Source organism: Paracoccus laeviglucosivorans (genome assembly GCF_900182695.1).
GTDB lineage: Bacteria > Pseudomonadota > Alphaproteobacteria > Rhodobacterales > Rhodobacteraceae > Paracoccus > Paracoccus laeviglucosivorans.
This window is the reverse complement of record NZ_FXTK01000001.1, coordinates 109480-165321: the sequence shown is the minus strand read 5'-3', so window position 1 is coordinate 165321 and position 55842 is coordinate 109480. Positions and strand designations below refer to the sequence as shown.

Genomic DNA, 55842 nt, shown 5'->3' with positions numbered 1-55842 from the left:
CGGTTTGTCCGGCCTGATCACGCCATCGCTTGATGAAATGGTGCATGTCGCCAGCGAGATGGAGCGGGAAGGCTTCGACATTCCCCTGCTGATCGGTGGAGCAACGACCAGTCGCGTGCATACGGCGGTGAAAATCAACCCGCGCTATGCCAAGGGCCAGACGGTCTATGTCACCGATGCCAGCCGCGCCGTGGGCGTGGTGGGCAACCTTTTGTCGGGGCGTAAGTCGGCCTATGTCGATGATATTCGTGCAGAATATCTGGACGTGGCGAACAAGCACGCCCGCGCCGAGGCGGAAAAGAAACGCCTGCCGCTGTCCTCGGCCCGCGACAATGCGGTCGCGATCGACTGGACGGGTTTTCAGGCGAAGACGCCGGAGTTCCTTGGGTCGCGCGTCATCGACGACTTCGATCTGGCCGAAATCGCCCGCTATATCGACTGGACCCCCTTCTTCCAGACGTGGGAGTTGAAGGGCGTCTATCCTCGCATTCTTGGTGATGAAAAACAGGGAGAGGTCGCACGCCAGTTGTTTGCCGATGCGCAGGCGATGCTGGCCCAGATCATCGACGAACAGTGGTTCAAACCCCGCGCCGTCATCGGCTTCTGGCCCGCGAACCGCGCAGGCGACGATATCCGCCTGTTCACCGCCGAGGATCGCGAACATGAACTGGCGACGCTTCACACGCTACGCCAGCAGGTTGCAAAGCGTGACGGGCGGCCCAATGTCGCCATGTCCGATTTCGTCGCCCCCAAGGGGCACCGCGATTATGTCGGCGGCTTTGTCGTGACCACCGGGGCCGAAGAGCAGGGCATCGCTGATCGCTTCAAGGCGGCGCATGACGATTTCTCGGCCATTCTGGTACAGGCTTTGGCCGACCGCTTTGCCGAGGCGCTGGCCGAAATGATGCATGAGCGCGTTCGCAAGACCTATTGGGGCTATTCGGATGAAAGCTTCGCGCCGGAGGAATTGATCGGCGAACCCTATCCCGGCATCCGGCCCGCGCCCGGCTATCCGGCCCAGCCCGATCATACCGAAAAAACCACGCTGTTCCGGTTGCTGAACGCGACAGAAGCGACCGGGGTCGAGTTGACCGAGTCAATGGCGATGTGGCCCGGCGCCTCGGTTTCGGGGCTGTATATCGGCCATCCCGAGGCCTATTATTTCGGCGTGGCAAAGGTCGAACATGATCAGGTTCTGGACTATGCCGAGCGCAAGGGGATGACCGTCAGCGAAGCGGAACGCTGGCTTGCGCCGATCCTGAACTATATCCCGCAGGCCGCTGTCGCGGCCGAGTGAAAAAATATGCGCGGCGAATGAAATTGTCCTTTTCATCCGCCGCGCAACCGTCTAACAGGCGGCTTGCTACGTGCGGTCGTGGCGGAATTGGTAGACGCGCAGCGTTGAGGTCGCTGTTCCTTAACCGGAGTGGAAGTTCGAGTCTTCTCGACCGCACCATTTAGCATACGGCAGAGCGGGCGTTGCCTGCCGCCACCCTACAGATCCCACACCTTTTACCATGTCCCGTTTTGCGCGGGTTATTTGTCGTTTGGGCTGCCTGATGCGCAATACCAAAGTTTTATCTGCGACAGGCGTGCAGAACGCTTGCGACAGTGCCCGAAGGCTTAGTCGCCAATAAGTTGTGCCGCCCAGCATCTGCCTTGTCTTTGGGCAGCGAGGGCGGCGCGTCGATTGCAATCCATTACACATGGTTCTTTTGCGGTTTTCTATGATCCAGCAGAGCAGACAAACCGTCCCGCAAATCTGCTTGCATGAAAATTAGGCAGGACCATTCCTCTGGGGCGTAGTTGCACATGTCAGTTGCAATGCGCCCGAACCGCCGCATAATTTTGACTGGCGGAACAAGAACCACAGAACAGGGAGCCCCGCACTTGGCAATCTCAGCCGCAAACGACGCATTTGTCGTCTTCGATCATGTGCAGAAAAGCTATGACGGTCAAAGCCTTGTCGTTAAGGATCTGAACCTGACCATCGGCAAGGGCGAGTTTCTGACCATGCTCGGGCCGTCGGGGTCGGGCAAGACCACCTGCCTGATGATGCTGGCAGGGTTCGAGACCGCCACGCATGGCGAGATTCGCCTGAACGGCAAGAACATCAACGACGTGCCCCCACATAAGCGTGGCATTGGCATGGTGTTTCAGAACTATGCCCTGTTTCCGCATATGACGGTGGGGGAAAACCTGTCCTTTCCGCTGGAAGTCCGCGGTATGTCCAAGGACGAACGCGAAACCCGTGTGACCCGTGCGCTGGACATGGTGCAGATGGGCAAGTTCAAGAACCGCCGTCCCGCGCAGCTTTCGGGCGGCCAGCAACAGCGGATCGCGCTGGCCCGTGCGCTTGTCTTTGACCCCGAGCTGGTCCTGATGGACGAACCGTTGGGCGCGCTCGACAAACAGCTTCGCGAACATATGCAGTTCGAGATCAAGGCGCTGCACGACCGCCTTGGCATCACGGTCGTCTATGTGACCCATGATCAGGGCGAGGCGCTGACCATGTCGGACCGGATCGCCGTGTTCAACGATGGCCGCATTCAACAATTGGCCCCCCCGCCGGTGCTGTATGAACAGCCCGAAAACAGCTTCGTTGCCGGGTTCATCGGTGAAAACAACGCGCTGCGCGGCCAGATCGAACAGCTGAACGGCGACAAGGCGCTGGTGCGACTTGCCAATGGCGACCTGATCGATGCAACGGCAGTCAATATCCGCGAGGCGGGCAAGACGACCACCGTCTCGGTCCGGCCCGAACGGGTTGAGTTCAAGCCCGACCTGATGCCCGCCGGTGCCCATACGATCGAAGCCGAGGTGCGCGACGTGGTCTATATGGGCGACATCCTGCGGGCACGGCTGAAGGTCGCGGGGCAGGACGATTTCGTCATGAAGTATCGCAACACGCTGGGCCAGACCAAGCTGTCGCCGGGCCAGACCATCCGCATCGGCTGGCATCCCGAAGATGCCCGCGCGCTGGACCCGGTTTGATATTAGATTTTTGCAATAACAGGGAAAAAACATGAAACGCACGCTTATCCTGACCTCGGCCCTGATCGCAGTCGCTGCGACCGCGCAGGCGCAGGACAAGGAACTGAACCTGCTTAGCTGGGGCGGCGCTTATGGCAACAGCCATGTGCAGGCCTATGCCAAGCCGTTCGAGGCCAAAACCGGCATCAAGGTTTCCGTCGCTGATGCCGACAACCCTGCCACCCCGCTGAAGGCGCAGGTCGAGGCCGGTAACGTGACCGCCGACGTCGCCTCGGTCGAATATGCCGATGCGGTGCGGCTGTGCGACGAGGGCCTGCTGGAAGAAATCGACCCGTCGATCCTGACGCCCACGGCGGACGGCACGGCAGCGACCGATGATTTCATCGAAGGCGCCGTGACCGATTGCTTTGTCGGCACTGACGTCTATTCGATGATCATCGCCTATGACGACGGCAAATTCGCGGATGCCAAGCCCGCAACGCCCGCCGATTTCTTTGACACGGCCAAATTCCCCGGCAAGCGCACCATGCGCAAAGGGGCCAAGTTCAATCTGGAACTGGCGCTGATGGCGGACGGCGTTCCTGCCGCAGATGTCTATCAGGTGCTGGGCACGCCCGAAGGCGTTGATCGTGCATTCGCCAAACTGGCCACGATCAAGAATGACGTGATCTGGTGGGAAGCCGGTGCGCAGCCGCCGCAACTGCTGGCCGATGGCGAAGTCAGCATGGCCTTTGCCTTCAACGGTCGTATCTTTGATGCCGCCCAGAAAGAGGGCAAGCCCTTCAAGATCCTGTGGGACGGCCAGATCTATGAGATGGAAGGCTGGGTGATGCCCAAGGGCGCACCGCATCCCGAAGCGGCCAAGGAATTTATCGCCTTCTCGACCGCGCCGGAACAGCAGGCGCGTGCGGCGGAATTCATCAGCTACGGCCCGCCGCGCAAATCGGCGGCCGCGCTGGTCGGCAATATCGAAGGTACGGACGTCCCGATGGGGCCGAACCTGCCCACATTCGCCGACAACATGAAAGCGGCGCTGGCCTCGAACCTGGATTTCTGGGTCGATCATGATGCGGAACTGAACGAACGCTTCAACGCCTGGTTGGCGGCAAGCTGATCCAACCCGGCTGCGGCGGCATGTCTGCCGCAGCCTCCGCGCCGCGAGGACGGTGCCAAGAACCGACGGCCAAAAGCGCCGCATCCACCAACGGGAGAAAAGAAAGCCATGAAGAAAACTCTGATCCTGACATCGGCGCTGTGCGGGCTGGCCTTTGGCGCACATGCACAAGAGGTCAATGTCGTCTCATGGGGCGGCGCTTATGAAAAATCGCAGGTCGAGGCTTACAATAAGCCGTTCTCTGAACAGACCGGCACCAAGGTGAACATGATCGCTGCCGACGATCCGGCCACACCGCTCAAGGCGCAGTTCGAGGCCAAGAACGTCACCGGAGACGTGTTCGACGTGGCGATGGCCGACGCGATCCGCATGTGCGACGAAGGCGCGCTGGTCGAAATCGATCCCGCGGCACTGCCCGCCGGTGCCGATGGCGTGGCCGCAGCCGAGGATTTCGTGCCCGGCTCGCTGTCTGACTGCGCCGTGGGCAATATCGTCTGGGGCACGGTCATCGGTTACGACAAGACCAAGTTCCCCGATGCCGCGCCGACGACCGTGGCCGATTTCTTTGACACCGCGAAATTCCCCGGCAAGCGCGGCCTGCCCAAATCGCCCAAGCGCACGCTGTATCTGGCGCTGATCGCCGATGGCGTCGCTGCCGATGAGGTCTATGACATGCTGGGCACGCCAGAAGGCGTGGACCGCGCCTTTAAGAAACTGGACACGATCAAGAAGGATGTCGTCTGGTGGGAAGCGGGCGCCCAGCCCATGCAATTGCTGGCCGATGGCGAAGTGTCGATGACCACGGTCTATAATGGCCGTCTGTTCGATGCGATCGTGGCCGAGGGCAAGCCCTTCGACACCATCTGGGACGGGCAATATCTGGAAATCAACGCTTTCGTCATACCCAAGGACGCGCCCCATCCCGAAGCGGCGATGGAATATGTGAAGGTCGCGACCGGCACGCAGCCTTTGGCGGATCAGGCGAAATGGATCAGCTATGGCCCGGCGCGCAAATCCTCGGCGCCGCAGGTCGGCATGTATAATGACGGCAAGACCGAGATGGGGCCGTTCATGCCCACCAATCCCGATCACCTGAAAACCGCCGTCTATGACGACCCGGAGTTCTGGGCCGACCATTCCGCCGAACTGGCCGAACAGTTCAACTCGTGGTTGGCCGCAAGCTGACCCGGATAACCCGGCCGCCGTGCGTGTCGCGCGGCGGCGCTTTCTGCAAAAGAAGTTCGCTGGTGAAGGACCAAGATGGCCAACGCGCTTGACCCCCATGCCGCCGTCGTGACCGAGGCCGGTGGCCTTGACCAGCGCGGCACGTTGAAGACCGCTGACGGACAGCCGCTGTCCCGCGCTTTGGCGCGCAGTTCGCGCAAGGCCCGACGCCGCGCGTTCATGCTGGTTCTGCCGCTTTTGCTGTTCATCCTGATCACCTTTGTGCTGCCCATCGGCCAGATGCTGCAACGCTCGGTCAAGAATGATGGCTTTTCGGCCAATATGCCGCAGCTTTCGGCGTGGTTTGCCGAACATCCGCGCGGCACCGATCCCAATGACGCGGCATGGGCGGCGCTGGCCGCCGACCTGACCGCAAGCGCCGAGGCGCGCACCATCGGCGTCGTGGGCACCCGGATCAACTATGACATGCCGGGCACACGATCGCTTTTCACCTCGGCCGGGCGTCAGGCACGGCGCGGGGTCGAGCCGCCCTATCGCGATGCCATCCTTGAGATGGACCAGAAATGGGGTGACCCCAAGCTGTGGTCCGTGATGCGCGAAGCGTCGTCGCCCTATACCTCGAACTTCTATCTGGCGGCGGTGGACCGCACGCGCGACGACAGTGGCAATATCGTGCAGGCCCCCGAACAGCAGCGCGTCTACCTGATGCTGTTCCTGCGCACGCTGTGGCTGTCCTTGGTCATCACCTTCACCACGTTCCTTTTGGGCTTTCCCATCGCGCATCTGCTGGCGACGCTGCCCACGCGCAAATCGAACCTGCTGATGATCCTGGTGCTGCTGCCGTTCTGGACCTCGCTTCTGGTGCGAACCACCGCCTGGATGGTGCTGTTGCAGCAGCAGGGCGTGGTCAACGATATTCTGGTCTGGCTGGGTGTGATCGGGAATAGCGGTCGCTTGCAGATGATCTTCAACCAGACCGGCACGATCATCGCGATGACGCATATCCTGCTGCCCTTTATGATCCTGCCGCTTTATTCGGTGATGCGCACGATCAACCCGTCCTATGTCCGCGCCGCGCGTTCGCTGGGTGCGACAAGCTGGACCGCGTTCCGCCGCATCTATTTCCCGCAGACTTTGCCGGGGCTGGGGGCGGGGGCGCTTTTGGTCTTCATTCTTGCCGTGGGCTATTACATCACGCCCGCGCTGGTCGGCGGATCGTCCGGGCAGCTGATCTCGAACATGATCGCGATGCACATGACGCAGACGCTGAACTGGTCCATGGCGGCGGCGCTGGCCGCGATCCTGCTGGGCGGCGTCCTGATCCTTTACTGGGTCTATGACCGTCTGGTCGGCATCGACAACCTCAAGCTGGGATAATCACCATGGCACTTCCGACCTACGCATCCCCGCTGGAAAAGACCTGGTATTACGCCCGGCTGGCGATCTGTGCGGCGATCTTCTTTTTCCTGATCGCGCCGATCGTGGTGGTCATTCCGCTGTCCTTCAACGCCGAGCCTTACTTCACCTTTACCGACAAGATGCTGTCCTTTGACCCCTCGGGCTATTCGATGCGGTGGTATGACAGCCTGCTGACCTTTGGCATGACCAATCCCGACGCGCCGCGCGGGCTTAGTTGGTGGGCCGATGTCTGGCAGAATGCGAAATGGGTGCAGGCAGCGAAAAGTTCTGCCATCATCGGCTTCTTCTCGACCATTCTTGCGACGGTTCTGGGCACGCTTGCGGCACTTGGCCTGTCGCGCCCGGAAATGCCCTTTCGCCGCATCATCATGGCGATGCTGATTTCGCCGATGATCGTGCCGATCATCATCACGGCGACGGGCATGTTCTTCTTTTACTCGAACCCCTGCGAGCCGCTGACATGGATCGGGTTGAACCCGCAATGCGGGCGTCTGGCGGGCACTTATCTGGGCGTGATCCTGGCCCATGCGACGCTGGGCATTCCCTTTGTCATCATCACCGTCACCGCGACGCTGATCGGTTTCGACCAGTCGCTGTCGCGTGCGGCGGCAAGCCTGGGGGCCAATCCGCGTACGACGTTCTTTCGCATCATCATGCCGCTGATCCTGCCTGGCGTGATCTCGGGGGCGCTGTTCGCCTTTGTCACTTCGTTCGATGAGGTAGTGGCCGTGTTGTTCATCGCCGGTCCCGATCAGCAGACCATTCCGCGCCAGATGTGGAACGGGATCCGCGAACAGATCTCTCCGGCCATTCTGGCAGTTGCAACGCTGCTTGTGATCTTCTCGATCGCGCTGCTGGCTGCGGTCGAGATGCTGCGGCGTCGTTCGGAAAAGCTGCGGGGCGTCACGCCGCATTAAGCGGCGCACACCCCGGCCCTGACCCCGCCGCCCTTCGGGGCGGCGTTTTCATGGCGGGCCCATCGGTCAGGGCAGGATGGAAATCCAGAACCAGATCGTCAGGATCGACAGCCCGGTCGAGACCAGCACCGTCGTCGCCGCCACCCGCTTGGCCGAGTTATAGATCGCCGCGAACAGATAGGCGTTCACCCCCGGCGCCATCGCGGCGGTGATCACCGCCGAACGCATCGCGCCGGTCGGCAGCTGGAACAAATGCCCAAGCCCGTAAGTCGTCACCGGATGGATCACCAGCGAACAGACGCAGCACAGAACAATAGCGGTGCTGTCGCCTTCTGGGCGGTAACGGTAAAGCACCCCGCCCATGCCGAACAGCGCCGCGGGCAGGGCGGCGCGCGCCATCATGTCCGCCGCGCTCCAGAAACCCTGCGGCATCGTCAGGCCAACCTGCAGCAGGAGGTTCATCACCGCACCGGACAGGATCCCGATAATCAGCGGCGTATGCAGCACGCCCGACATCGCCCGCATCGCGACCTGACCGATGCGCAGGTTTTGCCCGCGCGAGCGTGTGATCTCCATCATGGTGATGCCGAAGGTGTAAAGCAGCGGCGAATGGATCGCGATGATGGCGACGTTCCCCGAAATCGCCTCGGGGCCATAGGCGCGTTCCATGATCGGAATGCCCAGAAGCAGCGAGTTCGAGAACAGGCAGCAAAAACCGATCGCCACCGCATCTTCGGGGCTGCGCTTCAGATACCACAGCGCCACGGCCCAGCCGATGAAATAGGACAGGAATGCCCCGGTATAGAACGCGATCCACATGCCCAGATTGAAGTTCTCGGCAATGTCCAGACGCGCGACATTGGTAAACAGCAGCACCGGAACCGCGAAGTTCTGGGCAAAGCGCATCAGGCCGTCGACTCCGACTTCGGAGAACATCTTTCGCCATGCGACCAGATAGCCGAAACCGATGATGATGAAGACCGGCAGGATGACGTCGAAAAGAATGGTCATGTCAGTTCAAGCACCAGTCCGTCATAGGCGGGGATCACGTTTGCGGGCGTTTCGGCCATGACCGTGTCGTGGTCCAGATCAATATGCATGTTCGTCACCACGCCACGCGGGCAGCCCGAGCGTGCGATCCATTCCAGCGCCAACGCCAGATGGGCATGGCTGGAATGTGGACGGCGTCGCAGCGCGTCGCAGACGAAGATTTCGCATCCCATGATCGTGGGCCATGCGTCATCCGGGATCGCCTTGACATCGGGCAGATAGACCAACCCACCGCCCGGTGCCGCGATGCGAAAACCCAGCGCGGGAATGTCACCGTGATTGACCTGAAACGGGGTCAGTTCGATCGGGCCACCCGCGCCTTCGACGCGGATTTCGCCCGTGATGGGGACAAGCCGGCAGATCGGCGGATAGGAGGAGCCGACGGGCGTTTCAAAGACATAGCCAAAGCGGCGCAGCAATGCATCGGCCGTAGGGGCGTCCGCATGTGCATCGATCATCCCGCCCGAGTTGAAGACGATCTGGCGCAGATCGTCGATGCCGTGAATATGGTCGGCATGGGGATGGGTATAGACCACGGCGTCAAGCGACCCCACACCCGCATCCAAAAGCTGCGGCACCATGTCGGGGCCTGTATCGATCAGCACCCGCGTCGTGCCCTGCGGCGCATCGCGTTCGACCAGAAGCGAGCAGCGGCGGCGGCGGTTCCTTGGGTTCGCGGGGTCGCATTCGCCCCAAAGCCCACCCAGTCGCGGAACCCCGCCCGAGGAGCCGCAGCCAAGCACCGTTGCCCGGATCATGCGGCGGCCTTGGAAAACAGCCGGTCGAAATTGGCGGTGGTCAGGGCGGCGAATTCGGCGGGCGACATGCCCAAAGCCTCGGCCCCGATGCGCGCGGTATGGACGACATAGGCCGGTTCATTGCGCTTGCCGCGATAGGGCGGCGGTGCAAGATAGGGGGCATCGGTTTCCACAAGGATGCGGTCGCGCGGGACTGTCGCGAAAATCTCGCGGATTTCGGTCGAGCGGGGGAAGGCCGCAATGCCCGACATGGAAAGATAAAAGCCAAGATCTATGGCCGTGCGCGCCAGTTGCGGGCCGCTGGTATAGCAATGCATGACACAGGAAAACGCGCCGACGCGGTGTTCCTCGGTCAGGATCCGGGCCATGTCCTCATCGGCATCGCGCGAATGGATGATCAGGGGCAGGCCGGTGCGCCGCGCCGCTTCGATATGAACGCGCAGGCTTTCGGCCTGAACAGCGGCGCTTTCTGCGGTGTAATGATAATCAAGACCCGTTTCGCCGATCCCCACGAATTTCGGATGCCGGGCCAGCAGCACCAATTCCTCGACCGAGATCGGCGGCTCTTCGGCGGCATACATCGGGTGGATACCTGCGGCGTAAAAGACGCCCTCATGCGCCTCGGCCAGCGCGCGGACGGCGGGTTCCTTATGCATCCGGGTGCAGATCGTGACCATCCGGCGCACGCCTGCCGCATTGGCGCGGGCGATCAGATCGGCCTGCTGCCCGTCAAAATCGGGGAAATCCAGATGGCAATGGCTATCGACAAGTTCGGGCAGGGCAGGGTCGGACATCGGAATTCCTGTATGCGCGCCTTAGCGGGCAGGCTGGTTCGCAAGCCCGATCAGCATATCCATCACCAAGGCGGAAGGGTCAAGGTTGACTGCCCGCCCCGCGCGTGCCCGTGCCGAAAGCTGCGCCTGCGCCGCTGCCCAAAGCCGCGCTGCCTGCGGATCGGGCGAAATACGGGTCAGAACCTCACCCTCATTCGCGGCAGCTTCGGGAAAGGGTGCGCCCAAAAGACCCGTGCGCGCGGCGCGGGTCAGGAAACGGTCCAGCAAAGTCACCATCAGATCGAACGGATCGCCATCGGCGCTGGGACGCCCCGCCGCAGTATCGGCCAAAGCCGCCGCACCGCGGCGATCAATACGGGGATAATCGGCGAAAAGAGCGACGATTTTTTGGTAAAGCGGTAGCCCATCCTGTGCGGCAAGCCGCACCGCCTCACCGACCGAGCCGTCGGCGAGCGCGGCCAGCCTTTCCGCATCGGCATTGATGCCCAGATCGGCAAGGATATGCGCCATGTTCGCGGCGTCCAACGGATGCAGCCGCAATTCCCGACAGCGCGAGCGGATGGTCGGCAAAAGCCGCCCCGGCTGATGCGCGATCAGGATCAGCGTGGCATCGTGCGGCGGCTCCTCAAGCTGTTTCAGAAGCGCGTTCGCGGCGGCTGTGTTCATCTCATCGGCTGCGTCGATGATCGCGACGCGCCTGCCACCCTCGGCTGCGCTCATGTGGAAAAAGGATTGCAGGCGGCGGATCTCATCGACGGTGATTTCGGTCTTGATGCGACCAGTCTTTTCATCGACCGGCTTGCGGACAAGTTGCAGGCGCGGTTCGGACAGCGCACGGATGCGCCGCACGACGGGCGCGTCCGGTTGGGTTGCAAGACTGTCCGGTTCGCCGTCCGACAGCAGCCATTTCGCCATGGCCCAAGCCAGCGTCGCCTTGCCCGTGCCGCGCGGGCCGGTCAGTAGCCAGCCATGATGCAGCCGTCCCGCCCGTGCCGAGGCGAGGAAATCCGCGATGGCATGATCCTGACCCAGCACCCGTTTCGCTTCGCGCGGGTGGGGTGCGCCGGGCAGGCGGTCGGGTTCGGGCAGCGCGTCTTCGGTCATAATGCGGCAAGGATGCGGATGGCGACCTCATCTTCGGTGCCGTGACCGTCGATGACCCGGATCCGTTCGGGAATTTCGCGGGCAAGGGTCAAGAAACCCTCGCGCAACCGTTTCTGAAAGCCGATGCCAAGGCTTTCAAAGCGATCCTCGGCCCCGCCGCGCGACTGACCGCGCACCAGCGAGATTTCCGGATCGATGTCGATGAGAAAGGTCCGGTCCGGTTCGATGCCGATGGTCAGGCTGTGCAATTCCTCGACCAATTGGCGGTTTTCGGCGCGGGCGAGCCCCTGATACACACGGCTGGAATCGGCAAAGCGGTCCGTCACCACCCATGCGCCGCGTTCCAGCGTCGGGCGGATCAGCCGCTCGACGTGATCGCGCCGCGCGGCGGTGAACAGCAGCAACTCGGTTTCGGGCGACCAGCGTTCACCCCGGCCTTCGACCAGCAGGCGACGGATTTCTTCGGCGCCTTCGCTGCCGCCGGGTTCGCGGGTCAGAACGGCCTGCGTGCCGCGGGCCTGCAACGCCGCCACCAGACGGCGTGCCTGTGTCGATTTGCCCGAGCCGTCGATCCCCTCGAAGCTGATGAACATCAGTTGGTGGCAGCCTGAACCGCACGTTCGCCAAGGCGCAACGCGGCGTTTTGCAGGCGACCAAAGACACCCGCACGCGCCACATCTTCGGCGGCCAGCAGGGGCAGGCGCGACTGACCAGCGCCGGGGATGTTCACCACCAATTCGCCCAGACGGTCGCCCTTGGCGATCGGCGCCTCGATCGGGCCGTTGAACACCGCTTCGGCGGTAACGCCGGATTGCGCGCCAGCCGGCAGCAGCACCTTGACGCCATCTTGCGTGGTCAGGCCGATGCGGCTGCGATCACCCAGCCAGACCGACGCCTGCGCCACGATCTCGTCCTTGGGAACGATGGTACGCATGGTGAACTGACGATAGGCCCAGTTCACGATCCGCTCGGCCTCTTCGGCGCGCGCGCGTTCGCTGTCCAGACCGTTGATTACAAAGATCACCCGGCGGTCGCCCTGCACGGCAGAGCCGACCAGACCATAGCCCGCTTCCTGCGTGTGGCCGGTCTTCAGCCCATCCGCCTGCCAGTCGCCACCGCCCAGATGCAGCAGCGGGTTGCGGTTGTTGGCGTTGGAGGGCACACGATTTTTGTAATTGTATTCGGTCAGCGCGAAATTCTTGTAGAGCTCGGGGAATTTCGTGATCAACCGCTCTGCCAGAATGCCCAGATCGTGCATCGACATGCGGTGTTCGGGATGCGGCCAGCCCGAGGCATTGGCGAAATGCGAATTCATCATGCCCAGTTGCCGCGCACGGTCGGTCATCGAACGGGCAAAGGCTTCCTCGGTCCCGGCCAGCCCTTCGGCCACCACCACGCAGGCATCGTTGCCCGAATTGATGATGATGCCGTGGATCAGCTCTTCGACCGTGGGGCGGTCGGCCGGCTCGACGAACATCTTTGAACCACCCATCTTCCACGCCTTGCTGGAGACGGGGAAAGTCGTGTCCATCGTCACGCGACCGTCGTGCAGCGCCTCGAACAGCATGTTCAGCGTCATCAGCTTGGACATCGAGGCGGGGGGCAGCGCCTGATCGGCGTTCTTTTCCATCAGCACCGTGCCCGTGGCCATGTCATAGACCCAGGCGGCGCGGGCATTGGTGTCGAATGCGCGTGCCGGAACGGCAAGCAGCATGAGCATGGCGAAGATGCGAAGCGTCAGAGCGCGCATGGGTATTCCTTGACCTGTCGGTTTGCGGATATGGTTACCCCAGACGCCGAAAACCCGCAACGCCACTTGGATGATCGTCAGCTTTTGTGAACACCCGAAAGTTGCGGGCGTCCAGTTCTTAGTAACTGCGGATCAGCCCGACCAGACGGCCTTGCACGCGGACCTTTTCTTCGGGCAGCACGCGGGTTTCATAGACGGGATTCGCCGCCTCAAGCGCGATCATGCCGCCCTTGCGGCGATAGCGTTTCAGCGTGGCCTCTGACCCTTCGACCAAAGCGACGATGATGTCGCCATTATCGGCGGTGTCCTGTTCACGGATCACCACCACGTCGCCGTCATTGATCCCGGCTTCGATCATCGAGTCGCCTTTGACCTCCAGCGCGTAATGCCGTTCTTTCCCAGCCAGCATCGTGCCGGGAACGGCGATGTGATGCGAAACTTCGGAAATCGCCTCGATCGGGACACCTGCGGCGATGCGGCCCATCACAGGCAGATCAACCGCCGAGACCGAAACCTCCATCTGGCCGCGCGGGGCGGGGCGTTCGGTGCGGTCAGGCAAGCTGCCGTCGATTACGCGGGGCTGAAAGCCCGTGCCTTTGCTAAGGCTGTCCGGCAGGCGCACGATTTCCAGGGCGCGGGCGCGATGGGGCAGGCGCCGGATGAAGCCGCGTTCCTCCAAAGCCGTCACCAGCCGATGGATGCCGGATTTCGAGCGCAGGTCCAGCGCCAGCTTCATTTCGTCGAACGAAGGCGGGACGCCGTCGCGCGCCATGCGCGCCTGAATGAATTCCAGCAGTTGGATTTGCTTCTTGGTCAGCATTGTCGGTCCCTGCGCTGCTGCAATCGGCATCATGTTCCTTGAATGTTCTGGATTGGTCAACCCTTTGCGTCAATCTTTATCTTGATTCGCGTAAAGAAGGGGTTAACCGCCTATAGCGGCAGGAACAAAACCGGGTCGCCAGCAGCGCGGGCGGGGTCATGGGCAGGCCGGACCAATAGTGCATCCGCTTCGGCCAGCAGCCACAGGCGTGCGCTGTCCTGATCCCCGAACGGGTCAACCACTGGCATTTCGCCCGGCGTCAGACGTGCGCGCTGATAATGCTGTCGGTCGCCTTCGGGGGGCAGGCCGCGGGCCAGCACCCCGTGCATCGGTTCAGAACCGGGCGGCAGGCCCTGCATCACGCGCAGCAACGGTTGCATGAACAGCTTGGCGCAGACGATCGCCGAGACAGGATTTCCCGGCAGCCCCAACATCGCAGCAGCGCCCATGCGGCCGGCCATCAGCGGCTTGCCGGGCCGCATCGCAAGTTTATAGAAGCTGCGTTCCATCCCCAGATCCGCCGAGACTTTCGCGATCAGGTCATGATCCCCGACCGAGGCGCCGCCGATCGTCACGATCAGATCGCAGCCCTGCGCCTGCAGGAAGCGTTCTCGCAGGCTTTCCTCGGTATCGCGGGCCAGCGGCAGGACCATGACCTCGGCCCCGGCTTCGCGGGCCAGCGCGGCGATGGCGATGTCGTTCGAACTGATGATCTGGCCCGGCGCGGGCGTGTCGCCGGGCGGCACCAGCTCATCCCCGCCCGCCAGCACGGCCACGCGCGGACGCCGCGCCACGGTCACGCGCGGCACGTTCATCGCGGCAATCAGGCCAAGATCGGACGCGCGCAGCGGACGCGCGGGCAAGAACGCAGTGCCTTCGGAAAAGTCATTGCCTTTCAGGCGGATATTCAGGTTCGCGCCCGCGTCAGCGACGGTGATGGCATCACTATCCCGCGTCACGATTTCCTGCATCACCACACGGTCGTAACCGGCTGGCACAGGTGCGCCGGTAAAGATACGGACGCTTGATCCCGCAGGCGTGTCGCCCTGATAGGGCACGCCCGCCGCCGCCGTGCCGATCACCTGCAAAGGCCCCGGCAGATCGGCGCTGCGCAACGCATATCCATCCATGGCCGAGGCATCGAAGGGTGGCTGCGTCAGGCGCGCAACGGCAGGCGCGACCAGCGCGCGGCCAAGTGCGTCCTGCACGGCGATGTCTTCGGGAACCGGCGAGGCGGCCAGCGCCAGAACCAATGCGCGGGCTTCCTCGACCGAGATCATGCGCGAAACTCGCCCGATTTGCCGCCGGTCTTGGACAGCAGGCGGATGCCCTCGATCCGCATGTCCTTCTGCGCGGCTTTCAGCATGTCATAGACGGTCAGGCAGGCGGTGCTGACCGCCGTCAGTGCCTCCATCTCGACCCCGGTTTTCCCGGTGGTCTTCACGGTCGCGGTGACGCGGATGCCGGGCAGCGCGGGGTCAGCGGCCAGATCGACCGAGACTTTAGCGATGGGCAGCGGATGGCATAGCGGGATCAGATCGGCGGTGCGTTTCGCCCCCATGATCCCGGCCAGCCGCGCCACGCCCATCACGTCGCCTTTCGCCGCTCCGCCCTGAGCCAGCGCCAGCGTTTCGGGGGACATGATGACCAACCCCTCGGCCACGGCTTCGCGGGCGGTGTCGGGCTTTTCCGACACATCGACCATATGGGCCTGACCGGATGCGTCGAAATGCGTCAGGCTCATGCGGTGCCCAGAATCTTGCGGGTGGCTTGGGCGACATCATCCTGCCGCATCAGGCTTTCGCCGATCAGGAAGCGGTGCGCGCCGACCTGCGCCATGGCATCCAGATCGGCGGCGGTGAACAGACCGCTTTCGCAGACCAGATCGCGACCTTCCGGCAGATGCGGAGCCAGCGCCAGCGTGGTGTCCAGCGTGATGTCGAAGGTTTTCAGATTGCGGTTGTTCACGCCGATCAGCGGCGATTTCAAATCCAGTGCGCGGTCCAGCTCGGCACGGTCATGCACCTCGATCAGCGCGTCCATGCCCCAGTGGAAGGCGGCGTCTTCAAGCTCGGCGGCCAGGTGGTCATCCACGCTGGCCATGATGATCAGGATGCAGTCCGCACCCCAGGCGCGGGCTTCTGCGACCTGATAGGTGTCATACATGAAATCCTTGCGCAGCACCGGCAGGGCGCACGCCTCACGCGCAAGGGTCAGGTATTCCGGTGCGCCCTGAAAGCTGGGCGTGTCGGTCAGGACCGAAAGGCAGGCCGCACCCCCGGCCTGATAGGCGCGGGCGAGGGCGGGCGGGTCGAAATCGGGGCGGATCAGGCCTTTCGAGGGGCTGGCCTTTTTGATTTCGGCAATCAACGCATGGCCATGCGCGGCCTTGAAGGTCAGCGCACGGGCGAAACCGCGCGGCGTGTCGGCGGCGCGCGCCATCTCCTCAATGCCCGACAGGGGAAGCGCGGCCTTTGCGGCGGCGACTTCCTCAAGCTTGTAGGCCTTGATGCGTTCCAGAATATCCATGTGTCTTCCTTAGCCCTTTTGGGCGTTTTCCGAAAGGGACCAGTCGATGCGGGGCTGCCCCTGTGCCGTCAGCCAATCATTGACCCGGCTGAACGGGCGCGAACCGAAAAAGCCGCGCCGCGCTGACAGGGGCGAGGGGTGGGCACTTTCGATCACCAGATCAACCGCGCGCGGCAGGCCCACCAGCGCCTTTTGCGCGTGCGCCCCCCACAGGATGAAGGCCAGCGGGCGTTCCGCCTGCGCCCGCACCACGGCCTGACGCGCCAGCTTGTCCCAGCCCCATTTCGCATGGACCCCGGCCTGACCCGGCAGCACGGAAAGCGAGGTGTTCAGCAGCAAGACCCCCTGCCGCGCCCAATGCGACAGGTCGCCATTGGCGGGGGCCGCGCCAAGGTCGTCGCGCATCTCGGCATAGATGTTTTTCAACGAACGCGGCAGCGCGGTTTCCGGTGTGACCGAAAAGGCCAGCCCATTGGCATGGCCGGGTGTGGGATAGGGGTCTTGCCCCAGGATCACGACCCGCGCGGCCTGCGGCGGGGTCAGCGCCAATGCTGCAAAGACATTCGCGGGGCCGGGCAGCCAGTCCTGACAGTCCAGCCGCGCGGCAATCGCGGGCCAGTCATCGCGAAAAAAGGGCAGGTCGGCCCAGGTTTCGGGGATCATGCCTCGGGCGCGCCGACTTGGGCGGCAAGGGCGTCCAGCTTGGCCTTGGCCGCGCCGCTGTCGATGGCCTCGGCGGCGATGGCCGCACCTTCGCGCAGGTCCGCAGCCTTGCCCGCGATCAACAGCGCGGCTGCCGAATTCAGCAGCACAGCATCGCGATACGCGCCCTTTTCGCCGTCCAGCAGGCGGCGCAGGGCGGCTGCGTTTTGCGCGGGGTCGCCACCAAGCACTGCCTCGAACGGGTGGACGGGCAGGTCGGCATCCTCGGGCGCGATCTCGAATTCGGTGATCTCGCCGTCTTTCAACTGGGCGACCCATGACGGTCCGGCAATGGAAATCTCATCCGTGCCGTCGCTGCCATGCACCAGCCACGCCATGTCGCTGCCCAGCTCGCGCAGGGTTTCGGCCATGGGGCGGTTCCACACGCGGTCGAACGTCCCCGTCAACTGCCGCCGGACCGAGGCCGGGTTGGTCATCGGCCCCAGCAGGTTGAAGATCGTGCGCGTGCCCAGTTCCGCCCGCGCGGGGCCGACATGGCGCATCGCGGGGTGGTGCATCGGCGCCATCATGAAGCAGATGCCAGTGTCCGTCAGCGCGCGCTCGGCCACCTCGGGCGGGGTCATCACGTTCAGGCCCAGATGGGTCATCGCATCCGCGCTGCCCGATTTCGACGACAGGTTGCGGTTGCCATGCTTGGCCACCGGCACGCCCGCACCCGCCACCACAAAGGCAGTCGCGGTCGAGATGTTCAGCGTGCCCTTGCCGTCGCCGCCGGTGCCCACGATGTCGATCGCGCCTTCGGGGGCCTTGATGCGGTTCATGCGGGCGCGCATGGCGCGGGTGGCTGCGGCCATCTCCTCGACCGTTTCGCCGCGCACGCGCATGGCCATCAGCAAACCGCCGATCTGGGCGGGCGAGGCCGCGCCTTCGAACAGCGCGCCGAAGGCTGCCTCCGCCTCGCCGCCGGTCAGGGGGCGGGTGGCGGCGGTGCCGATCAGCGGGCGGATGTCACTTAGCGCGCTCATGCGGCGGCATCCAGATTGGAACAGCGGCGCAGGAAGTTGCGGATCATGTCATGCCCGTATTCTGAGGCGATGCTTTCGGGGTGGAACTGCAGGCCCTCGATCGGCAGGGTGCGGTGGATCATGCCCATGATCGTGCCATCGCCGCTGGTCGCGGTGACGCGCAGGCAGTCGGGCAGGGTTTCCGGCTCGACCGTCAGCGAATGATAGCGCGTCGCGGTCAAGGGGCTGGGCAGGTCGGTGAACACGCCCGTGCCGTCATGGGTGATTGCGTCGGTCTTGCCATGCACGATGCGGGAGGCGCGCACGACCTTGCCGCCAAACGCCTCGCCAATCGCCTGATGCCCAAGGCAGACGCCGAACAGCGGGATCTGGCGTTCCGCCGCTGCACGGATCAGCGGCACGATGATGCCCGCCTGCGACGGATCGCAGGGACCGGGCGAAATCACGATGCCCTGCGCGCCCATCGCCAACGCTTCGTCCACGCTCAGCACGTCATTGCGGCGCACGACGACATCCGCCCCCGCCTCGCCCATGTAGTGAACGAGGTTCCAGGTAAAGCTGTCGTAATTGTCGATGAGCAGGATCATGGTGCGCGCTTTCGGCGTTGGGGGCCTTGCATTTGGGGTGAACCCCGGAAAATCTGCCGCTATAGATGTGATAAAGCGCCGTATAGGGTCAAGCCCGCGGGGCAAAAAACAGGGCAGGGCGCATGGCAACGGGATTTGCGGCGGGACTGGTTCAGGGGGCGCTGGTATCCGGCGCCGCACTGATGGGGCTGTCGCTGGCGCTGCCGTTGCCCACGCCGCCCGTGGTGCAAACCGTGGCCGCGCCGGAATCTGTTGCGGTGCCAGTGCCGGTGCCCGAACCCGTGCCGGTCGCCAAGATGCCGCCACCGGTCCCGGAAACCGCGGAAACCCCGCCTGCGGTCACGCCACCCGATCCTGAAGCTGTGGCCACATCCACGCCCGAACCCGCGCAGGCGTTGGACATGCCCGCGCAGTCGGAATTCGCCCGCGCCGCCGACCTGCCGCCCGCCGCACCCGCCCCGCTGACAGACGCGCCGCGCATCGCCGCCGCGCCCACTGTCATCCGTCCGGCCGAAGAAATCGCGCCCCCCGCCGCCGATCCGTCGAACACGCCCGAGGCGCGGGGCGACGCCCCATCGGCTCCGGTCATGGCTCCGCCGGTCAAGGAGGTCGCCAATCCGCCCACGGCAAATGCCGAAGCGCCCATGCCCGTGGCACCGCCCGGTCGCGTGCAGGTGCCGGGCCTTGACCAGCCCCCCGCCCAGATGGCCGAGGCGCTGCCTGCCATGCCCGCGCCCGAAATGGCCCTGCCCGATACGCCGCCCGCACCCGATGCCATGCCCGCAACGGTGGTGCTGCCCGATCCGGCGGCCGCCGCCCGCTCGATTCCCGCAGCCCTGCGCGCGCCTGCGCCTGGGCAGGGCTTCGACCTTTCGACCCCGCCCGATCTGGGCGCCTTGCTGACCGAGTGACCATGCTGCCATTGAACCCCGCCATCGACGCCACGTTCCGCCCGCCCGTCATGGAGGCGCGGCGCTGGCTGGAGGGTGTGAGCTTTCCGCCCGAACGTCCGCTGATCAACGTCAGTCAGGCCGCCCCGGTCGAGCCGCCGCCCGAATCCCTACGCCGCGCCATGGCGGATGCGCTGCTGTCGCGGCCCGACGCGCATCTTTACGGCCCGGTGCTGGGCCGTCCCGAACTGCGCGAGGCAGTGGCGGCCAACTGGTCGCGCGATTACGGCGGCACGATCCGCCCCGCGCAGGTCGCCATCACGCAGGGCTGCAATCAGGCTTTCTGCGCCACGATGCAGACCCTTGCCGGCCCAGGGGATGAGGTGATCCTGCCGCTGCCATGGTATTTCAACCATAAGATGTGGCTGGACATGCAGGGCATCCGCGCGGTCGGCCTGCATTGTGGACAGGGCATGATCCCTGATGTGGCCGAGGCAGCAAAGCTGATCACCGACCGCACCAGGGCGATCGTGCTGGTCAGCCCCAACAACCCCTCGGGGGCGGAATATCCGGCACAGACCCTGCGGGCGTTCTTCGATCTGGCACGAGTGCGGGGCATCGCGCTGATCGTGGACGAGACTTATCGCGATTTCGACAGCCGCGCGGGTGCGCCGCATGATCTGTTCGTCGATCCGGACTGGGGCGATACGCTGATCCATCTTTACAGCTTCTCCAAGGCATACCGGCTGACCGGGCATCGCGTGGGCGCGCTGATCGCCGCCGAAACCCGCATGATCCAGATCGAGAAGTTTCTGGATACGGTGGCGATCTGCACCAGCCAGATCGGCCAGATCGGCGCGGCATGGGGGATGGCGAACCTGACAGACTGGCTGGCGGGCGAGCGGGCCGAAATCCTGACCCGCCGTCGCGCCATGGAACAGGGCATGGCGGGGCTGGAAGGCTGGCGGATCAAGGGGTGCGGGGCCTATTTCGCATGGGCCGAACATCCCCATGACATCCCTTCGGACCAGCTTGCAAAGCGTCTGGTGGCCGAGGCGGGGGTGCTGCTTTTGCCCGGCACGATGTTCATGCCCGCAGGCGATCCCGAAGGTGCGCGCCATGTCCGCATCGCATTCGCAAATGCCGATGCGGCGGGGATCGGTGCGTTGGTGGAACGGCTGCAAACCTTTCGCACCTAAGCATTTGTGACCGTCTGGGCAGCCGGGTTGGGGCCGCGGCACTTGCCCGCGCAGCCTTCGCACCCTAAAGACTGCCAAAGGACGAAGAAAATGGGCAGGACAGGCATATGCGCGGCAAGGGCAAACAAACCATCGTCTGGTTGCTGATGGGGATGCTGGTTCTGGGGCTGGGTGGCTTCGGTGTGACCAACTTCTCGGGCGGCACGGCCGATATTGGCGGCGTCGGCAAGGTCGATGTCGGCTCGCAGGACTATGCCCGCGCGCTGCGCAACGAAGTGCAGGACTTTGCCGCCCGCACCGGTCGTCAACTGACCCCTTCGGAAGCCAAATCCATCGGCATTGATCAGGTTGCGCTGTCGCGCCTGTTCGTTGCCGCCGCGATGGAGGATGAGGCGAACCGACTTGGCGTGTCCGTGGGCAACAAGGCCGTCGGCGACCAGATCGTCAAGTCCCCCGCCTTCGCCGGGTTGGACGGCAAATTCGACCGTGCCCGCTATGCCGACACGCTGAACCGCGAAGGCATCCGCGAACCGGAATTCGAACATGACCTGCGCATGGACGAAGCCCGCCTGATCCTGCAGCGCGCCACGCTTGCCGCCGTGACCGCGCCCGCGCCCGTGACCGACCGCGCCTTGGGCTGGTTGCTTGAAACGCGCGACATCCATTGGAAAGAACTGACCGCAGCCGACCTGACCGCGCCGATCGCGACGCCGGACGATGCCACGCTTGAGGCATGGCACAAGGCCAATGCCGACCGCTTCACCTCGCCCGAGACGCGCAAGATCACCTATGTCTGGCTGACCCCGGAAATGCTGGAAAAAGACGTGCAGGTCGATGAACAGGGCCTGCGCGACCTTTACAACCAGCGCATCGACGAATTCCAGCAGCCCGAGCGTCGGATGGTCGAACGCCTTGTTTTCCCGACCCCCGACGCCGCAGCCGAGGCCAAGGCGCGTCTGGACAAGGGCGAAACCAGCTTTGAACAGCTTGCCAATGAACGCGGTCTGTCGCTGAACGACATCGATCTGGGCGAGGTGTCCAAGGCCGATCTGGGCGAAGCGGGCGATGCCGTCTTTGCGCTAGACCAGCCCGGCATTGCCGGTCCTGCGCCCAGCAATCTGGGCCCGGCGCTGTTTGCGATGAACGCCATTCTTGAGCCGGTGAACGTCCCGTTCGAGGAAGCGCGCGAAGACCTGCGTGTCGAAGCCGCCGTGGACCGCGCGCGCCGCCAGATCGACGACCAGACCGGCACCTTCTCGGACGAGTTGGCGGGCGGTGCAACGCTTGAGGATCTGGCCAAGGACACACCGCTGGAACTGGGACAGATCGACTGGACCGGCAAGGACGAAGGCGGGCCGAACAGCATCGCCGCCTATCCCGAATTCCGCGAACATGCCGCCTCGATCGCCGAAGGCGACTTCCCCGAGCTGTTCACCTTTGAAGACGGCGGCGTGTTCGCGATGCGTCTGGACAAGATCGAGCCGCCTGCGCTGATCCCCTTTGCCGAGGTGCGCGACCGCGTGCTGGAGGATTGGACCCAGAACGAAACCCATCGCCAGCTTCTGACGCTTGCCGATGAACGCCGCGTGGAAACCGAAGCCGCGACCGATCCGGTGCTAAGCCCGACGCCCGCCGCGACCACGCCCGTCGCGCAGGCTGTGGGGGCCGTCGATCCGCAGGCCACCATGCCCGCGCCTGCGCCTGTCCAGCCCGACAAGGGCAAACCCGAGCTGAACCTTGCGCGCGGCGGCTTTATCAACGGCGTGCCTCAGGACGTGGTGACCAAGGCCTTTGAGATCGCCGAGATGGGCGAAACCTCGGTCATCGATGCGGATAACCGCGTGTTTCTGGTGACGCTGGACCAGATCCATTCCGCCGACATCAAGGCCGAAAGCGCGCAGCAGATCCGCGATGGCATCGTGGCCGGTCAGACCGACTCTTTGCGGCAGGACGTTTTTGAATACTTCACCCGCGCCGTGCAGACGCGCGCTGGCGTGACCGTGAACCAGACCGCTGTCGATGCGGTCAATGCGCAGATGCAGTAATGGACATTTCGCCTGATTTCGCCGATTTCGAACGGGGCTGGGCGCAAGGCCGCAACCAGCTTCTGACCCTTCGTCTTGCCGCCGATCTGGATACGCCGGTCAGCCTGATGCTGAAACTGGCCGAGGCCGCGCCCAACAGCTTCATGCTGGAAAGCGTGACCGGAGGAGAGGTGCGGGGCCGCTATTCCTTTGTCGGCATGAAGCCGGACCTGATCTGGGATTGCCGCGACGGTCGGGCCCGCATCAACCGCAATGCCCGCTATTCCGACGAATTCGTCGCCGACGACCGGCCCGCGCTGGACAGCCTGCGCGCGCTGATCGCTGAAACCCGGATCGACATGCCCGATGGCGTGCCTGCGGGTGCGGCGGGTCTGTTCGGCTATCTGGGCTATGACATGATCCGGCTGGTCGAACGTCTGCCCGATGTGAACCCCGATCCGCTGGGCCTGCCCGACGCGGTGATGATGCGCCCCTCGGTCGTGGCGGTGCTGGATGGGGTCAAAGGCGAGGTGCTGCTTTGTGCCCCGGCATGGCATTCCGACATCCCCGCCCGCGCCGCCTATGCGCAAGCGGCGGAGCGCCTGATGGAGGCACTGCGTTCGCTGGACCGTCAACCCAGTGAGCCGCGCGCCCTGGGCCATGACCTGAGCGTTGGCGAGCTGCGTTCGAATTTCAGCAAGGACGCCTATCTGGCGGCCGTCGAAAAAGCCAAGGATTACATCCGCGCGGGCGACATCTTTCAGGTCGTGCCCTCGCAGCGCTGGTCGATGGACTTTCCGCTGCCGCCGTTTGCGCTGTATCGCAGTCTGCGCCGGACCAATCCGTCGCCCTTCATGTTCTATCTGAACTTTGGCGGCTTTCAGATCGTCGGGGCCTCGCCCGAAATTCTTGTCCGTCTGCGTGGCGGCGAGGTGACGATCCGTCCCATCGCAGGCACTCGCGCACGCGGCGCCACGCCGGACGAAGACAACGCGCTGGAAGCCGACCTGCTGGCCGACCAAAAGGAACTGGCCGAGCATCTGATGCTGCTGGACCTTGGCCGCAACGATGTGGGCCGCGTGGCCAAGATGGGCACTGTCACCCCGACCGAGAAATTCATCGTCGAACGCTATAGCCACGTCATGCACATCGTGTCGAACGTTGTGGGTGAGCTGCGCGAAGGCGAGGATGCCCTGTCTGCCCTGCTGGCGGGGATGCCTGCGGGCACGGTCTCGGGCGCGCCCAAGGTTCGCGCGATGGAGATCATCGACGAGCTGGAGCCGGAAAAGCGCGGCGTCTATGCGGGCGGCGTCGGTTATTTCGCCGCCAATGGCGAGATGGACATGTGCATCGCGCTGCGCACCGGCGTGGTCAAGGACGGGCAGCTATATATCCAGGCGGGCGGCGGCGTCGTCTATGACAGCGACCCCGAAGCCGAGTTCATGGAGACGGTGAACAAGTCGAACGCCCTGCGCCGCGCTGCGCAGGAAGCGGCGCGGTTTGTTCGCGGGAATAGCTGATGCAGGCTGTGGTCACCGGGGCCAACCGAGGCATCGGGGCCGGTCTGCTGGCCCGGATGCAAGGGCGCGGCGATCAGGTGATCGGCACCAGCCGCAAGCCTTCTGCGGGATTGGTCGAATGCGATGTGGCGCGCCCCGATGGTTTCGGCGCGCTTGTCGGGGCATTGGACGCCCGCCCGTTGGATCTGCTTGTCTGTAACGCCGGGGTATATCTGGATAGCGGTCAGACGCTTGCAAACGGCTACAGTCCGCAGGATTGGGCCGATACCTTTGCGGTCAATGTTACCGGCGTTTTCCTGACGGTGCAGGCATTGTTACCGGCATTGCAGATGGGCCGGGGCAAGATCGCGATCATTTCGTCGCTGATGGGCAGTGATCAGCGCGCTCCGGGTGGCAGCTATATCTATCGCGCCTCGAAGGCAGCGGCACTGAACCTTGGCCGCAACCTTGCGACCGATCTGCGCAAAGACGGCATTGCGGTCGGCGTTTATCACCCCGGCTGGGTGCGGACCGAGATGGGCGGCTCTGGGGCGGATATTTCGCTCGAACAATCCGTGGGCGGATTGATCGAGCGTTTCGATGCGCTGGATATGACCCACAGCGGCTGTTTCGAGGCGTGGAACGGCGACGCGCTGCCGTTCTAGGCGCGTTTCGCCACCCGCCACTCTCGCCACGTCAACCAGATCACGGTCGCGTCCAGCAGGCTCAGCGCCAACAGCGCGGGCGCGCCGGTATGTGCCCAGCGGGCCATCTGCGTGACGATGAACCCCGCGAATACCGCCATTCCCAGCGGATAGGCAAAGGCCAGCTTGCGCATCAGCATCACGATGATCGCCAGCTTGATCGCGCCATGAGCCAGCAGATACAGCGCATAGAAGTGCTGGCTGGCGCTGGTGAAGCCGTCCAGACTGGCGGCAAGGCGGGTAAAGATGGGGCTGTGCCGCCCCTCGATCAGCGAGTTATGCGTCAGCCAGCCGATGAAATCCGCGATGCGCTGATGGGGCACAAGCCGCAGGCCAAGGCCCGCAGCAATCTCGAACAGCGCAAAGACCGACTTAACCAGCAGCGTCGATTCGAACAGCCAGTGCAGCCAGCCTTTGCTGCCTTCGATATGCCTGAGGCTCAATCCTCGCCCCGGAAGGGTTGGACATATTGCAGCGCCATGTCCCACGGAAAGAAGATCCAGGTGTCCTGGCTGACCTCGGTCACGTAGGTCTGGACCATGGGGCGGCCCTTGGGCTTGGCGTAGACGGTGGCGAAATGCGCCTTGGGATACATCTCGCGGATCAGCTCCAGCGTGCGGCCGCTATCGACTAGATCGTCGATGACCAGAATGCCCGCGCCGTCGCCCATCAGTTCCGGGTCGGGATGCTTGATGACCTGCAATTCGCCCTGACCCGCTTCGGCGCCGACGCCCTTGTAGGATTTGACGGAAATCGTGTCGATGGTGCGGATGTCCAGTTCGCGCGCGACGATCATCGCGGGAACCAGTCCGCCGCGTGTCACGGCCAGAATGGCCCGCCATTCCGTGCCATCCAGCCGCCACGACAGCGCGCGGGCATCGCGGTGCAGCTGGTCCCAGCTGATATGGAAGCCACGTTCATGCGGCAGGCGGTCGTTCATGGTCGGTCCTTTCAGTGCTTGAGGATCAACAAAAGCCCCAGCATGCCCATGGCGATGCTGGCGGCCCGGTCGATCCAGAATTTCGCGGCAAAATAGCGCGTCCGCATCACTGCTGTCGACATAAGAAAGGCAACCGTCGCATACCAAAAAAGCTCAGTCGCAAGGCAAATCGCGTAAAGCGCGCCCTGCTGGGCGCCCGCAAGCGGTTCGGGGAAGACCGACAGGATCAGGGCTGCGTAAAACAGCGCGGGCTTGGGATTCGACAGGTTCAGGGCAATGCCGCCCATGAACCCCTTTGCGCCGCCCGCAGCAGGGGGCAGGGGCTGCGTCGATGCGGCCCACAGCTTCCATGCGAACCAAAGCAGGTAGAAGCCGCCAAAGATCTTCAGCGCCACGAACAGGCCGGGATGCAGCTTGAACAGCACCGCCAGACCAGCCAAGGCAAAGATGCACCACAGTGATGCGCCAAATGCCAGCCCCAGCGCATAGGGCAGCGCGCGTTCCCGCCCGTGGTTGAAGGCGGTCTGGACCGTCGCGATGATCGACGGCCCCGGCGTCAGGATCGCCAGCGACAGGGCCGAGACAAGAGCAATGACCTGCTCGGCCCCCAGCATGGCTTAATCTTTCTTAACTGCCGCGATGTCGGGCGCATCTACGGCCTTCATGCCGACGATATGATAGCCCGAATCAACGTGGTGGGTTTCGCCCGTGACGCCCGAACCCAGATCAGACAGCAGATACAGCGCGGATTTGCCGACCTCGTCCTGGCTGACATTGCGGCGCAAGGGCGAGTTCAGCTCGTTCCATTTCAGGATATAGCGGAAGTCCCCGATGCCCGATGCGGCCAGCGTCTTGATCGGTCCGGCGCTGATCGCGTTGACGCGGATGCCGTCCTTGCCCAAATCCTCGGCCAGATAGCGCACCGACGCCTCAAGCGCGGCTTTGGCGACGCCCATGACGTTGTAATGCGGCATGACGCGCTCGGCACCGTAATAGGTCAGCGTCAGCATGGACCCGCCCGGACCCATCATCGCGGCCGCGCGGCGCGCAACGGCGGTGAACGAGTAGACGGAAATATCCATCGTCATCAAGAAGTTGTCGCGCGTGGTGTCGGCATAGCGACCGCGCAGCTGTTCCTTGTCGGAAAAGCCGATGGCATGGACGATAAAGTCGATGCTGTCCCAACGCTGACGGATCGCATCGAACAGACCGTCGATCGACACTTCGTCCGAGACGTCGCATTCCGCGATCAGATCCGAGCCAAGCTGCGCCGCCAGCGGCTCGACCCGGCGTTTCAGCGCCTCGCCCTGATATGAAAAGGCAAGCTCTGCCCCTTGATCGGCAAGGGCCTTGGCAATGCCCCATGCGATCGACTTGTCGTTGGCCAGACCCATGATGAGGCCGCGACGGCCTTTCATCAGCCCTTGACCGGCTTCACTTGACATGATGCTGCCCCTCGCGCTTCTTCGATTTTCGCAGGATTAGGACAACTGCAAGGGGGCATCAAGTGTTGGTGACTAAGCTGTCATGAGCGACCGGACCGGAATATTCGCGGGCAACGACCCGTATGCCATCGCAAGAAGCTGGCTGGCCGAGGCGGAAAAGACCGAGCCGAACGATCCGAATGCGATCGCGCTGGCGACGGTGGATGCCGATGGGCAGCCCGATGTGCGCATGGTGCTGCTGAAGGAAATCGAGGGCACGACGACCGACGGCGCGTTCGTGTTCTACACGAATTTCGAAAGCGCCAAGGCGACCCAGATCGAGGCGACGGGCGTGGCATCCTTCGTGATGCACTGGAAATCGCTGCGCCGCCAGATCCGCGTGCGCGGCCATGTCAGCAGGGTCGAGGATGAACTTGCCGACGCTTATTACCGGTCGCGCGCCTTGCAGTCGCGGATCGGCGCGTGGGCGTCGAAACAAAGCCGTCCGCTTGAGAGTCGCGGGGCCCTGATGACCGAAGTCGCGCGTCAGGGGATCAATCTGGGATTGAATCCGCCACGCCCTCCGCATTGGGGTGGATACAGGATTCGGCCTTACCAGATCGAATTCTGGGCTGACGGTGCGTTTCGCCTGCACGATAGGTTCCAATGGTTAAAACATGCCTATTTGAGTAAAAACAATATCATGCAGGATATTACCGGCGAAGGCGTCGAAAGTTTCTGGATCGTGCGGCGTCTTAGCCCTTGATGCCGCTCATGGTTTTATCCATGGTATGGAAAACCTGACCCAATTCCGGTTCTGGTCCGATCAGTTCAGTTTTGCAGGCAAGCCGCAGAACGGGGTCGGGCAGTCCGGGTTTATCTGGTTATTACGAACGGGATAACTGAGTGAAATGAGCGATAACGACGAGCAGCAGCGGGAAGTCGCCGGCGTCGTGAAATGGTTCGACGGCAACAAGGGCTTCGGCTTCATCACCGATCCCGAAGGTGGTGCCGATATCCTTTTGCATGCCAACGTTCTTCGAAATTTCGGCCAAAGTTCGGTCGCCGAAGGTGCGCTGGTCAAAGCGCTCATTCAGAAAACTCCTCGGGGTGTTCAGGCGATCGAGATATATTCGATCGAACCCCCCGCCACCGAACCCATGCCTGCCATTGCCGATCTCTGCTCGGCCACCCCCGAAGAGGTTGCGCGCCTGCCGCTGCTGCCCGCGCGGGTCAAATGGTTCGACAAGGCCAAGGGCTTCGGCTTTGCCAACGTGTTCGAACAGAAGGCCGATGTGTTCCTGCATATCGAAGTTCTGCGCCATTCCGGCTTTTCCGATCTTGCCGTGGGCGAGGCGATTGCGCTGCGTGTGGTCGATGGCCGCCGCGGCATGATGGCCGCCCAGATACTCTCGTGGGAACGAGCCGCCGTGGAGGCGCGAGGTGCCCAACCGGGGGGAGCGGCCGCGCTCGCTAAACTGCGGCTGGTCGCGGGCGCGGTATGAAATGGCAGGCCGTAGCTGTTGTTCTCGGACTAACTAATCTTCTTCCCTACACGGCCCAGGCAGCGACTTGTTCGATGGACAAGGCGCTGTTTTCCGGTGGCGGGCGCAGCGTCGAAGTTGCGGTGGAAATCGCCGATGATGCAGCCGAACGCGCGCGCGGGTTGATGTTTCGCCGCGATCTGCCACAGGGCAGCGGTATGCTTTTCATCTATGAGCATCCGCAGCAGGTCGCCTTCTGGATGCGAAATACCCTGATCCCGCTGGACATGATCTTTATCGATGCGCGTGGCGAGGTGCGGCACGTGCATCCCATGGCCAAGCCGCTGGACGAAAGCTCGGTTCCGGGTGCCGCGATCGGTGATCCGGCGCCTGAACGGCTGATGGTTCTTGAGGTTCCGGGGGGCGATGCGGCGCGTCTGGGCATTAGCCCCGGAATGGTGCTAAGCCATCCCGGCATCCCGCAACAGCAGGCCCGTGCGCGCTGCAGTTGATCCGGTAACACCGCATTTTCCGCTTTCCCCCCGCGTTTTCAGTCGCTAGACAGCGGCATGGTTCGGGGCGTAGCGCAGCCTGGTAGCGCGACGGTTTTGGGTACCGTAGGCCGGAGGTTCGAATCCTCTCGCCCCGACCAGCTTCCGGGTATTGCTATTCCGTGGGATCACCGCTGGCGCTGTCAGGCGTGGTCTTGCGGTCGTAGATCGGCTGTCGCGCCGTGGTCGGGCGTTCGACGGGGGCATCGTCCTTGCGTTGGGACGGTCGCGTGGTCTGGTCCTTTTCCATGTCCTTTTCGGGCATCGCTTGGTCCTTTCGACGGCTGTTTCGGTGCAACGACCACAGCGCCGCGATGTTCCATGATTTTCGGCCCTTGCCCTTTTCCCCGGCCCCTCCTAGAAGCCCCGATGATTGTTTTGATGCTGGGGGGCACGGAATGCCGCTTCTGGTGATGAAATTCGGCGGCACTTCGGTTGCTGACCTTGACCGCATCAAGAATGCGGCCGCCAAGGTCAAGCGCGAGGTCGAGCGTGGCTATGACGTGATCGTCATCGTCAGCGCAATGTCGGGCAAAACCAATGAGCTGGTCGGTTGGGTCGAGGCGACTTCGCCTTTGTTCGATGCACGCGAATACGATGCCGTCGTCGCGTCGGGCGAAAACATCACGGCTGGCCTGATGGCGCTGACTTTGCAGGAAATGGATGTTCCGGCGCGCAGCTGGCAGGGCTGGCAGGTGCCGATCAACACGACCGCCGCGCATAGCTCGGCGCGTTTCGTGGACATTCCGCGCGAGAATATCAACGCGAAATTCGCGGAAGGTTTCAAGGTTGCGGTCGTCGCGGGCTTTCAGGGCGTGTCGCCCGAAGGTCGCGTGACCACGCTGGGCCGTGGCGGTTCGGACACGACCGCCGTTGCCTTTGCCGCAGCCTTCAAGGCCGAACGCTGCGACATCTATACCGATGTCGATGGCATCTATACGACCGATCCGCGCATCACGACCAAGGCGCGCAAGCTGGAGCGCATCGCCTTTGAGGAGATGCTGGAACTGGCCAGCCTTGGTGCCAAGGTGCTGCAAACCCGTTCCGTCGAACTGGCGATGCGCTACAAGGTCAAGCTGCGCGTGCTGTCGTCGTTCGAGGATACGGACGAGAACTCTGGAACCCTGGTCTGTGACGAGGATGATATCATGGAATCGAAAGTCGTATCTGGCGTCGCCTTTTCGCGCGAAGAGGCCAAGATCACGCTGTTCACCATCGAAGACCGCCCCGGTGTCGCCTCGGCGATCTTCGGGCCGCTGGCTGACGCCGGCATCAACGTCGATATGATCGTGCAGAACATCTCGGAAAAGGACTATGACGAGGCGCATCCCGGCGCCGTCACGGACATGACCTTTTCCTGCCCGATCAATCAGGTCGCCCGCGCCAAAAAGGCGCTGGAGGATGCCAAGACCGCCGGCACGATCCAGTATGATGAGCTGATCATCGACGAGGACGTGGCCAAGGTTTCGGTCGTGGGCATCGGGATGCGCAGCCATGCAGGTGTCGCAGCCAAGATGTTCAGCGCGCTTTCGACCGAGAACGTGAACATCAAGGTCATCTCCACCAGCGAGATCAAGATTTCGGTGTTGATCGACCGCAAATATATGGAACTCGCGGTGCAGGCACTGCATGATGCCTTCGAGCTTGAGAAGGCCTGAGCCAAAGCTCGGGCCTTGATCGGAGGATCGTTTGGCCGAACGCAAGGACAGCGACTCGCGCAAGCTGCTGCAGCGGCTGCGCGAGACATTGGCGGCTCCGGGTGGTGGTCAGGACCGGCTTGACCAGATCACCCATCACATCGCCGATTCCATGGGAACGCAGGTCTGTTCGATCTATCTGTTCCGCGATCCCGACACTTTGGAGCTTTGCGCTACCGAAGGTCTGAACGCCGCCGCCGTCCACAAGACGCGCCTGCGTCTGGGCGAAGGGCTGGTTGGGCGCGTCGCCCGCACGGGGCGGCACGTAAACACCGCAAACGCCCCCGCCGAACCCGGTTTCCGCTACATGGCCGAAACCGGCGAAGAGGTTTACCCCAGTTTTCTGGGCGTGCCGATCCAGCGCGTGGGTGAAAAGCTGGGCGTGCTGGTCGTCCAGTCACGCGAGGCGCGGCAGTTTTCCGAAGACGAAGTTTATGGCCTTGATGTGGTCGCCATGGTGCTGGCCGAAATGGCCGAGCTTGGCGCATTCCTTGGTTCGCAATCCGACAGTATGCCGTTGGCGCACCGTTTCCCCACGGCTTTCCGTGGCGCGACGGGACAGGAAGGCGTGGCCGAGGGCCGGGTCTGGCTGCATGAGCCGCGTGTCGTCGTGACCAATCCGGTGGGCGAAGACCCGCTAAAGGAAAAGGCCCGGTTGATCGAAGCCGTCGCCATGCTGCGCACGACCGTCGATTCGATGCTTGCCGCGACGGACATGGGGCGCGGCGACGGTGCCGAGGTCATGGAGACATACCGCATGTTCGCCCATTCGCGCAGCTGGCTGCGCCGGATGGAGGAAACGATCGACCTTGGCCTGTCCGCCGAGGCCGCGGTCGAAAAGGAACAAAGTCAGGCCCGGTCGCGGCTGGAAAGCGCCGCGGACCCCTATCTGCGGGACCGGCTGCACGATCTGGACGACCTGTCGAACCGCCTGCTGCGTATCCTGACGGGGCAGGGCAAGGATACCGGCGCCGAGATGCCGGAAAACCCCATCCTTGTCGCGCGCAATATCGGCCCGGCCGAGCTGCTGGATTACGGCCGCAAGCTCAAGGGCGTCGTGCTGGAAGAGGGCTCGGTCGGAAGCCATGCCGCTGTTGTCGCGCGCGCGCTGGCGATCCCGCTGGTCATCCACGCCGAGCGTATCATATCCGAGGCGCTGAACGGCGATCAGATCCTTGTCGATGGCGATATGGGCATCGTCCATCTGCGCCCCGAGGAATCGGTGGCCAATGCGTTCCGCGACAAGATGGCCATGCAGGCCGAGGCGCAAAGCCGTTACGCCGGACTGCGCGACCTGCCCGCCACGGCGAAATGCGGAACGACCGTCGGGCTTTACATGAATGCCGGGCTGATGGCCGATCTGCCCAGCCTTGAAAGCTCGGGCGCCGAAGGGGTGGGGCTGTTCCGCACCGAATTGCAGTTTCTGGCCCGGACGCGCGTGCCGCGCCGGGGTGAGCTGGCCTCACTTTATTCGCATGTGCTGGACAATGCGCATGGCAAGCCGGTGATGTTCCGCACGCTGGACATCGGCTCGGACAAGGTGCTGCCCTATATGAAGCCCCAGGATGAGCCTAACCCCGCGATGGGTTGGCGCGCGATCCGTGTGGGTCTGGACAAACGCGGCGTCCTGCGGATGCAGTTGCAGGCATTGATCCGCGCTGCTGTCGGGCGCCCGCTTTACGTGATGTTCCCATTCGTCACCGAGATGCCCGAATTCGAGGAAGCCCATCGCCTGCTGATGGAGCAGATTGCCCGCGAACAGCGGCTGGGCCATCCCATGCCGACCGATGTGCGGGTCGGCGCGATGCTTGAGACGCCATCGCTGGCATTTGCGCCCAAGAAGTTCTTCGAGATGTGCGATTTCATCTCGGTCGGCGGCAACGATCTGAAGCAGTTCTTCTTTGCCGCTGACCGCGAGAATGAGCGGGTCAGGCGGCGCTACGACACGCTGGCCACGTCCTTTATCAACCTGCTGGAGCAGATCCTGCAACGCTGCGACGATGCGCGCGTGCCGGTGTCATTCTGCGGCGAAGATGCGGGCCGCCCGATCGAGGCGGTGACATTCGCGGCGCTGGGATTCCGGCGGTTGTCGATGCGACCGGCCTCGATCGGGCCGGTCAAGCATCTGATCCGGCGGGTCGATCTGTCCGAACTGAAGCGGGTGATCGACGACGCCCGCGCGATGGGCGAATTGAACCTGCGCCAGACCGTCACCGACTGGCTGGCGCGGCAGTAAGCCCCGCCGCGCGGTCGGCATTTCCTTTATGCATTTCCTATAAGAAGGGCTGGCCGCCCGTCTCGAAGCACTATGCGGCCCCGGCATATATCCGTTCCATCCCGATCCGTGCCGCGACAGATGCGTGCCGGACGGTTCCGTATCCGGCCTTTTCCCAAGATGCCGGACACAACCGGAGAGAACGGAAATGGACTTACTGGTTCTGTCAATTGCGGCAGGCTTCTTTGCCCTGATGCACGGCTATGTCGCCGCTTGCAGCAAGCTGTAAGGGGGCGGCGATGCTTCTTGATTATGTGCTGGGCGGCGCGGTCGCCGCCTTTGTCGCGGGTTATCTGCTTTACGCCCTTGTGCGTCCCGAGCGGTTCTAAGGGGGCGCTGACATGACGATCAACGGCTGGGTGCAGATCCTGATTTTCCTTGGGATCGCCGTCGCCCTTATCCGACCGCTTGGCGGCTATATCACCCGTGTCATGACCGGAGAGCGGACGTTGCTGTCGCCCGTTCTGTTGCCGGTCGAACAGATCCTTTACCGCGCCGCGGGTACCGACCGCGACCGCGAACAGCATTGGACCGATTATATGGCCGCGATGCTGATGTTCAGCGTCGTGGGCTTTGGGCTGCTTTACGCAATCCAGCGGCTGCAGGGCGGATTGCCCCTGAACCCCGCAGGCATGGGCGCGGTGGAACCCACCAGCGCCTTTAACACCGCCATCAGCTTTATGACCAACACCAACTGGCAGGGCTATGTCGGCGAGGCCACGATGAGCTATCTGACCCAGATGTCGGGCCTGACGGTGCAGAACTTCGTTTCTGCCGCTGTCGGCATGGCGGGGGCCATGGCGATCATCCGGGGCTTTGCCCGCGCCGACAGTCGGACGGTCGGGAATTTCTGGGTCGACCTGACGCGCGCCACGCTTTACGTGCTGCTGCCCATCTGCATCCTCGGCAGCCTTCTGCTGGTCTGGCAGGGTGTGCCGCAGAATTTGGGCGCCTATACCGTCGCCACCACGCTTGAGGGCGGGCAGCAGACCATCGCGCAGGGGCCAGTCGCCTCGCAAATGATGATCAAGCATCTGGGCACGAATGGCGGCGGGTTCTTCAACGCCAACGCCGCGCATCCGTTCGAAAACCCGACAGCGCTGACCAACCTGATCCATCTGGTCAGCATCTTTTCCGTGTCGCTGGCGATGCTGAACGTCTTTGGCCGCATGGTCGGCAATCCGCGTCAGGGCTGGGCGCTGTTGGGCGTGATCGGAGTGATCGTGCTTGTGGGCATCGTCGCCGTCTATTGGGCCGAAGGTGCGGGCAACCCGGCCTTGGGCCTCGCTGGCGGCAACATGGAGGGAAAGGAAACCCGTTTCGGCATCGCGCTTTCGTCGCTGTTTGCGGTCGTGACGACCTCGGCTTCGACCGGGGCGGTCAGCGGGATGCATGACAGCATGATGCCGCTGGGCGGGCTGGTGCCCTTGTTCTTCATGATGATCCCGCCCTTGGGTGGCATCGGCGCGGGCGTCTATGGCGTGCTGATCTATGCCATCGTCTCGGTCTTTATCGCGGGGCTGATGGTCGGGCGCACCCCGGAATATCTGGGCAAAAAGATCGAAGGGCGCGAGGTCAAGATGGCCATTCTTGCCATGCTTGGCCCGTCGGCTGCCGTCCTGATCCTCACGGCCCTCGCGGTTGCGATCCCGGCGGGGCTGTCCAGCCTGCAGGATGCCGGACCGCATGGCTTCACCGAGGCGCTTTATGCCTTCACCTCGGCCGCGAACAACAATGGCTCGGCCTTTGCGGGCATCAGCGCCAATACGCCTTTCTATAACATCACGCTGGGTCTGGCGATGTTGGCGGGGCGGTTCCTGCTGATCATCCCGGTGCTGGCGATTGCGGGCGCGCTGGCCGCGAAAAAGACCGTGCCCGCATCGGCGGGAACGCTGCCGACGACCGGGCCGTTGTTCATCGGCCTTGTCATCGGCATCACGCTGATCGTGGGCGGGCTGACCTTTTTCCCCGCCCTGGCCCTTGGCCCCGTGGTCGAGCATCTGGCGATGACTCTGGGCCAGACCTTCTGAACCTGCGGGCCGCCCCACGCGCGGCGGCCCATATCCCTTCCGCTGGAGTCTTTCATGGACCAGTCCAATTCCGCGCGCATGTTCGATGCCCGCATCCTTGTCCCCGCCATTGGGGACGCATTCCGCAAGCTTGATCCAAGGTCGCTTGCCCGCAATCCGGTGATGTTCGTCGTCGCCGTCGTCTCGGCGCTGACCACGGTCCTGCTGCTGCGCGACCTGCTGACCGGGGCCGAGCGTACGGGTTTTTCGGTGCAGGTCGTGGCTTGGCTGTGGTTCACGGTTCTGTTCGCCAATTTCGCCGAGGCCGTCGCCGAAGGTCGTGGCAAGGCGCAGGCGGAATCCCTGCGCAGGACGCGCAGCGAAACGCAGGCCAAGCTGCTGTCCGAAGGCGGTGATTTCCGCATCGTTCCCGGCAACAGCCTGAAACCGGGCGACGTTGTGCTGGTCGAACCGGGCGACATCATCCCGTCGGATGGCGAGGTGATCGCAGGCGTGGCATCGGTGAACGAAGCCGCAATCACAGGCGAAAGCGCCCCTGTCATCCGCGAATCCGGCGGCGACCGCAGCGCCGTCACCGGGGGCACGCAGGTGCTGTCGGACTGGATCAAGGTCCGCATCACCGCCGCCGCGGGCTCCACCTTCATCGACAAGATGATCGCGCTGGTCGAAGGGGCCGAGCGGCAAAAGGCCCCGAATGAAATCGCGCTGAACATCCTGCTGGCCGGGATGACGCTGATCTTTGTGCTGGCTGTCGTGACCATCCCCAGCTTTGCCGGCTATGCGGGCGGGCAGGTGCCGGTCATCGTGCTGGTTGCGCTGTTCGTGACGCTGATCCCCACGACGATCGGCGCGCTGCTGTCGGCCATCGGTATCGCGGGCATGGACCGGCTGGTGCGTTTCAACGTGCTGGCGATGTCGGGCCGCGCGGTCGAGGCGGCGGGCGATGTTGACACGCTGCTGCTGGACAAGACCGGCACGATCACGCTGGGCAACCGGCAGGCGGCCGAGTTCCGCCCGCTGCGCGGTATCACCGAACTTGAGCTGGCCGACGCGGCGCAGCTTGCGTCCTTGGCGGACGAGACGCCCGAGGGCCGCTCCATCACCGTTCTGGCCAAAGAGAAATATGGCATCCGTGGCCGTGACATGGCCAGTCTGAATGCGCAATTCGTGCCCTTTACCGCACAGACCCGCATCAGCGGTGTCGATGTGGATGGCAGCTCGATCCGCAAGGGTGCGGTCGAAGCTGTGCTGCGCCAGCTTGATCCCACCATCCGTCAGGATACCCGCGAATTGCAGCGCATCGCCGATGACATCGCCAAACAGGGCGGCACGCCTTTGGCCGTGGTCCGCGACGGCAGGCTGCTGGGGGTGATCTATCTTAAGGACATCGTGAAAGGCGGCATCCGCGAACGTTTTGCCGAATTGCGCCGCATGGGCATCCGCACGGTGATGATCACCGGCGACAACCCCATGACCGCCGCCGCCATCGCCGCCGAGGCGGGCGTGGACGATTTCCTTGCCCAGGCGACGCCCGAAATGAAGCTGGATCTGATCCGGCAGGAACAGGCCAAGGGCAAGCTGGTCGCGATGTGCGGCGACGGCACCAATGACGCCCCTGCGCTGGCGCAGGCCGATGTGGGCGTCGCCATGAATACTGGCACTGTCGCCGCGCGCGAAGCGGGCAATATGGTCGATCTGGACAGCGACCCCACCAAGCTGATCGAGGTGGTGGAAATCGGCAAGCAACTGCTGATGACACGCGGCGCGCTGACCACGTTCAGCATCGCCAATGACATCGCCAAATACTTCGCGATCATCCCGGCGATGTTTCTGGCGTTTTATCCGCAACTGTCGGGCCTGAACGTCATGGGGCTGGCCAGCCCCGAAAGCGCGATCCTGTCGGCGATCATCTTCAACGCGCTGATCATCGTCGCGCTGATCCCGCTATCGCTGCAGGGCGTCAAATACCGCGCCATCGGCGCAGGCGCGCTGCTGTCGCGCAATCTGCTGGTCTATGGGCTTGGCGGCATTCTGGTGCCCTTTGCCGGGATCAAGTTCATCGACATGGCGATCTCTGCCATGGGTCTGGTCTAAGGAGGCCGGTATGCTGAAACATCTTCGTCCGGCGCTGTGCATGATCGGCGCGTTCACCGTCATCACAGGTCTTGCCTATCCGCTGGCCGTCACCGGCATCGCGCAGGCAATGTTCCCGACGCAAGCCAATGGCAGCCTGATCGAACGCGATGGCAAGGTCGTCGGCTCGGCCCTGATCGGGCAGGGGTTCACGGGGGCGGGTTATTTCCACCCGCGCCCCTCGGCTGCCGGGGACGGCTATGATGCCGCAGCTTCCAGCGGATCGAACCTGGGGCCCACAAGTGCGGCGCTGGTCGCGCGGGTCGCGGCGGATACGCAGCGCCTGAAAGCCGAAAACGGCGGCCAGACGCCGCCCGTCGAGCTGGTCACCACCTCGGGCAGCGGGCTTGATCCGCATATCACCCCCGAGGCCGCGCTTTATCAGGTGGACCGCGTGGCGCAGGCGCGTGGCATGTCGCCCGATGCCGTGCGGGCGCTGGTCGCAGGTCACGTCCAGCCGCGCCTGCTGGGCGTGCTGGGGGAACCCGTGGTGAACGTGCTGGAACTGAACCTTTCGCTGGACGCGCGCCCCTAAAGCAGCAGTGCCCCCGATAAGATTTTCGGGGGCACTTTTACGCGCCGACGTCGCGATCTTTATAAAGATCCTATTTCAAAGCACGCAGATCCGTCTCGAATCCTTACGCATCAACGATGACATATCGGCATTGAACCGAACGCAAATGAACCCGGATGCCTGATCCCGATAACGAAACCCACCGCCCGTCCCCCGACGCGCTTCTGGAACGCGCGGCGCAAGAAACGCGCGGACGGCTGAAGGTCTTTCTTGGCTCGGCCCCCGGTGTCGGCAAAACCTATGAGATGCTGGAATCGGGCCGGGCATTGCTGGCTGACGGGCAGGATGTCGTCATCGGCGTGGTCGAAACGCATGGCCGTGCCGAAACGGCGGCGCTGCTGGGCGGGTTTCAGATCATCCCGCGCAAACAGACCTTATATCGCTGCCAGACGCTTGAGGAGATGGATCTGGACGCCATCATCGCCCGCGCGCCCCGTTTGGCGCTGGTGGACGAACTGGCCCATACCAACGCGCCGGGAAGCCGCCATCCCAAGCGATACCTTGATGTGCTGGAGCTGCTGGACCGGGGCATCGATGTCTATACGACCCTGAACATCCAGCATGTCGAAAGCCTGAACGATGTGGTGGCCCAGATCACCCGCATCCGCGTCCGAGAGACGGTGCCGGATTCCATTCTGGACCGCGCCGACGATATCGAGATCATCGACCTGACCCCCGACGATCTGATCAAGCGCCTGCACGAGGGCAAGGTCTATCTGCCCCGCACCGCAAAGCGCGCGATCCAGAACTATTTTTCACCCGGCAACCTGACTGCCTTGCGGGAACTGGCCTTGCGGCGCACCGCGCAGCGGGTCGATGCGCAATTGCTGAACCACATGCAGGCGCATGGCGTGCGCGGCCCGTGGCCCAGTGGCGACCGCATCCTTGTCTGCATCGATGCCAGCGCGCGGGGTCCGGCTTTGGTGCGTTACGCCAAGCGGCAGGCGGACCGGATGCGGGCAAGCTGGACCGCGCTGCATGTCGAGCTTGCGCAGGACATCAGGCTGGCCGATCCGCAAAAAGACCGCATCGCCAGCACCCTGCGTCTGGCCGAGCAACTGGGCGGAGAGGCCGTGACCCTGCCGGGGCAGGGCGTGGTGCGTGAAATCCTGCGCCACGCGCTGACCCATAATTTCAGCCATGTCATCGTCGGCCGCACCGAAAAGCCGCGTTGGCAGGAATGGCTGCGCGGCTCGGTCTCGACCGAGCTGATCCGGCAGGCGCGCGATCTGAACGTGCATGTCGTCGCGGGCCGGGAACGCGAGCGTCCGCCCACGCGGGCCATGACCTTTGCCCTGCCGCGGGAACTTTCGCTGCTGCCCTATCTGCAGGCGGTGCTTTACACCGCGATTGCCGTTCTGACCGGGGCGGCGCTGACCCGCATTTTCGACGTGCGCAATATCGGGCTGGTCTTTCTGATGGCGGTTCTGACCTCGGCTGCGACGGCGGGGCTGATGCCTGCGCTATTCGCCTCGGTGCTGGGGGCGCTGGCTTATAACTATTTCTTTCTGGACCCGCTTTACACGCTGGCGATCCGCGATCCCGAAAGCGTGGTGGCGCTGGTATTCTTTCTGGGTGCCGCTGCGATCACCTCGAACCTGACGGCGCGGGTCCACCGGCAGGCGCGGGCGGCGCGCATCCGGGCACGCACCACGGAAAGCCTGTATCTGTTTTCCAAGCGGCTTTCGGTTGCGGGCACGCTGGACGACGTGCTGTGGGTCACCGTGAACCAGATGGCGACGATGCTGTGCGTCAACACCGTGCTGCTGCTGCCCGAAGGCGATAAAGTCACCGTCCGCGCGGGCTTTCCCCCCGACGACACGCTTGACGATGCCGACATCGCGGCGGCGCAATGGGCGTTTGCGCATAACCTGCCCGCCGGGCGGGGGGCCGATACGCTGCCGGGCGCACGCAGGCTGTATTTGCCGCTGCGTACCGGGCGGATGACCGTGGGCGTGGTGGGGCTGGACAATGACCGCAGCGGCCCCTTGCTGACCCCCGATCAAAGCCGCCTGTTCGACGCGCTGGCCGATCAGGCCGCGCTGGCCATCGAACGCATCCAGCTTGTCGATGATCTGGATCAGGCCCGCCTGGTGGCTGAAACGGACAAGCTGCGATCCGCGCTGCTGACCTCGATCTCGCATGATCTGCGCACGCCTTTGGCGGGGATCATGGGGGCGGCGGGGATGCTTAGCGATTATTCGGATGAACTGCCGGACGAAAGCCGCCGCGACCTGCTGGCCACCGTGATCGAGGAATCCGAGCGGCTGAACCGTTTCATCGCCAATCTGCTGGACATGACACGCATCGAAAGCGGGATGACTGCGCCCAATGCCTTGCCGGTTTACCTGGATGAAATGGTGGGGGCGGTCCTGCGCCGGGCGCAGACGATCCTTGCCGGGCATCGCGTGCAGGTCACGCTGCCGCCCGCGCTGCCGCTTTTGCGTCTGGACCCGGTGCTGTTCGAACAGGTGCTGTTCAACCTGCTGGACAATGCTGCGAAATATGCGCCCGCCCAGACCGGGATCGGCATCGACGCGTGGCGCGACGGCAGTCATGTCACGCTGCAGATCCGCGACGAAGGGCCGGGCATCCCAGAGCCCGATCTGGAACGGATTTTCGACATCTTCTATCGCGTGCGAAAGACCGATCAGATTTTGGCGGGCACGGGCCTTGGCCTTGCCATCTGCCGCGGTTTTGTCGAGGCGATGGGCGGCACGATCCGCGCATCCAACCGCCGCGACCACAGCGGCGCGGTCTTCACGATCCGCCTGCCAATTCCCGATGATGACAAGGAACCGGAGATACAAGCATGAGCCTGAATGACGTAAAGGTGCTTGTGGTCGATGACGAACAGCCCATCCGCCGCCTGCTGCGCACCGGACTGACCGCCGAGGGCTATGCCGTGATCGAGGCGCGCAACGGCCGCGAAGCCCGCGAACTGGTGCTGTCGGAACGGCCTGATCTTATCTTGCTGGATCTGGGTCTGCCGGACCTGCAGGGGCATGACCTGCTGGAACGCTGGCGGGCCGATGCGCTGGAACTGCCAGTCATCATCCTGTCCAGCCGCACGGATGAGGGGGGGATCGTCAAGGCACTGGAACTGGGGGCCGACGATTACGTGACCAAACCCTTTGGCATGAAGGAAATCGCCGCCCGCATTCGCGTGGCGCTGCGCCACCGGCTGCAACAGCACGGCGAAAAGCCGATATTTCAGACGGGTGCGCTATCGGTCGATCTGGTGCGTCGCATTGTCAGGATCGGGGAACGCGAGGTGAAGCTTTCCCCCAAGGAATACGAAATCCTGCGCATTCTGGTGCAGCACGCGGGCAAGGTCATCACGCATCAACATCTGCTGTCGCATGTCTGGGGCAATACCGGAGAGGTGCAATATCTGCGCGTCTATGTCCGCCAATTGCGCCAGAAGCTTGAAGATGACGCCGATTGCCCGACCTATATCTCGACCGAGACGGGCGTGGGGTATCGTCTGCGCGAAGCGGATCAGTGACGCGCGGGGCACATCGGCAGTGATGCCGCCGTGCTGTCGAAGGCACGTGAAATCCAGCAATCAGATCGCTGATTTTCCAGAATTTTCGGAGATTTTGCCATCTGCCAACCGGCAGAAATAAATGGCGGACCCAGAGCGATTCGAACGCCCGACCCCCAGATTCGTAGTCTGGTGCTCTATCCAGCTGAGCTATGGGTCCGCTGTGAGGCGGTTATCTAGAGACAGTGCCGGGGGGGTGCAAGGCAAAAAATGAAGTTTTTCTGAAATCGGTCGAAAAACTTTGCCACCCCCGGAAAGGCGGCACTATTCGCTGATCGGGCCGTCGCGCAAGGCAACGCCAGCAAGCTCGCGCGGCAGGTGCAGGCAGAACTGCGTGCCGTCTTCGTCGCTGCGCAAAAGCTCCAGCCGTCCGCCGTGGTTGCGCACCAGATCGGCGGCAATGGCCAGACCCAACCCCGTGCCGCCCTTGCGCGACCCGCCCGAAAAAGGCTGGAACAGAAAGTCCCGCGCCTTTTTCGGCAGGCCGGGGCCGGTATCGCCGACGCGTATGAACCATTCCTGTTCATCCTCGCCCGCGCCGATTTCGATGGTGCCGGGTTTGCGCGTCGCCTCGATTGCTTGGCGGGCGTTGCGGGACAGGTTCGACAGCACGCGGAACAACTGGTCGCGGTCGGCGCGGATCATAAGGCCCGGCGGCACGTCGGTCAGGAATTCGATATGCCCCGCACCGTCCACGCGGTCGGCGGCCAGCGCCTCGGCCTCGGTCACCTCGGCGACCAGTGCCGACAGGTTGAAGCGCGACAGCGATGGCGCGGGCTCCTCGGCCTTGCCGAAGGCCAGCGTGGTTTCGCACAGGTTCACCGCGCGGCTGATCGAATTGACCAGCTTGGGCGCGGCGCGGCGCACGGCGGGGTCTTCGCTGGTCTCAAGCCGGTCGGCGAAGATCTGCGCTGTGGTCAGGATATTGCGCAGATCGTGGCTGATGCGGGCGACGGCTTGGCCCAGCTGCGCCAGCCGCGCCTTTTGCCGCAAGGCCGAGGTCACCGTGGTCTGCATTGCGGCCAGTGACGCCTCGGCCTCGTTCAGCTCGGCCAGCCGCGCAGATGGCGTGATGATCGAACGCGCGTCTTCGGGCGCGTTGGCATAGGCGGTCATGTGGCTGATGACACGCCGGATGGGCACCAGCAGCATCCGCTGGGCCGCGACGTTCAAAAGCAGTGCCGTCAGAATCGAGAACGCGGCCGAGATGAACAGCAGCCGCAGCCCGTAATCGATCATCTCGATCCGCAATTGCTTGGTGTCCATCGTGATCTCGATCAGCTGGCCGGCTTGGTTCACCGGGGCGCCGATCACGCGGATCACCTGATTCTGCGGGTCCATCAACTGTGCCAGCGCATCGCTGGCCGAGGTCAGGAAGGGCTGTTCGCGCAAGTCATAGGTCGCGGCGATGGGGCCGGGTATGGGCGATGACAGCACCAGCTGGCGCACATCGTTGCGCCGCAGCACCACGTTGAAGACGCCCGCATTCTCCAGCAGCTCGGATTCAAGGTCCGAGGCAAGCGACTCATCCGTCGCAAGCAGCGCGAGGCTGGCGATCTGCGCGCGTTCAAGACGCGATTCGAGGAAATCCAGACGATAGTTCGCAAGCGATGGCAGCAGGATCAGCAATTCGGCCAGAAGCACGAAGATCCCGGTCAGGACCGCGAACCGCCCGGAAAGGGTATTCAGGGACATATCAACCTTGTATTCCACCCCGTTCCGTGGCGTTGCAACCCACATAATGGTTGCGGGCTTGCAGTTCAAACCTGCGTGACCACGGAACGGTTCCCATGCCCCGAAGCCCGTCCGAAATCGCGTCCAAGATGGTTGACTTGGCAGCGGGCTGCGACTATGCAGCGGCTCTTGAATTGACCGGCGCGTCTTGCGTGGGCCGTATGCCCATACCCTGACACGCCTTGACCCGGAGTTTGAAGATGTCGAAACGCACTTTCCAGCCGTCGAACCTGGTTCGCGCCCGCCGTCACGGCTTCCGCGCGCGCATGGCGACCAAAGGCGGCCGCCGCGTGCTGAACGCGCGCCGCGCCAAAGGCCGCAAGTCGCTCAGCGCATAAGCCCGTCGCCGCAAGGCGTCAGGCGAAGCTGATGGATCAGGCTGCCGAAGATGCCGCCGCTGACCGGACCAGCCCGCAAGGGCAACCGGTCGGGGCGGCTTCCGGCATTTCAGGGGGTGCCAAGCCTCCGAAGCCGGAGACCCTGCGCAAGCGGGCCGATTTCCTGCGCGCGGCGCAGGCCCGCAGGCAAGGGACGCAAGGCTTTTTGCTGCAGGCCCGCAAGCGCGATGATGGCCAGGACGCGGTGCGCGTGGGCTTCACCTGTTCCAAGAAGATCGGCAATGCCGTGGCCCGCAATCGCGCCAAGCGTCGCCTGCGTGCGCTGGCGCATGAGGTGTTGACGGGCATGGCGCGACCGGGCTGGGACTATGTGCTGGTCGGTCGCCCCGGCGCCACCATCGAGCGCGACTTTGCCGATCTGAAGCGCGATCTGGAACAGGCGCTGTCGCGTATCCACGACGCGCGCAAATGACCCCGCTGGCCCATATCGTCGCGCTGCCGGTCCGCGCCTATCGGCTGGTCGCCAGTCCTTGGGTCGGGCATGGCTGCCGCTTTCAGCCCACCTGCTCTGCCTATGCGCTTGAGGCGCTGGAGCGGCATGGCGCGGTCAAGGGCGGCTATCTGATGGTCCGGCGCATCTGCCGCTGCCACCCTTGGGGCGGTCATGGTTTCGACCCCGTGCCAGAACGCAAGTCGCGGGACTGACGCCCGCCGCCTGCCGTGATATGAACCTTTGAACAGCGCCAACAGGACGACAAGCCATGCGGGACGAACTCGACAGCCACGACGATTCGCTTGAGGACATCCATCCGCTGTTTCGCGGCGCCCCGACCTCGACCGAGTTTCGCAAGCTGCGCAAGCGTCTGGTGCGCGAAACCCGCGCCGCGATCGAAACCTATGACATGATCCGCCCCGGCGACAAATGGCTGGTCTGCCTGTCGGGCGGTAAGGACAGCTACACGCTGCTGGCCGTGCTGCACGAACTGAAATGGCGCGGGCTTTTGCCGGTCGAGCTGCTGGCCTGCAATCTGGATCAGGGACAGCCGGGCTTTCCCGCGACGGTGTTGCCGGAGTTCCTGACCGACCGTCAGGTTGCCCATCGGATCGAATATCAGGACACCTATTCCATCGTGAAGGAAAAGGTCCCCGAAGGCCGCACCTATTGCGCGCTGTGTTCGCGTCTGCGCCGCGGCAACCTGTATCGCATCGCTCGCGAAGAGGGGTGCCAGGCCATCGTGCTGGGCCATCACCGCGACGACATCCTTGAGACGTTCTTCATGAACCTGTTCCATGGCGGGCGGTTGGCGTCGATGCCACCCAAACTGCTGAACGAGGAAGGCGATCTGAACGTCCTGCGCCCCCTGGCCTTTATCGCCGAGGCGGATTGCGAACGGTTTTCCCGCGCGATGAACTATCCGGTGATCCCCTGCGATCTGTGCGGTTCGCAGGAAGGTCTGCAGCGGATGCAGGTGAAAAAGCTGCTGGACGAATGGGAAAGCCGCAGCCCCGGCAGGCGTCAGGTGATGTTCCGGGCGCTGATGAACGTGCGCCCCTCGCATCTGCCGGATCCGAAACTGTTCGATTTCAGCGCGCTGGATCCATCGAATTTTAGCGAAATAGCCGCTACGGACGTGCCGGTTTTGCGCGAACTTTAACGGAACGAAAAGTATCGCGAACCTAGGCTTCGGGTCGGGAAACACGATTCGGAACGGAAAATGGCTTACGGAATCAGGTCGGTGATATTGCGCTGGTTAGGGGCAGGCAGGGCCGCGCCGCGCAATGCGCTGGTGCTGCGTGTCGAAAACGGTGATCTTTTGCGCGCAAGCCTTGGGCCGGTGCTGCTGGATCGCATGGTCGATATGATCTCGCGGCGGCTGACGACCGAACTGGGGATGGTGCAGCATTGTCGCCATCCGGGCCTTACGGAATTGCATGGTTTCCTGCCGTCCGGTGCGTCCGATGTGCCAAAGCAGCTGGCGCAGCTTGGCTCGATCTGTCGCAGGCCGCTGGATCTGGGTGAATTGACCGTCATGCCCGTGATCAACGCGGTCCTGATATCCGGGCGCGCCGATCCGTCTAAGCTTTTGATGCAGGCACGCATGGCAGTCGCCGCAAGCAGCCCGCTTTCGCACGCGACACAGGTGCGGTTCGTCGAATACCGCGCCTCGGACAGCGAAGATGTGGCCGACGCCCCGCCGATATTCCTGCCCGAATATCTGCGCGCGCTGTTTCAGCCGCAGATGTGTTGCGACACCGGGCGGTTGCTTGCCCTGCGCATTCTGGTCCAGATCGATCACCCGCAACTGGGCCTGCTGGAGATGGAGGATCATCATTCGCGCCTTGACCCCGCAGCCTCGGCGCGGGCCTTGCGCATCATCCTGCGTCAGGGGTTGGAGGCGTTGAAGACGTGGGACCAGCGCGGGCTTGATGTGCCCTTCCTGTCCTTGCCGATCGCGGATCAGGATCTGGCTGACCCCGCAACCGCAGATGCCATCCTTGGTGAAATGCGCAGGCTGCAACTGCCGACCGACCGGCTTGAGGTCGAGGTGATTGCGCCCATCGGGGGCCGCGCGGGGCGGATGCCTGCCAGCGCCGGGCTGATGCGCCTTGCCGAGGCGGGATGCCGTCTGGCCTTTGGCGATTTCGGAACGGGCAATGGCGGGTTGGATGACCTGCGCATGTTCGGGGTTGGTCGCGTGCGCATCGGGCGCAGCTTCACGGCTGGCTGCGACAACCGCCCCGATCAGCAGCGCATGATCCTGGCCATTCTTGCCCTGGCCGAGCATCTGGGCCTTGAGACGCTGGCTGATGGCGTGACCACGCTGGAAGAACGGGGCTTCCTGTCGCAGATCGGATTTAGCGGGGTGCAGGGCAGCGCAGTCGCGCCCTGCATGACTGCGGCCCAGATAGGCGAATTTCTATGCGGTCATGGCCCTGCCGCAACGCCGCTGCCCGATTTGCAAAGGCGGACATGATGGACGCTGGAAAAGCGGGCTTTGCCACCTGCGCTGCCGCTTTGGCAGGTCGGGGTCGGGGACGTGTTGCGGGATTTCCACAGGCCGCTACGCGCGGTTTTCGGCAAATTCCCTTGACCTTTGCCGGTCGCTTCTGTTGAAGCGGCCCGAACCCATTGGGGTCGCAGACGACGAAGGGCTGATCCGGCATGGAAGATAACAACCGCAACCTCATCCTGGCGATGGTGCTCTCGGCCCTCGTCATTCTGGTCTGGTCGATCTTTTTCGCGCCGGAGCCGACGACTCCGCCGCAGGAAACCGCGCAGACCCAGACGGTTGATGGCCAGACCGCTCCGGCAGCGCCGCAGGCTGCGGGTCAGACCGGCACGGCCCCCGCGCTTGGTGCGGCGGCAACACCCGCTGCGGATGCCGCGGCGCAGGCTGGCCGTTTCCAGATCGAATCGCCCTCGCTGAAAGGCTCGATCTCGCTCGCAGGTGGTCGCATCGACGATCTGGAGCTGACCGGCTATCACGAAACGCTGGACCCGAATTCGCCCTATGTGCGGCTGCTGTCGCCGACCTCGCAACTGGCGGTCAAGGCCGACGGCTCGCCGGTTGCGCCGGGTGGCGATCCTTCGGTGGCGGTGCAGAAGCCTTATTACGCCGTTTACGGCTGGATGCCCGCACAGGGCACTGATCCCGCGCTGGTTCCCGGCCCCGCGACGATCTGGCAGGTCGAGTCGGGCGATGTGCTGTCGCCGGGCAAGCCTGTCACGCTGCGCTGGGACAATGGCGCAGGTCAGATCTTCCGCCGCATCTATGAACTGGATGACAAGTTCCTGTTCACCGTGACCCAGACGCTGGAGAACACGGGGACGGCACCCTTTGCGGCTGCGCCTTATGGGATTCTTGCGCGTCACGGCAAGCCCGATACCCAGAACTTCTTCGTCCTGCACGAAGGCGCGGTCGGCATGACCGACGGCAAGCTGCTGGAAGAAAAATACAAGGCCCTGACCGAACTGGACCCGACCGCAGGCGAAGGCCCGGCGCAACTGGTCGATGTCAAGGAAAACGGCTGGGTCGGCTTTACCGACAAATACTGGATGACGACGCTGGCCCCGGCTCCGGGCACGCCCTTCACGGCGGTGGTGAAATACGCCCCCGGCGCCGACATCTATCAGACCGAAACCCGCATGGCGGTGGAAACCGTGGCGCCGGGCGCGACCGCGACCAGCTCCAGCTATCTGTTCGCCGGTGCCAAGGTCTGGGAAACGATCAACGGCTATCAGCAGAACCCCGGCATCGACCGCTTTGTCGACTCGATCGACTGGGGCTGGTTCTACTTCCTGACCAAGCCGATCTTCCGCCTGCTGCACTGGCTGCACGGCTTCATCGGCAACATGGGTTGGTCGATCATCGCACTGACCTTCATCCTGAAGCTGCTGGTCTTCCCGCTGGCGCGCAAATCCTACATCTCGATGGCGAAGATGAAGGAATTGCAGCCCCGGATGGAGGAGATCAAAGAACGCGTCGGCGACGACCGCATGAAATACCAAAAAGAGGTAATGGAGCTTTACAAGCGCGAAAAGGTGAACCCCGCCGCGGGCTGCCTTCCGGTGCTGCTGCAGATCCCGATCTTCTTCTCGCTCTACAAGGTGATCTTCGTCACCATCGAACTGCGGCATGCGCCGTGGATCGGCTGGATCCATGACATGTCCGCGCCCGATCCGACCAGCCTTTGGAACCTGTTCGGCATGCTGCCCTGGGCAACCCCCGGCGCTGGCAGCTTCCTGCACAGCTTCACGCTGCCAGTGCTGGCGATTGTTCTGGGCATCTCGATGTGGATGCAGCAGAAACTGAACCCGGCACCCGCCGATCCGGCGCAGAAGATGATCTTTGCGTGGATGCCGTGGGTGTTCATGTTCATGCTGGGCGGCTTCGCCTCGGGTCTGGTGCTGTACTGGATCACCAACAACTTCATTACGATCGCGCAGCAATACACGATCATGTCGATGCACGGACACCGGCCCGACTTCTTCGGCAATATCCGCTCCAGCCTGCCATCGCGCGGCAAGGGGGATGACAAGGCCGAAAAGCCCGCAGCCAAGACCGGCAACAAGGGCGGTAAATGACCGCCCATATCGCCCGGATCAGGCGGCATCCGGTCAAGTCGCTGGGGGGTGAGGATCTTGCCCGCACACCGCTGCGCGCGGCCCAGCGTCTGCCGGGGGATCGGCTGTGGGCGATGCTGACCGAAGGCGGCGAGCGTCATGCCGGGCCGGGCGAACGCCCCGCCCGCTGGCTGCCGAAATCCTGTTTCATGCGCGGCGCGGCTTCGGCTGCGCTGCAAGCGGTTGAGGGGGGCTGGGGCGACGGCGTGCCACACGGTGCGATGACGCTGCGCCATCCCACCCGCCCGGACCTGCGCTTTGATCCCGAAACCGAAGGCGACAAGCTGCTGAACTGGGTGCAGCCGCTTTGGCCCGCCGACAAGCCCGTGCCCACCCGTCTGGTGCAGGGGCCGACCGGCTGGACCGATGTGAACCAGCCGTGGATTTCGATCCTGTCGCTGTCCAGCCTGCGCGACCTGGAAACGCGGCTGGGTCAGCCCTTGGGAATCGAGCGTTGGCGCGCCAACCTGTGGGTCGAGGGTTGGGAGGCTTATGCCGAACGCGATCTGGTGGGCCATATCCTGACGATCGGCGGGGTCGAACTGCGGGTGACCGAGACGATCGGCCGCTGCGCTGCGACCAGCGCCGACACCAGGACCGGCGAAATTGACATCGACATGCCTGCCGCGTTGCAGGCGCAGTTCGGCCACAAGGACTTTGGCATCTACGCCGAAGTCGTCACCGGCGGCGAGATCGCCCTCAAGGACGAGATCCGCGCATGAAGGTTGCCTTCCCCGTCGCCCCCGAACCCGAACCCGAACTGGCCGAGGCCGCGCGCAAGCTGTTCGCCGGTCCGGTCGATTTCCTCAAGGGCGTGGTCGCCATGGACGGCCTGCCGCCCGCCGACCGCCCCGAGGTCTGCTTTGCGGGCCGTTCGAACGTGGGAAAATCCAGCCTGATCAATGCGCTGACCGGGCGATCGGGCCTTGCCCGCGCCTCGAACACGCCGGGCCGCACGCAGGAAGTGAACTATTTTACGCTGGGTGAGCATTCGTATCTGGTCGACCTGCCGGGCTATGGCTTTGCCAAGGCGCCGGTGGCGGTCGTCGCGAAATGGCAGGCCCTGCTGAAGAACTATCTCTCGGGGCGTCCGACGCTGCGCCGGGCTTTCGCGCTGATCGATTCGCGCCACGGCGTCAAGGACGTGGACCATGAGATCATGCGCCTGTTGGATCGCGCCGCCGTGCCGTTTCAGGTGGTGCTGACCAAGGGCGACAAGATCGGCCGCGACACCATGACCGCCACCGTCGCGCAGGTCGAGGAGGCGCTGCAGAAGCACCCCGCCGCCTATCCCGAAATCGTGATCACCAGTTCGGACAAGGGGCAAGGCATCGCCACGCTGCGCGCCATCATCGCCGGGCTTGAATGAGCCGGACCGATCCTCTGGACCTTGGCCCGCAACGGTCCTAGGGTCCATCGCAACGAACAGGGGTCCATCATGAGAAAGCAGAACATGAACCGCGACTTTATGGCCACCGCACGCACACTTTCCGAAGCACTGCCTTATATGCAGCGCTATTCGGGTGCGGTTGTGGTGGTCAAGTTCGGCGGCAATGCTATGGGCGACGACGAAGCGATGGCCGAATTCGCCAGCGACATCGTGCTGATGAAGCAAGTGGGCATCCACCCGGTCGTCGTGCATGGCGGCGGTCCGATGATCAACGATTTGCTGAACAAGCTGGGCATCGAAAGCAATTTCGTGCGCGGCAAGCGCGTCACGACCCGCGAGACCGTCGAGGTGGTCGAGATGGTCCTGTCCGGTCTGGTCAATAAGCGCATCGTGCAGGCGATCAACGATGCGGGCGGCCGTGCCGTCGGCATCTCGGGCAAGGATGACGACCTGATGGTCTGCGAGGCGGACGACCCAGAACTGGGCTTCGTCGGTCGGCCTGTCGAAATGAACGTGCAGATCATCCGCGACCTTTACAATGCGGGCCTGATTCCGGTCATCGCACCTGTGGCGACCGGCATGGCCGACAATGAGACGTTCAACGTCAACGGCGACACGGCAGCCGGCGCGATTGCCGGTGCGCTGAAGGCCGATCGCCTGCTGCTGCTGACCGATGTGTCAGGCGTCAAGGACGCCTCGGGCGAGGTGGTGACATCAATGCATCCCGATCAGGTCAAGGCGATGATCGCCGATGGCACGATTGCGGGCGGCATGATCCCCAAGACCGAAACCGCGCTGAAAGCGGTTGAGGAAGGCGTGCGCGCCGTGGTCATCCTTGATGGCCGCGTCCCCAATGCCACCCTGCTGGAGTTGTTTACCGAGCATGGTGCCGGTTCGCTGATCCGCACCACCGAGCCCCGCGTGAAACCCCACGGTTTGCGGCAGGGCGGGACCGAACTGTAATCCCTTCGGAATCGAGGCTTGCCCGGCTACGGAAAGCTGTGGCAGGCTTCGGCTGAATTCACATTACGGTCGCAAAGGCAATTGTATGACTCCGCTTGGACACTGCCGGCTGATTCTGACACGCCACGCGAAATCGTCCTGGGACGACCCCTCGCAGCCAGACCATGACCGCCCGCTGAACGATCGTGGCCGCCGTTCCGCACGCGCGCTGGGGGACTGGCTTGCCAGCCGCGGCTATGAACCCGAGGAGGTGCTGTGCTCGACCTCGCAGCGCACCCGCGAAACGTGGGAGCGGGTGGCGATCGCACCGCTTGAAGTGCGCCCGAATGTGCGTTTCGAACATGATCTGTATCACGCCTCGCCGGAAGAGATGCTGACGGTGTTGCGTAGCGCCGAAGCGCCGACCGTGATGATGCTGGGTCATAATCCGGGCATCTCGGAATTCGCGGCCATGCTGCCAGCGCGTGCGCCGCTGGACCCGGAATTCCGCCGTTATCCGACCGCAGCGACGCTGGTCGTGGATTTCCAGATACAGGGTTGGTCGGAATTGCAGCCGGGGCAGGGCAGTGTTCTGGATTTCGTCAGGATCGACGGGCGCGACTGATCCCCGCAATTTGGCGATATATCTTCATATAGATGAGCGGATGGCCCGAATGTATTCGCGGACGGCATAGCGGGAATGTCAAAAACCGCTCTGCAAATGCTGCGCTGCGGCATCTATCTTTGTTAGCGCAAACAAACGGTAGATGAACGGAGAGAATGATGACGCTGACCGCCACGAATATCGAACGCCGCAACGACAATGGCCTTGTTGCCAAGCTGATCGGCTCGATCAACGCATATATCCTGGGCCGTCGCGTGGCCAAACGCACGACCGAAGAACTGAACGCGCTGCGCGACCGCGATCTGGCAGATCTGGGTATCAGCCGCCTTGACATCGCCCGTCTGGCCGCCGAAGCCCGCAAGGCTGCGGTTGCAAAGCATCTGGCTGCCTGACCCTCGGGCCAGTTCGGCACCCGTCCTGGGGCCATGTGAACGCGCCGTCAGCCCAAGGGCTTACGGCGCTTCTTTTTTGCTTGAATGCTTGGTTCAAAGCGAAAAACGGGACCGCTGGCATGTGGTTGCCGGGCGATCCGGTGATCGTCTTTTCATCTGAAGGGAAATGGTAGCGGAGGAGGGATTTGAACCCCCGACACAAGGATTATGATTCCTCTGCTCTAACCAGCTGAGCTACTCCGCCACGGGTGCGGGGTAATTACGGCGAGTAGCGGGGGGCGTCAAGCGCCATTCCGCACTATTTTCGCCAAATCGTAATCGCGCAGAAGTGTCGCGGATTCGTTGCCAAAAACAGCGACGATGTAGCCATCAGATTTGCCAGCCCCGAGCGACTTATGAGCATCGTCTCCCAGCCAATAAGCCGTGGTCTAAGCCTGCCGCAGATACGCCCTTGGCGATTGGGATGGCTGCGCCGCATGATTGCCGCGCTGGCCTGCTGCTTCGGCCTGATCCTTAGCTATTTCATGATCGGCTATTACTCGGGCAACTTCACCACCATCGTCGGCGGAGAGGCCTACCGTTCGGGGCAGCTATCGCCGACGCAGATCGAAAGCGTGCATTCCCGGCTGGGCATCGCCAGCATCATCAACCTGCGCGGAGAGAATCGCGGCACGGATTGGTATGATGCGGAACGCGCCACGGCGAGCCGTCTGGGGATCGAGCATCTCGATTTCAGCATGTCCGCGCGTCGCGAATTGCAGACCGAGGATGCGCTGCGCCTGATCCAGATGATGCGCGATGCACCAAAGCCGGTGCTGATCCATTGCGAAGGCGGTGCGGATCGCACAGGACTGGCGGCGGCGCTGTATATCGCGGGGCTGAAAAATGGCACCGGGGAGCAGGCGGAATGGCACCTGTCCCCGGTCTTTGGTCATCTGGCTATTCCGGGTCATTCGCAGACCTGGGCCATGGATCTTAGCTGGCAGCGGATGGCACCCCTGCTGGGGGTCGCGGGCCGTTAGCCCTTGGCGCGCACGACCTGCAGCAGCGGCATCACGTCGGACATGTCCGGGCCGTGTGCCTGACCGGTCAGCGCCTTGCGTAGCGGCATGAAGAGCCCTTTGCCCTTGCGGCCCGTGGCTTCCTTGACCGCTGCGGTGAACTCGCCCCAAGTCGCGTCGTTATAGGGCGGCGGTGGCAGCAGCGTCATGGCCTGCGCGATGAAATCGGTATCCTCGGGGTCGATCTGCGGCTCGGCCCCGTTCGAGAAGATGTCCCACCATGCCGCCAGATCATCCAGCTTGGTGATGTTCTGCGACGCCACGCGCCAGAAACGCTCGGCCAGATCGGCCGGCACGCCAAGGGCTGCGATGCGGGGGGCGACCTCGGCAAAAGGCTTGGATTGGTTCGCTTCGCGCGTCAGCGGCCACAGGTCTTCGGCATCGAACTTGGTGGGCGAGGCGCCGAATTGCGACAGATCGAAACCGTCCGCCAGATCGTCCAGCGACATGCGCAGTTCCACCGGCTGCGACGAACCCAGCCGCGCCATCAGCGACAGCAGCGCCTGCGGGGCCACGCCGTTTTCGCGCAGATCCTTCAGCGCCAGAACGCCAAGGCGCTTGGACAGTTCTTCGCCCTGCGGGCCGGTCAACAGACTGTGATGCGCAAATGCGGGCGGGGTGGCACCCAGCGCGCGAATGATCTGGATCTGGGTCGCTGTGTTCGTCACGTGGTCCGCGCCGCGCACGATATGGGTCACGCCCATATCCGCGTCATCGACCGAGGATGCGAATGTGTAAAGCACCTGACCATCGGCGCGGATCAGCACCGGGTCGGACACGCTGGCCGCATCGATGGAAATGTCGCCAAGGATGCCGTCATTCCACTCGATCCGCTCCTGATCCAGCAGGAAGCGCCAATAGCCGTCGCGGCCTTCGGCGCGCAGCTTCGCGATTTCATCGGCGGAAAGCTTCAGCCCCGCACGGTCGTAAACCGGGGGCTTGCCCATATTGAGCTGCTTCTTGCGTTTCAGGTCCAGTTCGGTCGGCGTCTCGAACACTTCGTAAAGCCGGTTCGCGGCGCGCAGGCCATCGGCGGCTTCGGCATAGCGGTCAAGACGGTCGGACTGGCGTTCCACCCGATCCCATTCCAGACCCAGCCATTCCAGATCGCGCTGGATGCCGTCTGCATATTCCTGCTTGGACCGTTCACGGTCGGTATCGTCAAGCCGCAGGATGAAGGTGCCGCCGGATTTCCGCGCAATCAGGTAGTTCATCAGCGCGGTGCGGAGGTTGCCGACATGGATGTGGCCGGTGGGCGAGGGGGCGAAACGGGTGGTTGTCATGACGTTCTCCTGTCCGCTTCGCTCTTTCACAAACGGCAGTTTTTGTCCATATCAGGGGGCAAACAGAGGTTAGCGCATGATTGACTGGAAGAATGCCGAGGCCCCCGATGCGACCATCATTGATGAGATGGCGCGAGAGGCGATCGCCGGTCTGCCGCCGGAATTTGCGGGCCCCGCCGCCCAGGTCGTGCTGCGCGTCGAGGATTTCGCCTCCGAAGAATTTCTGGATGAGCTGGAGATCGACGATCCGCTGGAGCTGACCGGGCTTTATGACGGTGTGCCCATGACCGAGAAATCGGCCAGCGAGCCGCAGCATTTCCCCGATACGGTCTGGCTGTTTCGCCGCGCCATTCTGGATGAATGGGCATCGCGCGGCGACGTGACGCTGTATGCACTGGTGGCGCATGTGGTGATCCACGAATTCGCGCATCACTTTGGCTGGTCGGATGACGACATCGCTGCCATAGATCGCTGGTGGGAATGACATCGCCCTGAGCGCAGGCTGCGTGGTGATGAGTGAATACTTGCTGCAGGTTTTCGACGAAAAGCCGCTTCTTGCGCGCGGTGGCTCCACCTTTGGTATGGGCAAATGATCGCCGTTTGGGCAACTCTCGTTGACGTGATCGTAATGAAGAATTGACGTAGCGAAACATTACCGTCTAGGACGTTGTAAGCCTTGGTCGGATTGGACTAAAGGCCGCTGCTTGGCGCGCTGGTGCTTGACCCACGCCCGTCCCGAACCGGATCCGGTGCGGGTCCAAAGCAGCAGGGTGTCTGGCGGCGGTTGCAGTGCCCCCGCCGCCAATCCCCGGCCTGCGACAAAGCTGATACTTTTCCCGCAACGCTTTTTCTGGCAGCACGGACGGCAGTGGGGGAAAGCGCGACGATGGCATTTGGCAGAACGGCAACCGGGACAGGCAACGGCGCGATCCGCGCCACGCTGTCGCGTCTGTTGCGCCTGCTGGTCGTGCTGCCTTTTCTTGGCTTTTCGCTGATCCAGCCCGACACGATGCTGACGGCCGATGCGCAGGGCCGCGTGATGGTCGTGCTATGCGGCAGCGATACCCCGGTCGAGATGGCGGTGGCCGCAGATGGCACGCTGACGCCGGTCTCGGAACTGGACCGACATGCGCCGGGCGATCGTCACCCCAGTTGCGGGTGGGCCTTGCATGGTCAGCCTGTGCTGGGCGCTGGCCCGGCCTTGCTGCCCGCGTCGCAGACGACGCATGTGGTGATCGATCCCGGTCCGTTCATGCCCGGTGGCCTTTGGTC

Annotated in this window: 56 protein-coding genes and 4 tRNA genes (2 of these 60 cut by a window edge); 38 read left to right on the top strand and 22 right to left on the bottom strand. The window is 63.5% G+C overall.

Annotation, left to right across the window (positions count from 1 at the left end):
* From metH to FN835_RS00855, 7 genes are all read left to right on the top strand, one after another.
* A protein-coding gene (gene metH, locus FN835_RS00885; protein ID WP_142661298.1) for a methionine synthase crosses the window boundary here: on the top strand, positions 1-1297 show its 3' portion. Its footprint begins 2441 nt before the window's first position; the window shows 1297 of its 3738 coding nt (coding positions 2442-3738); its start codon lies off the left edge, out of view; the stop codon is at positions 1295-1297.
* 72 nt (positions 1298-1369) lie between these two features.
* A tRNA-Leu gene (locus FN835_RS00880) sits at positions 1370-1456 on the top strand.
* 434 nt (positions 1457-1890) lie between these two features.
* The gene (locus tag FN835_RS00875) at positions 1891-2994 is read left to right on the top strand and encodes an ABC transporter ATP-binding protein (protein ID WP_142661297.1); all 1104 of its coding nucleotides are present in this window, start codon (positions 1891-1893) and stop codon (positions 2992-2994) included.
* A 31-nt stretch (positions 2995-3025) separates the two neighbouring features.
* On the top strand, positions 3026-4108 hold the full coding sequence (locus FN835_RS00870) for an ABC transporter substrate-binding protein (protein ID WP_142661296.1): 1083 nt from the start codon (positions 3026-3028) through the stop codon (positions 4106-4108).
* A 108-nt stretch (positions 4109-4216) separates the two neighbouring features.
* Positions 4217-5293: an ABC transporter substrate-binding protein gene (locus tag FN835_RS00865; RefSeq protein WP_142661295.1), complete on the top strand. Its 1077-nt coding sequence runs from the start codon at positions 4217-4219 to the stop codon at positions 5291-5293.
* Between the two features lie 75 nt (positions 5294-5368).
* A complete protein-coding gene (locus FN835_RS00860) occupies positions 5369-6670 on the top strand; it encodes an ABC transporter permease (RefSeq protein WP_142661294.1) in 1302 nt (433 codons plus the stop codon).
* A 5-nt stretch (positions 6671-6675) separates the two neighbouring features.
* Positions 6676-7629 carry an ABC transporter permease gene (locus FN835_RS00855; RefSeq protein ID WP_142661293.1) on the top strand — a complete coding sequence of 318 codons (954 nt, stop codon included), beginning with the start codon at positions 6676-6678 and terminating at the stop codon, positions 7627-7629.
* A gap of 66 nt (positions 7630-7695) precedes the next feature.
* Here FN835_RS00855 and FN835_RS00850 read toward each other — a convergent pair whose 3' ends face one another.
* The 13 genes from FN835_RS00850 to FN835_RS00790 all read right to left on the bottom strand — a co-directional run bounded on the left by FN835_RS00850 (position 7696) and on the right by FN835_RS00790 (position 18709).
* Positions 7696-8640: an AEC family transporter gene (locus FN835_RS00850; protein WP_142661292.1), complete on the bottom strand. Its 945-nt coding sequence runs from the start codon at positions 8638-8640 to the stop codon at positions 7696-7698.
* A complete protein-coding gene (locus FN835_RS00845; RefSeq protein ID WP_142661291.1) occupies positions 8637-9437 on the bottom strand; it encodes an MBL fold metallo-hydrolase in 801 nt (266 codons plus the stop codon). The genes FN835_RS00850 and FN835_RS00845 overlap by 4 nt, the downstream gene beginning before the upstream one ends.
* Positions 9434-10231 (bottom strand): TatD family hydrolase, encoded by a 798-nt coding sequence (locus tag FN835_RS00840; protein ID WP_142661290.1) that lies wholly within the window; start codon positions 10229-10231, stop codon positions 9434-9436. The genes FN835_RS00845 and FN835_RS00840 overlap by 4 nt, the downstream gene beginning before the upstream one ends.
* Before the next feature lie 21 nt (positions 10232-10252).
* Entirely contained in the window at positions 10253-11335 is a 1083-nt protein-coding gene (locus tag FN835_RS00835) for a DNA polymerase III subunit delta' (RefSeq protein WP_142661289.1), read from the bottom strand.
* On the bottom strand, positions 11332-11928 hold the full coding sequence (gene tmk, locus FN835_RS00830; protein WP_142661288.1) for a dTMP kinase: 597 nt from the start codon (positions 11926-11928) through the stop codon (positions 11332-11334). The genes FN835_RS00835 and tmk overlap by 4 nt, the downstream gene beginning before the upstream one ends.
* Positions 11928-13085 (bottom strand): D-alanyl-D-alanine carboxypeptidase family protein, encoded by a 1158-nt coding sequence (locus FN835_RS00825; RefSeq protein ID WP_142661287.1) that lies wholly within the window; start codon positions 13083-13085, stop codon positions 11928-11930. Before FN835_RS00825 ends, tmk begins: the two co-directional genes overlap by 1 nt.
* A gap of 118 nt (positions 13086-13203) precedes the next feature.
* Positions 13204-13905 carry a transcriptional repressor LexA gene (gene lexA / locus FN835_RS00820; RefSeq protein WP_142661286.1) on the bottom strand — a complete coding sequence of 234 codons (702 nt, stop codon included), beginning with the start codon at positions 13903-13905 and terminating at the stop codon, positions 13204-13206.
* Between the two features lie 110 nt (positions 13906-14015).
* The gene (locus FN835_RS00815) at positions 14016-15185 is read right to left on the bottom strand and encodes a molybdopterin molybdotransferase MoeA (protein ID WP_142661285.1); all 1170 of its coding nucleotides are present in this window, start codon (positions 15183-15185) and stop codon (positions 14016-14018) included.
* Entirely contained in the window at positions 15182-15649 is a 468-nt protein-coding gene (gene moaC, locus FN835_RS00810; RefSeq protein ID WP_142661284.1) for a cyclic pyranopterin monophosphate synthase MoaC, read from the bottom strand. Before moaC ends, FN835_RS00815 begins: the two co-directional genes overlap by 4 nt.
* On the bottom strand, positions 15646-16434 hold the full coding sequence (gene trpC / locus FN835_RS00805; protein ID WP_142661283.1) for an indole-3-glycerol phosphate synthase TrpC: 789 nt from the start codon (positions 16432-16434) through the stop codon (positions 15646-15648). Before trpC ends, moaC begins: the two co-directional genes overlap by 4 nt.
* Before the next feature lie 9 nt (positions 16435-16443).
* Entirely contained in the window at positions 16444-17097 is a 654-nt protein-coding gene (locus FN835_RS00800; RefSeq protein WP_142661282.1) for a uracil-DNA glycosylase, read from the bottom strand.
* A complete protein-coding gene (trpD, locus tag FN835_RS00795) occupies positions 17094-18122 on the bottom strand; it encodes an anthranilate phosphoribosyltransferase (protein ID WP_142661281.1) in 1029 nt (342 codons plus the stop codon). The genes FN835_RS00800 and trpD overlap by 4 nt, the downstream gene beginning before the upstream one ends.
* The gene (locus FN835_RS00790) at positions 18119-18709 is read right to left on the bottom strand and encodes an anthranilate synthase component II (protein WP_142661280.1); all 591 of its coding nucleotides are present in this window, start codon (positions 18707-18709) and stop codon (positions 18119-18121) included. The genes trpD and FN835_RS00790 overlap by 4 nt, the downstream gene beginning before the upstream one ends.
* A gap of 122 nt (positions 18710-18831) precedes the next feature.
* Between FN835_RS00790 and FN835_RS00785 the strand changes: the two genes are divergently transcribed.
* The 5 genes from FN835_RS00785 (at position 18832) to FN835_RS00765 (ending at position 24986) form a co-directional block, all read left to right on the top strand.
* On the top strand, positions 18832-19620 hold the full coding sequence (locus FN835_RS00785) for a hypothetical protein (RefSeq protein ID WP_142661279.1): 789 nt from the start codon (positions 18832-18834) through the stop codon (positions 19618-19620).
* 2 nt (positions 19621-19622) lie between these two features.
* A complete protein-coding gene (locus FN835_RS00780) occupies positions 19623-20798 on the top strand; it encodes an aminotransferase (protein WP_142661278.1) in 1176 nt (391 codons plus the stop codon).
* A gap of 107 nt (positions 20799-20905) precedes the next feature.
* Positions 20906-22843 (top strand): peptidyl-prolyl cis-trans isomerase, encoded by a 1938-nt coding sequence (locus FN835_RS00775; RefSeq protein WP_142661277.1) that lies wholly within the window; start codon positions 20906-20908, stop codon positions 22841-22843.
* A complete protein-coding gene (gene trpE / locus FN835_RS00770; protein ID WP_142661276.1) occupies positions 22843-24342 on the top strand; it encodes an anthranilate synthase component I in 1500 nt (499 codons plus the stop codon). Before FN835_RS00775 ends, trpE begins: the two co-directional genes overlap by 1 nt.
* Positions 24342-24986, top strand: coding sequence for an SDR family NAD(P)-dependent oxidoreductase (locus tag FN835_RS00765; protein WP_142661275.1), 645 nt, complete (start codon positions 24342-24344; stop codon positions 24984-24986). Before trpE ends, FN835_RS00765 begins: the two co-directional genes overlap by 1 nt.
* Here FN835_RS00765 and FN835_RS00760 read toward each other — a convergent pair.
* From FN835_RS00760 to fabI, 4 genes are read right to left on the bottom strand one after another with little or no spacing between them, the layout of a single operon-like run.
* Entirely contained in the window at positions 24983-25468 is a 486-nt protein-coding gene (locus FN835_RS00760; protein ID WP_185958537.1) for a DUF2127 domain-containing protein, read from the bottom strand. The two genes, FN835_RS00765 and FN835_RS00760, sit on opposite strands and share 4 nt — an antisense overlap.
* The gene (gene gpt, locus FN835_RS00755; RefSeq protein WP_142661273.1) at positions 25465-25965 is read right to left on the bottom strand and encodes a xanthine phosphoribosyltransferase; all 501 of its coding nucleotides are present in this window, start codon (positions 25963-25965) and stop codon (positions 25465-25467) included. Before gpt ends, FN835_RS00760 begins: the two co-directional genes overlap by 4 nt.
* 11 nt (positions 25966-25976) lie before the next feature.
* Positions 25977-26579: a LysE family translocator gene (locus FN835_RS00750; protein WP_246098616.1), complete on the bottom strand. Its 603-nt coding sequence runs from the start codon at positions 26577-26579 to the stop codon at positions 25977-25979.
* Between the two features lie 3 nt (positions 26580-26582).
* The gene (gene fabI, locus FN835_RS00745; protein WP_142661272.1) at positions 26583-27410 is read right to left on the bottom strand and encodes an enoyl-ACP reductase FabI; all 828 of its coding nucleotides are present in this window, start codon (positions 27408-27410) and stop codon (positions 26583-26585) included.
* Between the two features lie 82 nt (positions 27411-27492).
* On the opposite strand from fabI, the gene pdxH reads away from it, so the two are divergent.
* The 4 genes from pdxH to FN835_RS00725 all read left to right on the top strand — a co-directional run bounded on the left by pdxH (position 27493) and on the right by FN835_RS00725 (position 29525).
* Positions 27493-28155, top strand: a complete 663-nt coding sequence (gene pdxH / locus FN835_RS00740; protein ID WP_142661271.1) for a pyridoxamine 5'-phosphate oxidase — start codon at positions 27493-27495, stop codon at positions 28153-28155.
* 145 nt (positions 28156-28300) lie between these two features.
* Positions 28301-28894: a cold-shock protein gene (locus tag FN835_RS00735; protein ID WP_142661270.1), complete on the top strand. Its 594-nt coding sequence runs from the start codon at positions 28301-28303 to the stop codon at positions 28892-28894.
* Between the two features lie 74 nt (positions 28895-28968).
* On the top strand, positions 28969-29385 hold the full coding sequence (locus FN835_RS00730) for a DUF192 domain-containing protein (RefSeq protein WP_246098615.1): 417 nt from the start codon (positions 28969-28971) through the stop codon (positions 29383-29385).
* Positions 29386-29448: 63 nt separating this feature from the next.
* Positions 29449-29525: transfer RNA gene (locus FN835_RS00725), tRNA-Pro, on the top strand.
* 14 nt (positions 29526-29539) lie between these two features.
* Here FN835_RS00725 and FN835_RS21130 read toward each other — a convergent pair.
* Positions 29540-29689: a hypothetical protein gene (locus tag FN835_RS21130; protein WP_185958536.1), complete on the bottom strand. Its 150-nt coding sequence runs from the start codon at positions 29687-29689 to the stop codon at positions 29540-29542.
* Positions 29690-29822: 133 nt separating this feature from the next.
* Between FN835_RS21130 and FN835_RS00720 the strand changes: the two genes are divergently transcribed.
* The 8 genes from FN835_RS00720 to FN835_RS00685 all read left to right on the top strand — a co-directional run bounded on the left by FN835_RS00720 (position 29823) and on the right by FN835_RS00685 (position 41641).
* A complete protein-coding gene (locus FN835_RS00720; protein ID WP_142661268.1) occupies positions 29823-31082 on the top strand; it encodes an aspartate kinase in 1260 nt (419 codons plus the stop codon).
* Positions 31083-31113: 31 nt separating this feature from the next.
* On the top strand, positions 31114-33357 hold the full coding sequence (gene ptsP, locus FN835_RS00715; RefSeq protein WP_142661267.1) for a phosphoenolpyruvate--protein phosphotransferase: 2244 nt from the start codon (positions 31114-31116) through the stop codon (positions 33355-33357).
* A gap of 278 nt (positions 33358-33635) precedes the next feature.
* Entirely contained in the window at positions 33636-33725 is a 90-nt protein-coding gene (kdpF, locus tag FN835_RS00710) for a K(+)-transporting ATPase subunit F (RefSeq protein WP_142661266.1), read from the top strand.
* A gap of 12 nt (positions 33726-33737) precedes the next feature.
* A complete protein-coding gene (gene kdpA, locus FN835_RS00705; RefSeq protein WP_142661265.1) occupies positions 33738-35426 on the top strand; it encodes a potassium-transporting ATPase subunit KdpA in 1689 nt (562 codons plus the stop codon).
* 54 nt (positions 35427-35480) lie between these two features.
* Positions 35481-37520 (top strand): potassium-transporting ATPase subunit KdpB, encoded by a 2040-nt coding sequence (kdpB, locus tag FN835_RS00700; protein ID WP_142661264.1) that lies wholly within the window; start codon positions 35481-35483, stop codon positions 37518-37520.
* Between the two features lie 10 nt (positions 37521-37530).
* Positions 37531-38094 carry a potassium-transporting ATPase subunit KdpC gene (kdpC, locus tag FN835_RS00695; protein WP_142661263.1) on the top strand — a complete coding sequence of 188 codons (564 nt, stop codon included), beginning with the start codon at positions 37531-37533 and terminating at the stop codon, positions 38092-38094.
* Positions 38095-38249: 155 nt separating this feature from the next.
* Entirely contained in the window at positions 38250-40949 is a 2700-nt protein-coding gene (locus FN835_RS00690) for a sensor histidine kinase (protein WP_142661262.1), read from the top strand.
* Entirely contained in the window at positions 40946-41641 is a 696-nt protein-coding gene (locus tag FN835_RS00685) for a response regulator transcription factor (protein ID WP_142661261.1), read from the top strand. The genes FN835_RS00690 and FN835_RS00685 overlap by 4 nt, the downstream gene beginning before the upstream one ends.
* Before the next feature lie 122 nt (positions 41642-41763).
* Here FN835_RS00685 and FN835_RS00680 read toward each other — a convergent pair.
* Positions 41764-41840 (bottom strand) — tRNA-Arg (locus FN835_RS00680).
* Between the two features lie 104 nt (positions 41841-41944).
* Complete coding sequence (locus FN835_RS00675) at positions 41945-43375, bottom strand: sensor histidine kinase (RefSeq protein WP_142661260.1); 1431 nt, start codon at positions 43373-43375, stop codon at positions 41945-41947.
* Positions 43376-43614: 239 nt separating this feature from the next.
* On the opposite strand from FN835_RS00675, the gene rpmH reads away from it, so the two are divergent.
* From rpmH to FN835_RS00620, 11 genes are all read left to right on the top strand, one after another.
* Entirely contained in the window at positions 43615-43752 is a 138-nt protein-coding gene (rpmH, locus tag FN835_RS00670; RefSeq protein ID WP_036742148.1) for a 50S ribosomal protein L34, read from the top strand.
* Positions 43753-43783: 31 nt separating this feature from the next.
* On the top strand, positions 43784-44224 hold the full coding sequence (rnpA, locus tag FN835_RS00665; protein WP_142661259.1) for a ribonuclease P protein component: 441 nt from the start codon (positions 43784-43786) through the stop codon (positions 44222-44224).
* Positions 44221-44457 carry a membrane protein insertion efficiency factor YidD gene (gene yidD, locus FN835_RS00660; protein ID WP_142661258.1) on the top strand — a complete coding sequence of 79 codons (237 nt, stop codon included), beginning with the start codon at positions 44221-44223 and terminating at the stop codon, positions 44455-44457. Before rnpA ends, yidD begins: the two co-directional genes overlap by 4 nt.
* Before the next feature lie 56 nt (positions 44458-44513).
* Complete coding sequence (gene ttcA, locus FN835_RS00655) at positions 44514-45407, top strand: tRNA 2-thiocytidine(32) synthetase TtcA (RefSeq protein ID WP_142661257.1); 894 nt, start codon at positions 44514-44516, stop codon at positions 45405-45407.
* Positions 45408-45467: 60 nt separating this feature from the next.
* On the top strand, positions 45468-46727 hold the full coding sequence (locus FN835_RS00650) for an EAL domain-containing protein (RefSeq protein WP_142661256.1): 1260 nt from the start codon (positions 45468-45470) through the stop codon (positions 46725-46727).
* 188 nt (positions 46728-46915) lie between these two features.
* Entirely contained in the window at positions 46916-48838 is a 1923-nt protein-coding gene (gene yidC, locus FN835_RS00645) for a membrane protein insertase YidC (RefSeq protein WP_142661255.1), read from the top strand.
* Positions 48835-49599 carry an MOSC domain-containing protein gene (locus tag FN835_RS00640; RefSeq protein WP_142661254.1) on the top strand — a complete coding sequence of 255 codons (765 nt, stop codon included), beginning with the start codon at positions 48835-48837 and terminating at the stop codon, positions 49597-49599. The genes yidC and FN835_RS00640 overlap by 4 nt, the downstream gene beginning before the upstream one ends.
* On the top strand, positions 49596-50246 hold the full coding sequence (gene yihA / locus FN835_RS00635; RefSeq protein WP_142661253.1) for a ribosome biogenesis GTP-binding protein YihA/YsxC: 651 nt from the start codon (positions 49596-49598) through the stop codon (positions 50244-50246). Before FN835_RS00640 ends, yihA begins: the two co-directional genes overlap by 4 nt.
* A gap of 84 nt (positions 50247-50330) precedes the next feature.
* Positions 50331-51230: an acetylglutamate kinase gene (gene argB / locus FN835_RS00630; RefSeq protein ID WP_142661532.1), complete on the top strand. Its 900-nt coding sequence runs from the start codon at positions 50331-50333 to the stop codon at positions 51228-51230.
* A gap of 85 nt (positions 51231-51315) precedes the next feature.
* Positions 51316-51834: a SixA phosphatase family protein gene (locus tag FN835_RS00625; RefSeq protein ID WP_142661252.1), complete on the top strand. Its 519-nt coding sequence runs from the start codon at positions 51316-51318 to the stop codon at positions 51832-51834.
* Positions 51835-51992: 158 nt separating this feature from the next.
* Positions 51993-52226: a YjiS-like domain-containing protein gene (locus FN835_RS00620; RefSeq protein WP_246098614.1), complete on the top strand. Its 234-nt coding sequence runs from the start codon at positions 51993-51995 to the stop codon at positions 52224-52226.
* A 167-nt stretch (positions 52227-52393) separates the two neighbouring features.
* Here FN835_RS00620 and FN835_RS00615 read toward each other — a convergent pair.
* Positions 52394-52470: transfer RNA gene (locus FN835_RS00615), tRNA-Met, on the bottom strand.
* Positions 52471-52621: 151 nt separating this feature from the next.
* Here FN835_RS00615 and FN835_RS00610 point away from each other — a divergent pair.
* The gene (locus FN835_RS00610; protein ID WP_221930377.1) at positions 52622-53248 is read left to right on the top strand and encodes a tyrosine-protein phosphatase; all 627 of its coding nucleotides are present in this window, start codon (positions 52622-52624) and stop codon (positions 53246-53248) included.
* Here FN835_RS00610 and gltX read toward each other — a convergent pair.
* On the bottom strand, positions 53245-54570 hold the full coding sequence (gene gltX, locus FN835_RS00605) for a glutamate--tRNA ligase (protein ID WP_142661250.1): 1326 nt from the start codon (positions 54568-54570) through the stop codon (positions 53245-53247). The two genes, FN835_RS00610 and gltX, sit on opposite strands and share 4 nt — an antisense overlap.
* A gap of 76 nt (positions 54571-54646) precedes the next feature.
* Here gltX and FN835_RS00600 point away from each other — a divergent pair, with 76 nt between their 5' ends.
* Both FN835_RS00600 and FN835_RS00595 read left to right on the top strand, forming a co-directional pair.
* Positions 54647-55054, top strand: coding sequence for a metallopeptidase family protein (locus FN835_RS00600; protein WP_142661249.1), 408 nt, complete (start codon positions 54647-54649; stop codon positions 55052-55054).
* Positions 55055-55456: 402 nt separating this feature from the next.
* A protein-coding gene (locus tag FN835_RS00595; protein ID WP_246098613.1) for a hypothetical protein crosses the window boundary here: on the top strand, positions 55457-55842 show its 5' portion. It continues 49 nt past the right edge of the window; only the first 386 of its 435 coding nucleotides appear in the window; the start codon lies at positions 55457-55459; the stop codon falls past the right edge of the window.

What these genes read in the sequence shown, in the direction of transcription:
- FN835_RS00870 (WP_142661296.1), top strand. Translation starts at nt 3,026, where the DNA reads ATGAAACGCACGCTTATCCTGACCTCGGCCCTGATCGCAGTCGCTGCG.
- FN835_RS00865 (WP_142661295.1), top strand. Translation starts at nt 4,217, where the DNA reads ATGAAGAAAACTCTGATCCTGACATCGGCGCTGTGCGGGCTGGCCTTT.
- FN835_RS00860 (WP_142661294.1), top strand. Translation starts at nt 5,369, where the DNA reads ATGGCCAACGCGCTTGACCCCCATGCCGCCGTCGTGACCGAGGCCGGT.
- FN835_RS00855 (WP_142661293.1), top strand. Translation starts at nt 6,676, where the DNA reads ATGGCACTTCCGACCTACGCATCCCCGCTGGAAAAGACCTGGTATTAC.
- FN835_RS00850 (WP_142661292.1), bottom strand. Translation starts at nt 8,640, where the DNA reads ATGACCATTCTTTTCGACGTCATCCTGCCGGTCTTCATCATCATCGGT.
- FN835_RS00845 (WP_142661291.1), bottom strand. Translation starts at nt 9,437, where the DNA reads ATGATCCGGGCAACGGTGCTTGGCTGCGGCTCCTCGGGCGGGGTTCCG.
- FN835_RS00840 (WP_142661290.1), bottom strand. Translation starts at nt 10,231, where the DNA reads ATGTCCGACCCTGCCCTGCCCGAACTTGTCGATAGCCATTGCCATCTG.
- FN835_RS00835 (WP_142661289.1), bottom strand. Translation starts at nt 11,335, where the DNA reads ATGACCGAAGACGCGCTGCCCGAACCCGACCGCCTGCCCGGCGCACCC.
- tmk (WP_142661288.1), bottom strand. Translation starts at nt 11,928, where the DNA reads ATGTTCATCAGCTTCGAGGGGATCGACGGCTCGGGCAAATCGACACAG.
- FN835_RS00825 (WP_142661287.1), bottom strand. Translation starts at nt 13,085, where the DNA reads ATGCGCGCTCTGACGCTTCGCATCTTCGCCATGCTCATGCTGCTTGCC.
- lexA (WP_142661286.1), bottom strand. Translation starts at nt 13,905, where the DNA reads ATGCTGACCAAGAAGCAAATCCAACTGCTGGAATTCATTCAGGCGCGC.
- FN835_RS00815 (WP_142661285.1), bottom strand. Translation starts at nt 15,185, where the DNA reads ATGATCTCGGTCGAGGAAGCCCGCGCATTGGTTCTGGCGCTGGCCGCC.
- moaC (WP_142661284.1), bottom strand. Translation starts at nt 15,649, where the DNA reads ATGAGCCTGACGCATTTCGACGCATCCGGTCAGGCCCATATGGTCGAT.
- trpC (WP_142661283.1), bottom strand. Translation starts at nt 16,434, where the DNA reads ATGGATATTCTGGAACGCATCAAGGCCTACAAGCTTGAGGAAGTCGCC.
- FN835_RS00800 (WP_142661282.1), bottom strand. Translation starts at nt 17,097, where the DNA reads ATGATCCCCGAAACCTGGGCCGACCTGCCCTTTTTTCGCGATGACTGG.
- trpD (WP_142661281.1), bottom strand. Translation starts at nt 18,122, where the DNA reads ATGAGCGCGCTAAGTGACATCCGCCCGCTGATCGGCACCGCCGCCACC.
- FN835_RS00790 (WP_142661280.1), bottom strand. Translation starts at nt 18,709, where the DNA reads ATGATCCTGCTCATCGACAATTACGACAGCTTTACCTGGAACCTCGTT.
- FN835_RS00785 (WP_142661279.1), top strand. Translation starts at nt 18,832, where the DNA reads ATGGCAACGGGATTTGCGGCGGGACTGGTTCAGGGGGCGCTGGTATCC.
- FN835_RS00780 (WP_142661278.1), top strand. Translation starts at nt 19,623, where the DNA reads ATGCTGCCATTGAACCCCGCCATCGACGCCACGTTCCGCCCGCCCGTC.
- FN835_RS00775 (WP_142661277.1), top strand. Translation starts at nt 20,906, where the DNA reads ATGCGCGGCAAGGGCAAACAAACCATCGTCTGGTTGCTGATGGGGATG.
- trpE (WP_142661276.1), top strand. Translation starts at nt 22,843, where the DNA reads ATGGACATTTCGCCTGATTTCGCCGATTTCGAACGGGGCTGGGCGCAA.
- FN835_RS00765 (WP_142661275.1), top strand. Translation starts at nt 24,342, where the DNA reads ATGCAGGCTGTGGTCACCGGGGCCAACCGAGGCATCGGGGCCGGTCTG.
- gpt (WP_142661273.1), bottom strand. Translation starts at nt 25,965, where the DNA reads ATGAACGACCGCCTGCCGCATGAACGTGGCTTCCATATCAGCTGGGAC.
- FN835_RS00750 (WP_246098616.1), bottom strand. Translation starts at nt 26,579, where the DNA reads ATGCTGGGGGCCGAGCAGGTCATTGCTCTTGTCTCGGCCCTGTCGCTG.
- fabI (WP_142661272.1), bottom strand. Translation starts at nt 27,410, where the DNA reads ATGTCAAGTGAAGCCGGTCAAGGGCTGATGAAAGGCCGTCGCGGCCTC.
- pdxH (WP_142661271.1), top strand. Translation starts at nt 27,493, where the DNA reads ATGAGCGACCGGACCGGAATATTCGCGGGCAACGACCCGTATGCCATC.
- FN835_RS00735 (WP_142661270.1), top strand. Translation starts at nt 28,301, where the DNA reads ATGAGCGATAACGACGAGCAGCAGCGGGAAGTCGCCGGCGTCGTGAAA.
- FN835_RS00730 (WP_246098615.1), top strand. Translation starts at nt 28,969, where the DNA reads ATGGACAAGGCGCTGTTTTCCGGTGGCGGGCGCAGCGTCGAAGTTGCG.
- FN835_RS21130 (WP_185958536.1), bottom strand. Translation starts at nt 29,689, where the DNA reads ATGCCCGAAAAGGACATGGAAAAGGACCAGACCACGCGACCGTCCCAA.
- FN835_RS00720 (WP_142661268.1), top strand. Translation starts at nt 29,823, where the DNA reads ATGCCGCTTCTGGTGATGAAATTCGGCGGCACTTCGGTTGCTGACCTT.
- kdpF (WP_142661266.1), top strand. Translation starts at nt 33,636, where the DNA reads ATGCTTCTTGATTATGTGCTGGGCGGCGCGGTCGCCGCCTTTGTCGCG.
- kdpA (WP_142661265.1), top strand. Translation starts at nt 33,738, where the DNA reads ATGACGATCAACGGCTGGGTGCAGATCCTGATTTTCCTTGGGATCGCC.
- kdpB (WP_142661264.1), top strand. Translation starts at nt 35,481, where the DNA reads ATGGACCAGTCCAATTCCGCGCGCATGTTCGATGCCCGCATCCTTGTC.
- kdpC (WP_142661263.1), top strand. Translation starts at nt 37,531, where the DNA reads ATGCTGAAACATCTTCGTCCGGCGCTGTGCATGATCGGCGCGTTCACC.
- FN835_RS00690 (WP_142661262.1), top strand. Translation starts at nt 38,250, where the DNA reads ATGCCTGATCCCGATAACGAAACCCACCGCCCGTCCCCCGACGCGCTT.
- FN835_RS00685 (WP_142661261.1), top strand. Translation starts at nt 40,946, where the DNA reads ATGAGCCTGAATGACGTAAAGGTGCTTGTGGTCGATGACGAACAGCCC.
- FN835_RS00675 (WP_142661260.1), bottom strand. Translation starts at nt 43,375, where the DNA reads ATGTCCCTGAATACCCTTTCCGGGCGGTTCGCGGTCCTGACCGGGATC.
- rpmH (WP_036742148.1), top strand. Translation starts at nt 43,615, where the DNA reads ATGTCGAAACGCACTTTCCAGCCGTCGAACCTGGTTCGCGCCCGCCGT.
- rnpA (WP_142661259.1), top strand. Translation starts at nt 43,784, where the DNA reads ATGGATCAGGCTGCCGAAGATGCCGCCGCTGACCGGACCAGCCCGCAA.
- yidD (WP_142661258.1), top strand. Translation starts at nt 44,221, where the DNA reads ATGACCCCGCTGGCCCATATCGTCGCGCTGCCGGTCCGCGCCTATCGG.
- ttcA (WP_142661257.1), top strand. Translation starts at nt 44,514, where the DNA reads ATGCGGGACGAACTCGACAGCCACGACGATTCGCTTGAGGACATCCAT.
- FN835_RS00650 (WP_142661256.1), top strand. Translation starts at nt 45,468, where the DNA reads ATGGCTTACGGAATCAGGTCGGTGATATTGCGCTGGTTAGGGGCAGGC.
- yidC (WP_142661255.1), top strand. Translation starts at nt 46,916, where the DNA reads ATGGAAGATAACAACCGCAACCTCATCCTGGCGATGGTGCTCTCGGCC.
- FN835_RS00640 (WP_142661254.1), top strand. Translation starts at nt 48,835, where the DNA reads ATGACCGCCCATATCGCCCGGATCAGGCGGCATCCGGTCAAGTCGCTG.
- yihA (WP_142661253.1), top strand. Translation starts at nt 49,596, where the DNA reads ATGAAGGTTGCCTTCCCCGTCGCCCCCGAACCCGAACCCGAACTGGCC.
- argB (WP_142661532.1), top strand. Translation starts at nt 50,331, where the DNA reads ATGAACCGCGACTTTATGGCCACCGCACGCACACTTTCCGAAGCACTG.
- FN835_RS00625 (WP_142661252.1), top strand. Translation starts at nt 51,316, where the DNA reads ATGACTCCGCTTGGACACTGCCGGCTGATTCTGACACGCCACGCGAAA.
- FN835_RS00620 (WP_246098614.1), top strand. Translation starts at nt 51,993, where the DNA reads ATGACGCTGACCGCCACGAATATCGAACGCCGCAACGACAATGGCCTT.
- FN835_RS00610 (WP_221930377.1), top strand. Translation starts at nt 52,622, where the DNA reads ATGAGCATCGTCTCCCAGCCAATAAGCCGTGGTCTAAGCCTGCCGCAG.
- gltX (WP_142661250.1), bottom strand. Translation starts at nt 54,570, where the DNA reads ATGACAACCACCCGTTTCGCCCCCTCGCCCACCGGCCACATCCATGTC.
- FN835_RS00600 (WP_142661249.1), top strand. Translation starts at nt 54,647, where the DNA reads ATGATTGACTGGAAGAATGCCGAGGCCCCCGATGCGACCATCATTGAT.